This window comes from Gilliamella apicola (genome assembly GCF_003202915.1).
GTDB classification, from domain to species: Bacteria; Pseudomonadota; Gammaproteobacteria; order Enterobacterales; family Orbaceae; genus Gilliamella; species Gilliamella apicola_Q.
Genome location: NZ_QGLP01000003.1, coordinates 57,672 through 115,342, shown reverse-complemented (window position 1 = coordinate 115,342; position 57,671 = coordinate 57,672). Strand labels below are relative to the sequence as shown.

Here is a 57,671-nt window from a genome sequence, read left to right as displayed (position 1 = left end):
AAAGTAAAACTAATTACGCAAATTTTCTGGCCAATCGTTTTGAGTAGAAACAAGCAGATCTTTAACGATTCTTGGATTTCCAGCCACAATATTACCAGAAACCATATAGTTATTACCGCCCGCAAAATCGGTAACCACACCACCAGCTTCACGTAAAATCAGCTCACCTGCTGCAATATCCCATGGTTTTAAGCCAATTTCAAAAAAGCCATCTAAGCGCCCTGATGCTACATAAGCCAGATCTAACGCGGCTGAACCACTACGACGAAAATCACCACACTTAGTAAATAACTTTTGCAATACCGCGAAATAACAATTACTGTATTGTTTAGCTTTAAAAGGAAAAGCTGTTGCAAGCACACTACCCTCTAAATCTTTCGCATTACTTGCTCGAATACGGTAACCATTTAACTGCGCACCTTTACCGCGAGCAGCCGTAAAAAGTTCATTACTCATCGGATTATAAACGACAGCAACTTCAGTTTTACCTTTAACACGAGCTGCGATAGAAACCGCAAAATGAGGAATATTCTTAATAAAATTGGTGGTACCATCAATTGGGTCGATAATCCATTGCGTGTCAGCATCATTACCTTTAGCCAGTCCGCTTTCTTCAGCAATAATCGTATGATCAGGATACGCTTTCTTGATCGTTTCGATAATTAAGGCTTCAGCAGCCCGATCAGCGTTAGTAGCAAAATCGTTAGCACCTTTAGTGTCAATTTCGATTGAACTTGGATTTTCATAAGCCTTAATGGCCACATTACCTGCTTTACGAGCAGCACGAATAGCGATATTCAGCATCGGATGCATAATTTTCTTCCAATTGATGATGTTAAAGAACGGTTTGATTTAGTAAAACGTAAATCTTACTAAAATTTACGCTAAAAATTGCCACATAGTATAAAGGTTTTGTATTAGCTTTGCCAGCCATTGTTGGTTAAAGGAAATTACAAAATCAATTTTACATAAAAATTTTGCGAAAAATCTATTTAGAATCAATTTTATGTTCTGTTGTAATTAAAAACAACAATTAGATAATACAGAGTTATTAATGGTTATCTTTAAATTCGCACTAATAATAAATCGACAATAAAAAATAACTTATAAAATGCATTAAAAAATGCCTAAAATACAAGCAGATCAAATAATAAGCAAAATAAATCCTATTAAATAAAACATTAAAAATCATTATAAAATGATGAATCTCAATTTTTTGCATCGACATTGAATCAGTTCAATGTTAACATTATTTTGTATAGATTTGTGTGTAATGATGTTTCATTGTTAATTTTATGGATTTATTAATGAAAAGGTATTTATTAACATGTAGTCTCATAGTTTTACCCACGACGGTTACGTTAGCAGAGCCACCACCCACGCAGCAACCTAACGATCGACAGATTATTAATCAAGTTAGTGATCAGCAGCTTATCCATCAACAAGAACGTGATAAAGCCATTCAAGATACATTAACACCTTCATCACCCGACATTCATCTATTAGCTCCCAGCAGCGAAACCGATGAAATCATTTTTCCAACAGAGCCTTTATGCTTTAACATCACGCAAGTGCAATTATTGGAAAGAGATAAATTACCTTGGTTTATTCCTATCAATAAACTAGCACGTCAAGCAGACCATCATTGCCTAGGGTCAGAAGGTATTGGTTTACTAATGAGTAAAATTCAGGACCGACTGGTTAGCTATGGTTATATTACCACTCGCGTAGTTGTGCCAGAACAAGACCTGACATCCGGAACATTACAGCTATTATTAGTTGAAGGTAAGGTCAGAAAGCTCTATTACAGTGATGATAGCGACAAATATGCGCAGTTATATACAGCCATGCCAGTAAGAGAAAATAGCACACTTAATCTGCGCGATATTGAGCAAGGTCTGGAAAATTTACAACGCTTGCCAACTGTATCGACACAAATGGAACTGGTACCGGGGGATAAACCGGGTGAAAGTGATGTAGTTATCTCTCGCCGGCAAAGTAAAATGTGGCGCTTAGGCTTATCGGTTGATGATTCGGGCACAAAAACCACCGGGCGTGACCAAGGTGGCGCTACACTATATTTAGATAACTTATTATCGTTAAGTGATTCTTTTTACGCCTCGGGTGGCCATGATATTAATGGTAAAGGCAAGTATGGCTCACGTAACTTTCTATTATCCTATTCAATCCCGTTTGGTTATTGGTTACTCAGCACCTCATTATCAGGCAATAAATATCATCAAACCATTGCCGGGCAAAATGAAAATTTTGAGTATAGTGGTCGCAGTCGCAATGCCAATATCCAATTAAGCCGAGTCATTCATCGTAATGAATCGCAAAAAACCACCTTAAGTTATGGTATTACGCTTCGTGAGTCCCATAACTACATCAATGACACTGAAATGGAGCTTCAGCAGCGTAAAACCACCAACTGGCAATTAGGTTTACAGCATCGACATTACATTAACGACATCACTTTAGATGCTGGTGTAACTTATCAAAAAGGGGTTAGATGGTTTAATGCTAAAAAAGCGCCAGAAGAGAATAATGGCGAATATGACAGCAGTGCTTTAGCCAATATTTTTCTCATTAACTTCTCAGCCAATATTCCTTTCAGTGTCAATCAACAATCTTTTCGTTATCGTTTTGACTATCAGGGTCAATATACACGAGGCGATCATCTAACTTCACCGGATCAATTTTCCATTGGTGGACGTTGGTCGGTGCGCGGTTTTGATGGTGAGCTAACCTTAAGAGCAGATCATGGTTGGTATATCCGTAATGAACTAGTCTGGCAAGCCCCCTTTAATCATGAGCCGTACTTAGGCATCGATACAGGTGAAGTCTCAGGTGCCAAAAGTGAATACTTATTAGGTCGACACATAACCGGTGGCGTAATAGGCATACGAGGAAATAATTATGGTTTTTACTATGACCTCTTTGCCGGCAAACCGATTCGCAAACCCAAAGGTTTTAAAACCAATCCATTAACATTAGGCTTTAATGTTAACTGGAACTATTAAAATAATAATAAAGTTATACAAAGTAATACGCAGTAATAAATTTCTAAAAATAAAGTAAGTCCTAACAATTAGCTATACCGAATATCAAGTAAAAATAAGAAGTATAAAGTCAGTAAGGAATAGGTTATGAATAAGAATTTATATCGTGTCATTTTTAATAAAAAACGTGGTATGCAAATGGTGGTTGCTGAAATCGCCACCACCAGCAAAGGTCATCAAAAAGCTGCAACCGATGAAAAACCGCTCACCGTTAAAGCGCGCTTTTCCACACTTAAACCCATAACCTTATTCGTATCGTTATCTTTAGGCTTTGTCACTTTGAGCTTACCGGCATATGGAAGTGATATTGTTGCGGACAATCAGGCGGCTAAAAACCAACGGCCACAGGTTATTTCAACAGCCAATGGTATCACACAAGTAAATATCCAAACGCCCAACAGTAAAGGGGTATCACACAATAAATACCAGCAATTTAATGTATCGGAGAGAGGAGCGATATTAAATAACAGCGGCAAAATAAGTCAGACGCAAATTGCTGGTTATGTGCAAGGTAATGAGTTTTTAAAAAGTAGTGGTCCGGCAAAAATCATCTTAAATGAAATTAATTCACGCAACCCTAGCCAATTAAATGGGGTGATTGAAGTGGCCGGGCAAAAGGCACAAGTGGTTATCGCTAACCCCTCGGGGATAACTTGTAATGGTTGTGGATTTATTAATGCCAGTCGTTCAACGTTAACGACGGGCAAGCCCATCATGCAAAATGGCGAATTAACTGGTTACCGGGTCGAGCAAGGTCAGATAGTGGTGACCGGCAAAGGGCTTGATAGCTCAGGGCAAAGTTATACAGACTTGATTTCCCGTACGGTATCGGTCAATTCAGCGATTTGGGCGAATGAACTCAATGTGGTCACCGGTAAAAATCAGGTCAGTCAGGATGGCAAAACCATCACGCCATTGGCTGATAGTGGTGAGCATGACAAACCAGAAGTCTCAATAGATGTATCACAACTAGGCGGCATGTATGCTGGCGCTATCCGAATGGTGGGGACCGAAAAAGGGGTTGGGGTGCATAATGCTGGTGAATTGGGTGCCAGTGTAAGTACGCTTAGCATTAGTGCAGATGGTAAAATCACCAACCGTGGTGCCATACAGGCGCTGCAAAATATTGAGCTGCATAGTCGGAATGATATTGACAATCAAAAACAGATTTACAGTAAACAAAAAGTCATCTTAAGTAGCGGTAAAACCATCAGTAATGATGGCACATTAATGGCGAAAAATGATATAAAACTTAATGCCAATCAAATTAATAGTACCCAAAAAAGTGCTATCATCGCTGGGGTTGATACACAAGGTAAACTAACCCAAGCCGGCAGTATTGAAGCTGATGCAAGCAAGATTGCCTTAAATGGTCAAAATAAAGCTAGTCAAAAATTAGCCTTAAATGCCAAGCAGAGTGTTAATCTGGATGATAGCCAAACTTACGCACACGAGATAAAACTCAACAGTGAGCAACTTTCACTTAAATCGGCGCAATTACAAACCGAGCAACAACTTAATTTAAATCACTCTGGCGCAATTGATACCTCCAATGCCACCTTGCAAACCCAAAAAGGCATTACCTTGGCAACGGATAAATTAACCAATAACAACGGTACCTTCATTGCGCAAGAAGATATTAATATCAAGGCAAACCAGATACAAAGTCAGGAAGCGAACCTCTTAACTAACGGCAAATTAACCATTGATGCCAATGATATTGCGCTGCAAAAAGCCGCGTTAAGTGCTAAAGGTGCTATTTTGTTGTCAGGGGATAAGGTAAATGCGGATGAACTTGCACTGGTTACTGAGCAAACCTTACAGGTTAACAGCCAAGAGTTATCAACGAATCAGGCTGATTTACAAGCGAAACAGTCAATTGCTATAAATGCAAATAACTATTATGCACAATATCTTAAACTCATCACCACCGGTGCACTATCACTCAAGGCAAATAATTTACAGTTAAATCATTCACAAATCAGTGCGTTAAATAATATTGATATTACTGCTGATGCGCTACAAAATCAGCAGTCAAATTGGTTAACGAATAATGATATCAACGTAAACGCCAATCACATCGACAACCAATTGAGCCAAATCAATGCTGTTGGTACAATTAACTACCAGTTTACTTCGTTAAATAACAACTATGCCCGCTTAATTAGTGGTCGGGATTTAATCTTTACCGGTGATAACTTACAGAGCCAACAAGCAAAATGGCAAAGTGGTAATCACACCAATATTAATATAAGCGGATTATTTGATAATCAATTCAGTACCCTTGTCGCCAAAGGTCAATTAGCCATACGTGCCTTAGCAATAAATAACGATAATGGTCAGTTAATTTCTGACCAGACGTTATCCATTGACAGCAAACAATTGAGTAGTCATAACGGAGGATTACAGGCTGAGCAAGGACTGAATTTAAACGTAGCCGAGCAATTTGCTGCACACGCAGCTAGTTTATATTCAGGTCAGCAAATGGTTATTGACAGTGACAACATTGACCTAAGTGATGCCACTATCGGTGCTAAAGGGGACATTGCTTTAAAAGGTGCGCAGCAGCAATTAAACCATAGTGAGATTTTATCTAACGGACAAATTCAGCTATCGGCAACTAATATTAAGGCCGATGATGCGGTTATCAAATCTGCCAACGATTTAACTATTCAAGCGTTAGCTTTTGCCGCATTTAACCGGGCTCAACTGGTGACTAACCAGATATTAACGATTGTGGCGGGGCAAGCTGAAAGCGCAAGCTCGATGATGTATGCCAAATTGGGGATGGGCATGCATTTTAATGCCCTCAAAAACCAAAACAGCAGTTGGTTAAGTGAAGGGGCTATTTCGCTGTTTGCTAAACAGTTTAATAACCAAAACGCGACCATTGAAGCCAAACAAAATATCGATATTACTGCTGAGCAATTCAATAATCGTGACGCAGCATGGTTAACCGAGGGTGGGCTGATTATTGATGCTACTAACATTGATAATCACGCTACGCAGATGCAGAGCAAAGCCGGCATAGACATTCATGCTCAACATCAATTAAGCAATGATAATGCTTTGCTTATCAGCGAACAGGGTATCAATATTCAGGCTAATGAGATGAGCAATACCCATGCCCAGTTTTCCGGCAATCAATCTATTGATATCAATGCCCATCGTCTTGATAACCAATATAGTACCTTTTTTTCCGGCGGTAAAATAAACCTCATAAGCCAAATTTTCAATAATGAAGATAGTGAAATTAAAGCTAAACAAGGGATTGATATCCAAACGCAATCCGCTGACAGTAACCGGGCCAATTATGTGACTGAAGGGGATTTCACTTTCAGCAGCCAACAAGCCGCCCTGAATAACGCAACCATTGCCAGCAAAGGCAAAATGAATATTACTGGTGACCAGCAATTATCATTGCAAGATGCTCAGTTAACATCACTGGGGCAGATGCAGCTTAAAGCTAACACAATTAAAAGCTCAGCATCAGACATTTACAGTTTAGGGAATATTGATATTACGGCACAAACCGTAAAGAATGATAACGCCTCACTCATCAGTGACCAAGACATCTCCATACACGCTGACACGATAGATACAACTGAGAGTGAAATAGGCGCAGAGGGGAATATCAACGTCAGCGCCATAACACTTAACAATAATAAAGCCAAATGGGTAGCTAAAAAAGCCATCAGCATTAATGCGCAGAAGTTAACCAATATTGCCGCTCAATTAGCCAGTCATCAATCACTCAATATCCATGCTAAGAAAATTGACAATCAGCAGGCCGTGCTTAGTGCAAAAGAAACTATAGCCATTGATGCTGATAAACTTGATAACAGCCAAGCAAAATTATTTAGTAATCAATCGGTCACGCTAGTTGCCGACGAGTTAAACAATCGTGAAGCTACTATCAAAGCCGACCAGTCCATCACCATTAACAGCCAGAAAATGGTTAATAATAATGCGATTTTGGTTGCTGAAAATGCTATTGATATTCAGGCTGACACACTGAATAATAGCAAAGCATCGTTGCAGTCTCAGTCACAAATCACCGTAAAAGCCAATCAGTTAAATAATGAATCAGCGTTACTCTTGGCGGGGGAAAAAGGGCTTAATATCACCAGCGAGCAGCTGAATAATCAGCAGGCGCAACTCTTTTCCAAAGGGGATTTAACCCTTAATAGCCAATATATTGATAACCAACACGCGAATATTCTAACTGAAAAAGCACTCAATATTAATGCTGAGCAGATTAATAACCAGCTGGCTCAATTGCAGGCTAAAGGTAATATTACGCTTCAAGCAGTGGCGCAAAATAATCAGAAAGCGACCATTTTATCGGAACAAGATATTAAACTAACGGCAACTGATAGTTTAGATAATCGTGATGCACAGCTAACGGCAAATGGCGTAATTGATATGCAAGCGAGCAATCATATCAATAACTCACATACTAGCCTACTCGCTAATCGGGCTATTTTATTGAATTCAGCCGATGTAGATAATCAATTGGCGTCATTGAAAACCAATGGGTTAATTGATGTCAAGGCCGGCTCGCTTAACAATCAACAAGCGGAATATCTGGCTAACGACATCGTACTGACCAGTCCCAATTTGAATAATCAACATAGCAAACTCACCGCTAATGAAAAACTTATCATTGATGCCCAACATTTTGATAACACGCAAGGGCAACTACTGGCCAATGATATTTATTTAAGAACAAGAGCATATCGTGGTAATGGAAACATTCAGAGTAAAAACAATTTATCACTTGATTTAGAAGAGACGTTTGTTAATGAAACACAATTGTCAGCCAACGGACATTTATCGATTCGCACGCAAAACGACATTATCAACAAAAATAAAATCACCGCAGGTAAGCAAGTTTCCTTAGAAAGCCAGCAGTTAACCAATGAACAACAAGCGGAAATTAGTGCTGAATATCTGTCGTTAAAACACCAAAATGTGACAAATCACGGGTTAATTGATGCAACCACAGCCGTAATGCGAACCAATAAACTTGATAATTTAGCCGGTGGTCGGATTTATGCCGATAACTTAGCCATTCATGCCAACTGGTTAAATAACTTAGCAAAAAACAACCTCGCGCCGGTGATTGCCGCCCGGCAAAACTTCCATTTAGGTGTGGAGACCTTAAATAATTATACTCATGCACAATTACTCAGTTTAGGGAATTTTATTATTGGTGGCGGCCTTGATGAAAACTGGAATGTGACAGGCATGGCCAAGCAAATCAATAATCACTCGGCCACCATTGAAGCACATGGTGATTTATCTATTGCGGCCAATCAACTTAACAATATCAATGACCATATTGTCACTGAAATGCGTAAAAGTGATGAACCACCGGAAAGAGAAGAGTATTTTGAACATGAAGGAAGTTTAGAAAAATACTCACCAGATGATGTTTATTATCGTATTCAAGTATTTTATTTTTACCGCTATAAATTACCCCTGCCTATATCATACGGTTGTGAGAAACATGGAAGAAGGTGCTACTATAAATGGAATGATATTCCTGAACAGTTCCGGGAAACCGGTATTATTGAAAGAATTAAAGTAAGTGACGGCAGTTATAAAAACTCTAACCATTATAAAATTGTTAAAACAAAATACCAAACAACGGTATTAGAGACCGATCCTGGCAATATTACCGCTGCAGGTAATGTGATTATTCGTGGGCAAACTTTGAATAATCAGGATAGTAAAATCATTGCCGGTAAAAACGTCAATATCAATGTAGATCAACTTAATAATCATTCACAAGAAGCAATAGCTAAATATGTGTATTCTGGTAAACGTATTGAGCATTGGAAAAACGACACTGATGATTACAGATCAAAAGATCATAAATATACTAAACCCGATGAAATTTTTATTGATAATGCCTTAAATAAAAATATTGTCGATCATCAAATATTTGAAAAAACACAACTGACTGAGCAACCACGCAGTGAAGTTAATGTGGAAAACAGCCACAACTCCGTTGCAGTGGATAAAACGGTCAATGATACTCTTAGCCAACAAGCGAAAGTGGTTTCAGCGCAAAGTATTGCCATTAATTCAAATCAATCGGATAAAAATAAAATAAAAGCCGATGCTTACCATCCGCAAGGCTCAATTACTACCATTGAGTCTAAACCTGATACCAATATTGAAGAAGGTTTGACTAATCAAGAGCGTCAGCATACCGCAACTAATGAGCCGGTACCGCAAGTGAGTAATGATATCACGCCGAGCAAAACCATTAGTGTCTATGAACCAAACTTAACCTTACCGGACAATAGTTTATGGATTGTGAATAAAGATACTAACAAAAATTATCTTGTTGAAACCGATCCGCGTTTTACCAATCGTAAAAAATGGTTAAGCTCTGATTATATGCTTAATCGTTTAGCTACAGATCCTGATTTAGTATTAAAACGGTTAGGAGATGGTTACTATGAACAACAACTTATTCAACAACAAATTGTCGGTTTAACCGGTCACCGTTATTTACAAGGTTATCAATCTGACCTTGAACAATATCAGGCATTAATGGATGCCGGGGTTAGTTTTGCTCAAGAGTTTGGCATTGCCATCGGACTTGAGTTAACTAGCGAACAAATGCGCGCATTAACAACCGATATCGTCTTGTTGGTGAAAAAAACCGTTATGGTTAACGGTCAACCAACCGAGGTATTAGTGCCCCAAGTTTACATCGTAAACCGCCCGCAATTAGGTACTGATGGGGCGGTGATTGCCGGTGATAATGTTTTTGTCAAAGGTGAACAACTCAATAACACTGGGTTAATCGCGGCCAAACAAGATGCCCTATTAGATGGCTATAATGTGACCAACAAAGGGACAATTTATGGTGGTCGTGTTGAGATTGATGCCCAAAATGACATTATTAACTATGGCAAATTAGTCGGTGACAAATTAGTTTACCTATCCGCCGATAACGATATCAATTTATTATCAAGCACCCGCACACAAACCCGTGCCCGTAATCTGCTGACCAATATCGATCAGGCGAGCACAATTCAAGTCAACAATGGCAATATTGTGATTAATGCTGGGCATGATATTAATGCTAAGGCGGGTTATATCGTTAATAGCGGTAAAGAGGGAACTACATGGTTACAGGCCGGGCATGATATTGGATTAACTACAGCCGATATTGAAGAGAAATATGATTATCGAGCCAGAAAAGACTATAGAATAACAGATGAAAAAGGCGTGGTCGGCACTGAAATTATGGCGGCCAACAATATTCAGCTGGTGGCAGGTAATGATATTAAAGCCAAAACGGTGGATATTACAGCGGGTAATCATTTAGGACTACAAGCGGGTCATGACATTAATATAGGTTCATCGACAGAAAGTGCCTATTTGGATGAGTTCCACAAATACAAAGATAAAGGATTTTTAAAAAGTAGTAGTGAAAAAACCAAAGTAACTATCGATAACACGACGCAAAAAGGCAGTGAACTTTATGGTGATAGCGTAACAATAAATGCCGGAAACAATCTATCAGTGACCGGCAGCCAAGTAGTGGGCACTAATGACGTCAACTTAAAAGCCGGCAACGATATTACGATTGATGCGGCGGAAGAGTCCTATTACCGCAAAGAGCAAACGATTAAGAAAAAATCGGGGCTAATGGGCAGTGGTGGTATTGGCTTTACGATAGGTAAAGAAAAAGAGAGCCTAAAACAAACTGATACTGAGCAAGCTTATGTCGGTAGTGTGGTGGGCAGTACCGATGGTAGTGTCAATATTCAAGCAGGGAAAAATATTGCGATTAAAGGCAGTGACGTTATCGCTAAACGAGATATTAAGTTACAAGGTGAAAATGTTAATATCGAAGCATTAGATGCCAAAACCACCTATAAAGAAGAGTATAAATACGAAAAAACGGGATTAACCGTGGCATTAACCGGAACGGCTGCCGATATGTATGAAGCGGCACAAGCGGTTAAACGCGCGAAACATCAAGATAACGACAAAATACTCGCCCTGCAATCGATTAAATCAGCCTTAAGTGCCATTGAAGCGATTGAAGATTTGCAATTGAAAAATCAGCAAGGACAATCACAGGCATCAATCGGTATAAGTGCGATGGTTGGTACGCAACGTACTGAGCGTGAAGTTAATCAGGAACAACATAATGTAATTAGCAGTGGGGTTTCAGCCGGTCGTAATATTAATATCATTGCCAGCGGAGATAAAAATCAACAAGGTGGCGATATCACCTTAAAAGGCAGTGAAGTTAAAGCTGGCAATGATATCAACCTGACCGCTAATCACGATGTCAATGTGATTGGTGCGGTCAATACCCAGCACAGTGACCGTGATGAAAAAAGCTACGGTGGCGGCGTTGGTATACAGCTACAATTTGGGGGTGATGAAAGTGGTTTCCGTTTCAAAGCTAATGGTAACTTCAGTCGTGAACGGGAAAATGCTGATGGCAGTGCATGGACTGAAAGTATTATAGAGGCGAAAAACAATCTAAACATCAAAACGGGTAATGATGTCAACATTATCGGCGGTCAGCTTAAAGGCGACAGCGTTAAAATGAATGTTGGCAATAACTTAAATATCCAATCACTGCAAGATACGGATGATTATGACTATGAAAAAATCAGTGCATCGGTAAGTGGAACAGCCGGCTTTGGTGGTTTTAGTGCCAACGGCTCATTATCGGCAACCAATATTGACAGCAAATGGGCAAGTGTCACCGACCAGTCGGGCATATTTGCCGGCAAAGGCGGATATGATATCACGGTGGGTAATAATACAGATTTAAAAGGGGCGGTGATTGCCTCTGAGGCAGACGATACCCGCAAAAACAGACTCGATACCGGCACAATAAGCTTTAGTGATATCGAAAACAAAGCCGACTTTAACGTTACGCATGTATCGGTCAGTGGCGGTACCGGCGGTCCGGGCATGCCGACAGCTTACCAAAACAGTGATTCAGCATCGAGCACTACCAAATCCGCGGTAGAGCAAGGTCAATTAATCATCCGTAATCAAGATAAGCAACAACAAAATATTGCTGATTTAAGCCGAGATACTGAAAGTGCCAATAATCCACTAAAACAGATTTTTGATAAGCAAAAAGAACTGGATAAAATAGAAACCGTTGAGCTAATAAAAGATATCGCCCAACAAGCAAAAAGCATCACACAAAAGTATGACCGAATACAGGCACAAAAAGATATCGAAAACAATAAGGAACTTCTATCCAAAGCAGAAGCTTTGAAACAATATAATGATTTAAGCGATGAAGACAAGGCAAAAATTTCTTTTGAAAAATTTTATACGGATAATCAGGAATATTGGTATTACGCGGCTGTTGATACACAGTTAGAAGCAAATAAGCAAAAAGGTAACAATATCGGTACCATGGGCAGTGATGTCAGTAAAGGCATAGACACGGCGACCGCCATTATTACCGGCATTATCACCGGCGATATGACCGGCGGCTTAGCTGGCGCCAGCGCTCCATGGCTGGCTGAGCAGATAAAACTACACACCGGGCATCTAGATAAGGATGGTAAATGGGAAACCGATGATATTGCCGGCAACTTAATTGCTCATGCAATACTTGGTGCGGTAGTGGCTGAACTACAAGGCAACTCAGGATTAGCGGGTGGCACTGGGGCGGTGATTGGAGAATCTGCAGCTTGGTTTATTAGTGAAAAACTTTACGGTAAAAAAGTTGAAGAGTTAACCGAATCTGAAAAAGAAAATATGAGCGCCTTAGCACAATTAGCAACTGGTTTTGCGGTAGCTGCCGGCGGTGGTAGTGTTGGTGATGCTGGCGCAGCTATTAGTAGTAGTAAAAATGCGGTTGAGAACAATTATGGTGATTATGTGGGGTATGCTTTCTATAACGCTTCAAAAACTAAATGTGGAGATGACCCTGAATGTATTAATAAAACTACTATGGAAATAATGCAAGGGCAAAAAGAATTTATGGATAAATATGGTAAACCTATAATAATTGCTGAAGCCGCAGCACTAACATTGCCAGCCTTAATCTCTGTTCTTCCTGAATCTGCAATAATTGGTGGTACCATAAGTGGCGGAGGAAACGCTGTAGGCCAATATTTAACTACTGGAAAAGTTAATAGTAATGATGTTATTATTTGGACAGGCGTCGGAATGTTTACTGGTGGTTATGGTACTGGGCTGTGGGGCACTACTGGTTGGGGTATAGCAGGAGGTGCTACATCGAGTTATTTGAAAGATGAAAACCCTATTATTGGAGGCTTGATAGGTGGTAGTTCATCATTTGTTGGCTATGGCGCAGGAAAATTAGTAGAAAACCCATTACAATCGTGGTTTAATCCAGTTGCTAATAAATATATTCATGAAACAAACAGAGGATTTTTGGGGATCACAGGTCATTATACAGAAAGTTCTATCCCTGCTTGGGGTGGTTCTTTAACGAATTCTGGTACTAGCGAGTTGTTTAATAAAATAGTAAACGATCGTTTAAAGGAAAACAATAATGAAAAGAAATAAAAAATATATAGCTTTGATTTTTTTGTGTACAGCGATACCGATTTACTTTTTTTTATTAATTATGATTTTTAGTGTTATGATTTCTTTATTTTTTTATATTATAAAAGGTAACTTTGTATTCTATACAGAAAATATATATATTGCCTCTAAATTGGCCATTTTTTTAGGCATTCCTGCTGGAATTGTTTTTTGGATTGGAGAATGCCGTCGTTTAGGAATTAAGATTTTTGGTAAATAATTAAAATCCCAGTCTAAAAACTGGGATTTTTTTATATCTACAATTTACTTCGTAAGTTCACCAGTGGCCTAGCTGGCGCCAGTGCACCATGGCTAGCTGAGCAGATAAAACTGCACACCGGGCATCTAGATAAGGATGGTAAATGGGAAACCGATGATATTGCCAGCAACTTAATTGCTCATGCAATACTTGGTGCAGTAGTGGCTGAGTTGCAAGGCAACTCAGCATTATCAGGAGGTGTTGGTGCAGTAAGCGGAGAGCTAGCGAGTAAAGTAATTATCAACACCCTTTATGGTGGTAAAGATGCCAACGAGTTAACCGAAGAAGAAAAACAAACCATCAGCGCACTATCTCAACTGGCATCCGGTCTGGCAGTAGCTGCCGGCGGTGGTAATATTGGTGATGCCAGTGCAGCTATTAATAGTAGTAAAAATGCGGTTGAGAATAATAATTTATATCTTTGTCAATTAGATAGTTGTAATAATCGTAGTCAATTTTTATTGACTGGTGGTACAGGGGCTATTATTGGAGCTGTAATTGTTGGTGATGTATTATCTAATGTTAATCCGGAATTATCTTCAAGTCTTCAAGGCGCGGATTTGTCTTCGTTAGAACTACCGGTTAAAGAATGGATATTATATGGAAGAGATGGAGATTTAGAAAAATCAAATAGCAAATCTGATGATTACAATACTGCAAGTTCAGGAGGAATGGTTGCTACCGGTGGTGCAAATTTACAGCCAGATGATGATAATGATAAGAAAGATAAAAATAATTCGTCTAACAAGGATGATAAAAAAGGTGTCGGTGGTAACGGTGCTGCTTCGGAACTCCCTAGTTTAAATGGCAAATCACCAGAAGAAGCAAGAAAACTACTTGAAGGACAGGGTTTTAGCAGTGGTAAAATTAGCCCTAATGGTTGGCAAAAATTTAAAGCTAAAGATGGCTCAAAAGTTGATATTAACTGGAATACTGGTCGAGTAGTTAGAACTGCAGCACCAAAATATGGTCAGAATGGTTCCACTATAAATAAAGGACAGAGATTGGATTCAAGTGGCTCTGAAATTCCAAGAAATTTATCTCATGAGTTACATCCAACAGAAACAATAAATTTTAAATAAGGTTAATAAATTATGTTAGATATAGGAAAGTTATCAATTAGCTGGATTTGTGAATTAAATGTATCGAATAATCAGTTGAAAGTTAAAGCAATTGCTTTGGATAAAATTATTCAAATTGAATTTAATGTAATTTTGTTTATGTCAATAGAGAGTCAATATAATGAAATTCAAGAGATTGGAGATACTATTGATATTTCACATGAATATAGAGCACTTGATTCTAAAGATATGGAAATTTATCCATATAGTTATAATTCCGGCGATCCCTGTCATATCCTAAATATTTATGGTGATTACATGATCAAATTAATATGCAATGATATTAATGTTATAGAATTAAGTGAATAAATTTTTTCTTTAAAGTCTCAGTTCTGCGATCTCCATCGCAGAACACGAATAGTTTTTTTTCAATTATGTGCCCTACTTAGTAAGTTGAAAAATTAGCTTACCATTTTAGTGTTAATCGTGATGAATTTATCTGTAATGAATCCGACTTCACTCAGCCGTAAGTAGCTTTTACTAATGAATATTTTATGCCAATAAATGAAGAAATTAGGTATAAGTATATAAGTTCCGACTTAATCTGATCAATATTAAAAAAAGCGTTACTAGTTTTGAGATAAGATATCAAATATTCAATCAAAATAAAAAAGTAACGCTCATCTTTACTAGCACTACCAAAGAATAAGACATAAAGTTTGTCTTATTAACTTTAACTTAAAATTTCAAAATGTCTACATATAAAGAGGTGCTATCAAATGAGCACCTCTTTCATCATAGCGTTCAAATAGTCATGAAATGGTATACACACCCCGATTATTTTTAATAATAAACCTCAATAAACCAACTCAAAATTACCATTATCAAAAAAATATAATCACCAATTATGGCGCTTATTGGTAATAGCTGTTTTTCACCAACCAGTGGCCAACCAACCACTTATGACCACAACGATGAAGCCTCGAATATAACCCATGCGGCAATCAGTAACGGTGAGTTAATCATTCGTGACCAAGATAAACAAACACAAGATATTAATGAACTCAGTCATGATACCGAAAATGCCCATAGCAAACTCAAACCAATCTTTAATAAAGAGGATGAGCAGACCCGATTAAACATTGTCACGAGCTTAAAAGAGTTAGGAGAGCAGGTTAAAGAGCTCGAGCGCACTATTCATAAAGATGCCGGTAAAGACTCACAAGATGGCAAAATGGGCAATGACTTTAGTAAAGGCGTTGACTCAGCCGTATCGATTATTACCGGTATTATCACCGGCGATATGACCGGCGGCCTAGCTGGCGCCAGTGCACCATGGTTAGCGGAGCAGATAAAACTGCACACCGGGCATATGGGTGAAGATGGTAAATGGCAAACCGATGATATTGCCGGCAACTTAATTGCTCATGCAATACTTGGTGCAGTAGTCGCTGAACTACAAGGCAACTCAGCATTATCAGGAGGTGTTGGTGCAGTAAGCGGAGAGCTAGCGAGTAAAGCAATTATCAACACCCTTTATGGTGGTAAAGATGTCAGCGAGTTAACCGAAGATGAAAAACAAACCATCAGCGCACTATCTCAACTAGCGTCCGGTCTGGCAGTAGCTGCCGGCGGTGGTAATTTTGGCGATGCTAGTGCGGCTATTAGTAGTAGTAAAAATGCGGTTGAGAATAACTTTTTGTCAAATAAATATGGTGTTGAAAAATTAGACGAAAAAGGTAAGGCTTTATATAAAAAATTAAAGGATGCCGGTATTGGTGATATAGATGAACTACAAGCTAAATTTGAGGAATGTAATGGAAATAGTGACTGTGAACGTGATGTTCGTAATGAATTTAGAGAACAAGAGCGAAAAGCAGGTGAAATATTAACTCAACTATATCAAACAGGACAATTAAGTAGAGAAGAATTTGAATACCTTAACTCCTATTATGCCGAAGCTATGATGTATGGAGCTGGAGAAGGGCAAAAATTACATAATACAGGATTTAATCTTGCTGGTGACATATATGATCTTTCAGGATATTTTTGGATTCCAATTGGATTAATAAGTGATTCATACCTGAGTGCTATACGATATGATATAATGATTGAGGACTGGAAAGCAGAGGGGCTTAGTAATGAAGAGATACAGTCTAAGCTTCAAAAACTTAATATTATTGATTCTGGAATAGCGCCTGTTAATGTAAATGCTCTTCTGAACTTGTATGATAATGGTGCAAGTAAAGACGAAATAATGGCATTTGCTGCTGCATCTGTTTTTAATAAATTTGTAGGCAAAGCTAGTAATGCTGCTAATAAGGGAACGAAGCACAATATAGCTAAAGCTGATGCGGAAACTCAGACTGATGTAGCAAAATATTTCGAACAACAACGCCAATATTGGTCAAATGAACCAATCCAATTTAATGGTAATAAAGTGTATCAACGCAATGATTTGTTTGATATTAATTTTGTTGATTCTAAAGGTAGAACTAATCTTGAACGTATGAAGAAAGAACTAGCTCCAATTGGTAAAGATGGTCAACCTGTTAACTTACATCATATGACTCAAAAACAAAATGGTCCTATTGCGGAAATGAGCCAAAGTTTTCATAAGGGTAATCATAGAATTATACACGTTAATGATAATTCTATTCCAACAGGGATAGATAGGAATCAGTTTAATAAATGGCGCTCTCAATATTGGAAAAATAGAGCAAATGAATCTAAAAAATAGGTGTATTATGAGTATAAAAGATGTGAAAGATGCTATAAATATTATTAACTCAAATATTGAATTAGCAGACTTTGTTGGAGAAATATCGCCAGATTTGATTATTAAAGCGGAAAATATGTTGGGTGTGAACTTTCCTGAAAGTTATAAATATTTTTTAGAAAATCTGGGTTGTGGAGATATATATGGCCAAGAATTTTATGGAATAATCAAAGAAGATTTTATTAATTCTGGTATTCCTGATGCAATTTGGGTTACTTTAAAAATGCGTGAAAACTCAGGCCTTCCTAATTATTTTGTTATAGTTTATTTTGGTGGAGATGGTGATTATTATGCTATTGATTGTCGAAACCCAAATGAAGCGCCTGTCATTTGTTGGATACCTGGAGTATCTACAAAGGATGGCTTATATACAAAAGTAGCAAAAGATTTTGGTGTTTTTTTTAAAGAAACAATTATAGATGCAAAAAAAAATTGGTAATCATTTAGTCCAGTTCTGACATCTCTAACGTAGAGCTGGACTAATTATTTGTCAAATATGCAATCTATTTCGCAAGTTAGATAATTAACGTACCTTCTATAGCGGTAATAGTGGACACCAGATAGATAAGTAGTAAAGCCAAATAATTCCAACTTGCGGCCTTCAATTATGAGATGGGGCTGGAGAGTTGGATTGGCCCCCTGCCAATTCACTCATACTCAAATATCAATAAAGTGGTATATATTTATTTCATTGTTTGTCCGACGTTTTAGCCGGAGTGAGTGTTAAACTGAAATTACTAAAGATAAATTTGATAAACTTCCTACAGAGGAAATAATCGCTGCTCATATCTGTTATAAATATAATATTGGCTAAATTATATATATTGGTTTAAAATTAACCTGACCTATATAAAAAGAGCGTTACTTGTCTTGATATAAGGTGTCGAATATTTAATCAAAACCAAAAAGTAACGCTCATCTTTAATACCCCATGATCAAAGCATAAAACATAAATTAATTTTATTAACTTGAACTGAAAAATTTCCAGATATCAACTTAGTAAAATGCGTTATCAAATAAAACATCTTTGCCATCATGGAGTTCAAACAATAATGGAACGGTATCCCTCCTCAATCATTCTAGTTAATAGCAATTTGAAAAATCCTTCAATAAAGCTAATACCTATAATTATGAAAAACATGCTATGCAATAAATTGCTATCAGCAATGTTAAAGTTATTTTTTTTAATAGAAGATAAAAAAAATCACTAGCCGAAACTAATGATTTTTACTTTAGGATGTGTAGAAATTAATAATAATTGCAACCAACAACTATAACTCAATAATTAAAGATGCCTCTGTAGCCGCCTTGATATCTTCAACCGTATATTCAGGATTAATTTCAATTAATTTTAGTCCTTCTGCGGTTACTTTAATAACGCCCATTTCTGTAATAATTAGGTCAACAGCATTAACAGCAGTCAATGGTAAAGAGCACTCTTTTAATATTTTATGTGCGCCCTTAGCTGTATGTTCCATTGCTACAATGACTTTTTTGGCTCCTGTAACAAGGTCCATTGCGCCACCCATGCCTGGCACCATTTTTCCTGGGATCATATAATTGGCAATATTACCCTTCTCATCAACTTGTAATGCACCTAGGACAGATACATCAATATGACCACCACGGATAATTCCGAAAGATGTTGCACTATCAAAAAAACAACCTCCCGGTAAAATGGTTACAGGTTGACCGCCGGCATTAATGATGCTTGGGTCATAATTGTCCGCCGTTGGTGTAGGGCCTAATCCTAAAAAACCGTTTTCAGATTGAAGAATAACTTCAATATTTTCAGGAATAAAATTAGCTACTCGCGTTGGTAGTCCAATACCTAAATTGACGATATCGCCATCGGATAACTCTTTAGCAACACGGGATGCAATATAATTTTGTAACTGTTCCTTATCCATTAGCAGCCTCTTCCTTTGACGATATAATCAACGAAAATACCCGGTGTCGCAATTTCTTGTGGATTTAGTTCTCCAATATCCACAATTTGACCAGCTTCAACGATAGTCAGTTTAGCGGCACTTGCCATAACGTTATTAAAGTTATTCATCGCCCCTTTATAAACAATATTGCCAGCTCGATCGACTTTTGCCGCATAAAGTAAAGCGACATCAGCAAATAATGGTGTTTCTAGTAAAAATTGTTTACCATCAACCTCAATTTTTTTCTTACCTTCTTCTACTAAGGTTCCTATCCCAGTTGGGGTTAAAACACCGCCTAATCCATAACCGGCACAGCGAATACGCTCGGCAAGAGTACCTTGCGGAATTAATTCGACTTGCGTTTCGCCGGCATTCATTTGCCTTCCGGTTTCTTTATTCAAACCAATGTGTGAAGCAATAATTTTTCTGAACTTTTTTAACATAACCATCTTACCGACGCCTTGATCAATCAAGCCAGTATCATTGCAAATTAACGTTAAGTTTTTCACCTCTGTTTGGCATAAATAATCAATCAATGTTTCTGGTGATCCACTAGCCATAAAGCCACCGACCATCATAGTGGTTTCATCTTTGATTGATGATAGTGCTTGCTCAATACTTACTACTTTATCCATAAAACTTGCCCTATTGAGAAACCACCATCGCAATACCTTGACCACCGCCAATACAGAGCGTGGCTAAGCCATTTTTGGCATTTCGCTTTTTCATTTCATATATAAGCGACACTAAAATTCTAGCTCCACTGGCACCAATTGGATGACCAAGTGCTATTGCGCCGCCATTAACATTCACTTTTTCTGCTGGAATATTTAAGGTATTACAAACTGCTAATGCTTGTGCAGCAAAGGCTTCATTAGCTTCAAATAAATCGATATCATTAATAGTCAGACCAGCTTTATCTAACGCTTTTCGGGTAGCTGGAATTGGGCCAATTCCCATCACTTCTGGAGCTACCCCCGCCGCTGCACAGCTTTTAATTGTGACTAACGGTTCTAGTCCTAGTTTTTCTGCTTTTTTGCGACTCATTAAAATTAAAATTGCCGCACCATCATTAATACCTGATGCATTACCTGCGGTAACAGTACCATCTTTTTTGAAGGCAGTTCGTAAAGAGGCTAATTTTTCCATTGTGGTATTTGGTTTTGGATATTCATCAGTTTCAATTACGGTCGTTTCGCCTTTTTTATTAGCAATGGTTACCGGAACAATTTCATCTTTAAAACGGTTAGTCTGTAATGCTATTGCTGCTTTTTTCTGACTAGCTAAAGCTAATTCATCCTGAGCTTGCCGTGAAATACCATATTGCTCGGCAACATTTTCGGCAGTAATCCCCATGTGATAATGATTAAAGGCGTCTGTTAATCCATCACAAATCATTGTATCGATCATTTGTGCATTCCCCATTTTAAGGCCAAAGCGTGCATTAGGGATCACATATGGCGATAAACTCATATTTTCAGCACCGCCTGCAATTACAACATCGGCTTCACCTGTTGCGATGGCTTGTGCCGCAAGTTGCACAGTTTTTAATCCTGAACCACAGACTTTGTTAACAGTAAAACTTGAGACTTCTTCAGGTATCCCACTTTTGATTGCAATCTGTCTTGCCACATTTTGACCGAGTCCTGCTTGTAGCACATTTCCTAATATAACTTCATCTATCTCTTTAGGATCAAGATTTATTCTTTTCATCGCCTCTTTTAACGCTATAGCACCTAAATCAACTACAGGAACATTATTAAAAACCCCGCCAAAACTGCCAATTGGCGTACGTACCGCTGATACAATGACAACATCTTGCATAAGATCATCCTTTTACTTATATGATAAATTTAACTTATGCTAGATGATTGATTTACCTCTGTCCAAGTCTGATTTATTATACAATCTATAAGTTAATCTTATAGATTTTATTAAATAGGAATTTCTAAAGGTAACAAAAGTATGGATATTCGACATTTTCAATATTTTGTTGCAATCGTCAAAGCCGATTTTAATTTGTCTTTGGCAGCAAAAAGACTTTACATATCCCAACCGGCGTTAAGTCAATTTATTAAATTTTTTGAGGAATCAGAAAAAGTAGAACTGTTTGAGAGATATAAAGGTCGTTTACAAGGTTTAACTCCTACCGGTGAGCTTTTTTATGAACAAGTTCAAAAACTAATTACTCAATATAACGATATGTTGACAGCCATTCGTGAAGATGCCGGTCAATTGAAAGGTAAAGTAAGAATAGGTATTCCGCCATTAATTTTAGGTGTGGTGTTTTCTTCAGTGATCGCTGATTTAATTATTAATCATCCCAATATAGAAGTTGAAATTATCGAAAAAGGCGCTTATGAATTAAGTCAAATGTGTATGGTTGATGAACTGGATTTTGCTATTTTGCTCGACCCCACTAATATTAGTTCAACTATCATTGATGAACACCTTATACAGGAAAGTGAGTTATCTGTCTTTTTTAATCACGAGCATCCTCTTGCACAAAAAGAGACGCTAACATGGTCAGATTTAAATGATCAAATGTTAGCAATTTTTGAACCAAGTTTTATGATCCATCATAAATTAATGAAAAAATTTAGCGAATATAATATTCAGCCTCAAAAATATACGATGTCTGCATCCTGGGACTTTTTACTACTCTTAGCAACCAATTCCAAATTTTTAACTATCTTACCATCGCCAATCTTAGATATTTACTCTAACCAGAATATTGTTGAACGTCGCTTTGATGATCCTATTTATTGGAAAGTCTTACTTTGTCATACTAAAAAACAACGTTATTCAAGATTGCATCAGTTTGTATTTAACTATATTTTAAGTCATTTTCAAGATAAAAAATAAACTCACAATATGTTGAAAGCGATAAATACATGTATGTGTCGCTTAAAATCAAGTAAAAACCTTAGTAAACTCGAAAGCGCATTGAATTAATTTACTGACCTAAACCACAATATTAAGGAAATTAATACCTTGCTTTATCGAGTTATTCACGATTTTCTTGACAGTTATCTAAATTATTTCGATCAATTTGTTGTCATTATGTAATTAATCAAATTTTCATTAGTTTTTAATTGCTTTTTGCGATAAACAGACCGCTTTCTATTCGCTTTAAAATAAGAATTATTGCATAATACACAACGAATAAAATGCAGAATTTAAAGGTGTAAATATGGAACTTCTTTGCCCTGCTGGTTCATTACCATCGCTCAAAGTGGCGATTGATAATGGTGCTGACGCAGTTTATATTGGTTTGAAAGATGATACCAATGCTCGCCATTTTGCTGGTTTAAATTTTAATGAAAAACGATTAGTTGAAGCATCGGACTATGTTCATAAACGCGGTAAAAAGTTACACATCGCTATTAATACATTTGCTCACCCCGAAAATTTTGAGCGCTGGCAATATGCCGTTGATACCGCGGCTAATATTGGTGCTGATGCATTAATCATTGCTGATTTGGCCATGCTTGACTATGCTGCTCAAAAGTATCCAAATCTTGAGCGTCATGTTTCGGTACAAGCCTCTTCAACTAATGAAGAATCAATTAAGTTTTATCATAATAACTTTCAAGTGCATCGTATTGTTTTACCTCGGGTGTTATCTATGCATCAAGTAAAACAATTATCACAAGTTTCACCTGTGCCTTTGGAAGTTTTTGCATTTGGTAGTTTATGTATTATGGCTGAAGGTCGCTGCTATCTATCGTCATACTTAACCGGCGAATCACCAAACACCGTTGGCGCTTGCTCGCCAGCCAAGTTTGTCCGTTGGGAGGAGACCGATAAAGGGCTTGAATCACGACTCAACAATGTTTTAATTGATTGTCATAAAAAAGGGGAAAATGCTGGCTACCCAACCCTTTGTAAAGGGCGTTATTTTGTTGGTGATGAGCTTTATCATCCAATTGAAGAACCGACTAGTTTAAATACCATTGAACTATTACCAGACCTATTTGCGGCCAATATTGCTTCGGTTAAAATTGAAGGAAGACAACGCAGCCCCGCTTATGTTGAACAGGTCACGAAAGTATGGCGACAAGCTATTGATCGCTATAAAGCGAATCCTCAAGCTTTCCAAGCTGAAAAAAATTGGATGGATACTTTAGGAGCTGTTTCCGAAGGAACCCAAACAACATTAGGTGCTTATCACCGTAAATGGCAATAATTGACCAGCTTTAATATTAAAATTTACAACCAAAATAAAACTCGATACTCACCTAGGTGAGTTTTCACATTAGTATCAGAGTTTAGCTATCAAAAATTGACTATTTAGAAATTTAAATATAGTGAGCAAAACTATGAAATACGCATTAGGACCAATACTTTATTATTGGCCTAAAATCGAAACCGAAGCCTTTTATCAAGCCGCTAAGGAAAGTGAAGCGGATATTATTTATATGGGCGAAACAGTTTGTACCAAACGCCGTGAAATGAAGGTACCTAATTGGCTAGATTTAGCTAAAGAAATTGCTAAGTCAGGTAAGCAAGTGGTACTTTCTACTCTTGCGTTACTTGAAGCGCCTTCAGAACTGACTGATTTAAGACAGTTAGTCAATAATGGTGACTTTTTAGTTGAAGCGAATGATTTGGCAGCAATTAATATTGCTCATGATAATAACTTACCGTTTGTCGCCGGTCCAGCTATAAATTGTTATAACGCATTAACACTGAAATTATTACAAAAACAAGGTATGGTGCGTTGGTGTATGCCGGTCGAACTGTCTCGTGATTGGCTGAGTAATGTGCTAAAACAATTTGATTCTTTGAAAATTGATCGTAATTTTGAGGTCGAAGTATTTAGTTATGGCTATTTACCCTTAGCTTACTCTGCGCGCTGCTTTACCGCCAGATCAGAAGATAGACCAAAAGATAAATGTGAAACTTGCTGTATTAAATATCCAGTTGGACGAGAAGTGTTTTCGCAAGAACAACAGAAAGTGTTTGTATTAAACGGTATTCAAACTCAAAGTGGTTATTGTTACAATTTAGGAAACAATCTAAAGGATATGCATGGCTTAGTCGATATTGTGCGTATTTCACCACTTGGTATTCAGACGCTTGATATCGTTAAACAATTTAGAGCCAATGAAGACGGCACCAACCCGCTAAATATTGAACATAAACGAGACTGTAATGGTTATTGGAATGGGATTGCTGGACTTGAACTTACACAATAAACATCCGCTAGCTGAAATTTTTAGAGCAGATTTTCCTGCTCTAGATAACAACGTGTATCTTGATTCGGCCGCTACCGCGTTAAAACCGCAAACCATGATCAATGCTACCGTTGAATATTATGCACATCACACCGCAACTGCTCAGCGTAGTTTACACCAAGATGCGCTAAAGGTGACGGCCGCTGTTGATGAAGCGCGGCAGAGTGTTGCGGATTTTATTCATAGCCAATCAAGCCATGAAATTATTTGGACACGAGGAACCACTGAATCAATAAACATAATTGCTCAGAGCTATGCAAGGCCTTTACTACAAGTTAATGATGAAATTATTGTCAGTGAATTAGAGCACCATAGTAATCTATTACCTTGGCTTATCGTCGCCAAACAAACTGGGGCAAAACTGATCAAATGGTCTGCTGAGGTTAATGAGCTTTCGTCATTACTATCAAGCAAAACCAAAATTGTAGCTATCACCCAAATGTCTAATGTTACCGGTTTTTGTCCTGATTTAGCGAAAATTAGTCAGCTAGTCCACCAATATAATGCGATTTTAGTGGTAGATGGTGCACAAGGCGTGGTACACCAGCCAATTGATGTTACCACATTAAATATCGACTTTTACGCTTTTTCTGCCCATAAGTTATATGGCCCAACAGGACTTGGTGTACTATACGGAAAACAACATTTGCTTGAGCAGATGGACGTTTGGCAAGGTGGCGGTAAAATGTTGAAAAATGCTTCATTTTTAGGATTTGAAGTTGAAGAACTGCCTTATAAATTCGAAGCCGGCACGCAAAATATCGCCGGAATCCTTGGTTTTCAAGCGACGTTATCATGGTTAAAAAAATGGGATGAAGCACAATTAGATTGTTATTTAAAACAGTTGGTAACTTATGCTGAATCAAAATTAGCTCAATTAAAGCATATCCAGTTTTTCCAGGTTAAAAATAGTCCAATAATAAGCTTTACTATAGAAAATATTCATCATAATGATATTGCTATTTTATTGAGTGAACAAAATATCGCTATCCGTACCGGTGAATTATGTGCCAAGCCACTGATGGACAAACTTGGTTGTCATGGAGTTATCCGTATCTCTCTAATGCCATATAATAATCAGCAAGATATTGATAGTTTTATTAGCGCACTACAGAATGCTATTGAGCTATTAACGTAGCTTAACATGTTAGTCGCTAACGATTATCTTTTAATAACGACTATATTAGTAATTAGTAACTACTATCTATTAATAATTACTATCTTTAAACCCAATCTTCAACATATAACTGGTTTTAATTATGCTATCACAACAAACACTATTTGAATTATTTTCTAAGCAATATAACTGGCAAGATCGTTATCGACAATTGATAGCTTTAGCAAAACAATTACCGGATTTTGCTGATGAAAAAAAAATTGAGGCTAATCAGGTTTATGGTTGTGAAAACCGGGTATGGCTAACAGCTAATAAACAATCTGATAATACTTTTATTTTTCAGGGTGATAGTGAAGGTAGAATTGTTAAAGGATTACTCACAGTTTTAATTATTATTGCCAATAATAAGACGGCGGAACAGATTAAAGCGCTTGATTTTCATGCGATACTAAAGCAATTAAAAATCACTGATGAATTGAGCCAATCTAGGCTACAAGGGCTGGATAAATTGATTGAACGAATTAAGAGTCAATGAAATAGAAAAGGGAGAATAAATTCTCCCTATTAACAAATCTAAATAATTATCGTAGGGTAAATAATGTCACCACTTTCCTCACACCAGCAACTTTACTTGCCAACGATGCAGCTTCTTGACCTTCTTCACTACTAACAATACCGATTAAAAATACTTCGCCATCTTCAGTAACAACTTTAATATTGCGGGCTTTAGTTTTGGAATTTATCACCAATTGAGATTTAACTTTTGTGGTGATCCACATATCATTACTAATAGTTCCAGCACCAACTGGCTCACTGGCGCGGATTTGGTTATAAACTTTTTTCACACCTTCGACTTGATAAGCAAGACGTTCAGCCTTTTCGATTTGCTCGGCATTCGCTTGACCAGTTAAAATAATGTTACCCATATAAGTGCTCGAAGAAATACGGGAGCCGATAAAGAAAGGAGCATTTTCTTTTAGTTTAGTATTCATTCTGGTATTGAGTGTTGTATCATCAACTTGCGTTCCAGCTGTACGCGGATCGGTCGCCATTTTTGCAGTAGCTCCTGCACCAACACCGATAACGGCAGCAAAACAACCTTGTAACATTAACGCTCCCGATACTAACGCGGCGACTAAAACAAATTTTTTCATTATTACTCCTTTTTATTTACTACTCAGTAAAATTCAAATACTGATGAATACTTGTCATTATGCCTTGTAGATAGTGATTTGCAACATAATTTTATGGTTAGTAAATGTAAAAATTTTTCGATAATTTTAATTGATAGATATCAATATAATAATGGGTCAATTTGTTATAACAAATATTTATTTTTTTATAAAATCTGTTATCTTTTAATAAGAAATTGTATAAAAATTTAATGGAATAAAACTATGAATCAAGATTATATCGATTGGTTATATGGTCTATCGGCACCAATGGTTGCATTAAATAAAGAGTGTGGCGCAAGTTATACATCACCCTTTTTTTTTCCTGAGGATAAATATACCGATTTGAAAAAAGACTGGGACATTGATTCGCGAGAAACGCTACTAGCAATGGTCTTTAATATGATCGACGATGGCCATGCACCAGCTTTATCTAAACACTACTTTATGTACCCTCGCCTATCAGCAATCGACTGGTTGAAATACACCGAGAAACATACTGATTACCAAAAAGTCTTACTAGAACTTGTTGAAAAGAGTTATTTAGAATGTGGGGTTGGTGGCATCCGTAGTTGGGATTATGCTCGTATGGGCTATATATTACGTAATGGCACCACTAATAAATTTATTACTGAACAAGAAGCTCTTTGGATTTTTTATCGAATTGCACTGCGCGCACAATACTATTATTCGTCCTGGCAAAGTTATTTTTCTGGCTGGTTTATTGGTTATCAATATTGGAAATCACTTTCTAACAAAGAAAATTTAGAAATATTGCGTTGTGAATTATGCCGCTCATCGCAAGTATGGACCATGAATAAATTATATAACAATGAAGATTCCCCTCATCATCACCTTCCTTGGTATATTGAGATAGAAGAATTGGAAAAACCTGAATCATTAACGGAGTATGATTGGTCATGAATAACAATTTTTGGCAATTATTAGCAATTGAGAAAACTACCGATATCGCGCTGATTCGACAAGCTTATCGAGCAAAACTGCCGGAATATCATCCAGAAACTGATCCTGATGGTTTTAAAGCGCTACGCGAAGCCTATGAATCAGCTATGCAGTACGCAAAAGCACCCGAATCAATGACTGATGATTTAAATCAAGAACAGCCTACTGAAGAAGTTATTAAACCACTTACCGAAGAAGAGCGACAAGTCAAAGAAATCTGTGATAATTATCAGGCGTTACTCGACGATCCGCTTCGCTGTCATAATGTTAATGAGTGGCATAAATTTGTTGCTTCATTTTATGATTACCCAATGTCTATAATGGAAATTGCTAAATGGCAGATGTTAGACATCAGTTATGACACATTAACGATATCACTATCTTGTGTGAAAATATTAGCAGATAATTTACGCTGGCGTCAGCAAATCATTAATCATTCTCCCACCAACATTGAGATGTATACCAATTTTTTTGATCATATTGATCATGGTGATTTTTTTGATTATGACAGCTTACCAAGAACAAATAAAGCCGTACAAAATGTAACCATCGATTATGCTCGTTGTGCTAGATGGCTTTTCTGGGAAAAACCATCTCAGGAATTAAACGAATATTTATCTATTCATAGCGTGGTTTACTTACCTGATGATTCCGAATTTATGCAAGAACTAGCCAATTGGCATTATTTTAGTAAAACCCCAAATAGAGGATTATTAGACTATGCTTTAAGTTGTATTGCAGATCCTAATCAAGACCAACAAAAGCAAGAAGAGTGGAAAGCAGTCGCCGCAATGCAATATTCACTGCTTGAAGACGAACATAATGCCTTATTACTTTGGTTAGAACTCTATCATCTACCACAATATCAAGAAAAAGCTACCGGTTGGTTAATGTTGTGGTGTGCTAAAAATCAGTTTGAATATCTGCCATTATTAATTCTTGCATTAAATCAATCTTATTGTTTAAAAACAGAAAATCCTGAAAACTATATATTTAGTATTCCTCAACTTACACCATCTACCCTTTTTCGATTACTGGAACTAAACAAACAAGATTTCAGTGATGAAATTGCAGCTGTTATAAGCTGGGCTGTCGATAATAATTGGAATTATCGACAAGTCATCTATGCCTTATTATGTGATGATGGTAACAGCCGATTATACCGCTTATACCGACATGCAATCATGTTACGTCACGGTAATAAAAAACTATTGCAAGAGATCTTAGCCGAATCATGTGAAGATAAATTTGAAAAATTTATTTTACAAAATTTACAGCGTCAAGCTAGACAACACCTTGAGTGGCTAACCAATCTATCACCAGTACAAGAGTTTACAGAGTGGTTGTATCAAAGTGATGAAAATGCAGTTATTCCTACTAAATTTGATCCGAATGTTGAAGAGGGGGAGCTGTTTTTATATGCTCGGTTATGGCTCGATAGATTCGATGATATCCCATTTATCGCTAAATTACATTTATATGACAATGTAGCTTATCGAAATATGGAGATGTTTGATTGGCCTGTCTACTATGAATTTAGAGGAGACAACACCTTACCCCAATCACCTAATCAATCAATTATTGCTGCTGATAACAATGCTTATTGGCAATGGTATCGTTACTGTTTATTAATCATCAGTATTGCAGATTCACCAATTAAAGCTGCCAACTTTATTCGAGAGAAAGATAACTTATTTTTACTCTCTGAAAGTGATCCTCTTGCGTCACTTATAGATACCTTTAAGTCTGACCAATGGCAAAATGATACGGAATTATATAATCTTATCGATAGTGATAATCGACAGATTGGCTCTATGTTGGTTAATTACCCAAATTCAATTGAAGCAGTTATCTACGCATCAGATGAAATTAATTGGGATGAAATTGAGCAAATAGTTGAACAAAGATGGGCAAATAAACTAACCAACAAATCTGTCACTAGTTTAATGTTACTGTATTCAATTGTTTTTGACAAAGCCAATCAAAAAACAAAACTAAAAGAAATACTACAAAAGCTAGCTGGTGATAATACCCAGTTACAAAAAATCGTCGAATCATTTAGGTTAAAAATATCCATTCCGTCATCTCTCAAAAAAAATAATGATGAATTGCAAAAAATAGACACCTTAAAAAATTTAAATCAAAAACTCAATAAAGATGATGCGATATATGAAAAAGATGATATCGAAACACTTATAGAAATTAAACAAAATAGTGATATTACACTTAAATTATGCTCAACATTGCTGCTAGCCAAAAATATGGATCACCAGAAAAAACTTAAATCTAAAGCGTTTCCACCCAATAAGTGGTGGCAAATTTGGCGCTGGAATGGTCGAACCAATTTAATTGGCTTCTTAAAACAGATGAGCTTTTCTTGTTTAATTATTCTTTTACTACTAATAAGTGCGAGCCAAACAAATTTAGATAATACTATTACTGATATATTATGGGGAGTTGCAATAATCAATATTATTTTTGCGATAAAACGACGCTTAAATGACTGTTATTATAATAGCGGCATCCTTTATTTTATATCAGCCTCACTTGCACTACCAATTCTATTGTCGCCATGTTGGCTTTCATCTGTCGATGAGACAAACCGTTATGGACCACCAATAACAGAATAATAAGCAAAGATAAGTTATCTCAATATCCCCTTTACAACGCTATTTTCTAATTATTAAAGGGGATAATTTTACAAAACTTATCGATTAAGCTCGCTAAGATTTACCTCTATTTCACTACGTATTTGCTCGATTTCTTCTGGATTTTGCTGTTCTAAGACTTCCATAAAAGCTTGGATATACGAGCCGATGAGTAGTCGTTCATCACCTAATGCCTGAGCCCATGCTCGCTCTAATCGTGCTAATAAAGTTCGATTAGGCATTTCATCACGCGGGTGAATTTTAAGTGCAGCTAATCTGTCATGGCTTTCTTGCTTTTGTTTATCGGTTAATCCTATCGGGCTATGATCAATCACTTTGCCATGCAATACACCGGTTTCCAATAACACAACATCAACTTCAAGCAATCCATTTAAATCATAACTAAAGCGAACATCAATCCCTTGAATTTTTTCCATAGGAGTTAATGGCACTTCAAATTCATCAATTAGAACGTTATTTTCAACTCGAGGATTTTCACCCTGATAAACCGAAAGTATGATATTTTTCTGCTGTGGGCTTGAAGTATAAAACGTTTTTACTTTTGAAGTTGGTACAACCGTATTGCGTTCAATAATCGGTGAGAACAAGCCATTAATATTGTTAGAACAACTTTCAATTCCCAGTGTATATGGACAGACATCGGTTAAAATAACCTCTTCAACATCAGCATCACGCAAACGACAAGCAGCCTGAACGGCGGCACCTTGTGCCACAATAGTCGTTGGATTGATGTGACGATAAGGGAGTTTACCAAATAACTTTGTCACTAACTCACGAACCACACCCAATTGTGATGAACCGCCAACTAAGACAATATGTTCAAGTTCATTAGCTTTTAAGCGAGCATCACTTAATGCCTGTTCAACAGGTGCTCGTAATCGATTAAGCAAAGGTAACCAAATTGATTTAGCTCTTACTTCGTTTAATGAAAATTGCCATTGCTTGTCTTGCCAGAACCAAGTCAAATTATGCATCTGTTCACCACTTAGCTTACACTTTAACTGTTCAGCCAAATCTAATAAACGCGCATAGTCATCAACTGGAATATCTTCTTGTTTCAGCTGCCATTCGCTTAGGCATGCCTTAACAATTTCATGGGTAAAATCTTCACCACCTAAGTAGTTGTCACCGGCTGATGCATGTACCTCAATGATAGGCATGGCGTATTCCAGTACGGTCACATCGAAAGTGCCACCACCTAAGTCAAAAACTAAGGTATTCCCTGATTGTTCTTCATGTAATCCATACGCCATTGAAGCTGCAGTTGGCTCATTAATTAGACGTACCGCATTTAATCCCGCAAGCTCGGCAGCAAAGCGAGTCTGTTTACGTTGCTCATCATTAAAATAAGCGGGAACTGAAATCACCACATCACGAATTTCTTGTTTTAAGAAAGCTTCTGCATCCGCTTTTAGTGATTTTAAAACTAAGGCCGAAAGCTCGGTTGGAGTAAATTTTTGATCACCTAACGTAAACACTTTACTCGATCCTAAAAACCGTTTAAATGCCGCAGCACTACGACTTGGATGTGTGGTCAAACGGGATAAAGCAGCATGACCGACTAAAATAGAATTATCTTCATCAATGCTGACAACCGATGGTGTAACCACTTCGCCGATAGCGTTGGGAATAAGCGTTGATTGACCATTTTGCCAAACACAAATTAAACTATTGGTAGTACCTAAATCAATACCTATTGGAGGATGCATAACCACTTTATTCTCTTAATATTTTTTTATAAATTTTTTGGACATTATATCCTTAATATTATTTAAGGTGCAATTTTATCCAATTTCGAGTACTAAATTTTATTAAAAATGTAGATTATTAATAAAAAGAAAATAGCTAAATAAAATGCTAATTTCCGATTAAATTATCAGGAGTTAATTTCTCAAACTTAAACACAACTATTGTGAATTAGCCTTTTTATCAATCTCAACAATTTGACTAATTAATTTACCCGCTTTCAATTGCGTTAAAATAAAATCACCAACCGATACCTGTTCAACACTGCGTATTACTTTTTGTTGCTGATCAGTGGTTACTGAGTAGCCTCTATCTAATGTTGCTAGTGGACTTACACTATTGAGCTGAGATGTTTTTAGTACAAATTGATGCTTCGCATCCGTCAGCCTTTTTTGCATCAAATTAAGCAGTTGTTGCTGTTTTTGTTCAAGCCTTTGCCCATAATAAATAATTTTATGTTGTGGTGAAATAGCGACCAAACGTTTATCAAGTAGATTATGGCGATAAGATTGCCTTAATAAGTATTGCTGAATATTTTCAAATAAGGCATGACGACCAGTTAATAAACGATTTAATTGTTTTGCTAATTTTGCTTGTGGGTGCTGTGCTTGTAATCGCTGATAACGCTTATTTAAAAATTCTCGTCGACGCATTAAATAATAATCAACCGCCATACACAAATATTGCTCTTGAACTTGTAAACTTTTTACCTGTTCTAATTTATCACGACTAACCAACTCAGCTGCGGCCGATGGTGTAGCTGCACGTACATCCGCAACAAAATCAGCAATGGTAAAATCAACTTCATGACCAACAGCACTAACAATCGGTAACTGGCTAGCAAAAATAGCCCTTGCTACAACTTCTTCATTAAATGCCCAAAGATCTTCAATTGAACCACCGCCGCGACCGACAATTAATACATCACATTCTTGGCGAACATTAGCAATTTGGATCATTCTGGCTATTTGGGCTGGTGCTTCGCTACCTTGTACCTGCGTTGGATAGATAATCACCCGTAAACTTGGATCGCGTCGGTTTAATATTTGACAGATATCATGTAGCGCAGCACCTGTTGATGAGGTAATAATACCGACTGTACGAATATTATCAGGCAACGCCTTTTTATAAACCTCATCAAATAATCCTTCTTCTGACAGTTTGTGTTTTAACTGTTCAAATTTTTGTTGTAACAAGCCCGCGCCAGCTGGTTGTAATTGATTAATAACTAATTGATAGTCACCACGGGCTTCATAAAGTGTTACCGAAGCATTAACTAACACTTGTTGTCCATTTTGCGGGGTAAATCCAGTACGAAAATTGCTATTACGAAACATGGCACAACGCACTTGAGCAACTTCATCTTTCAAAGTGAAATACCAATGGCCTGAAGCTGGGCGAGAAAAATTTGAAATTTCACCTACTAACCAAATTTGTCCAATAGCATCAAAAAGCAAATCTTTAACGATTTGGTTAAGATCTTTGACCGATAAAATCGAGTTGCTTTGCATACTATTATCCTTATGGTAAAAAGATTAATCTAAGTCAAATTGAGCCCAAATTGGCGCATGATCTGAAGGTTTTTCCATCCCACGAATATCGTAATCGATACCGGTTTGGCCACAATATTGCATAAGCTTTTGGCTAGCTAGTATTAAATCAATTCTTAATCCGGTTTCGCTAACAAAGCCTTTCGAACGATAATCAAACCAAGAATATCTTTGTGAATCTGGGTTAGCATGGCGATAAGTATCGGTATAACCCAATGCCATTAAATTATTTATCCATTCGCGCTCTTCCGGCAAAAATGAACATTTACCTGTTCTTAACCATCGTTTGCGACTATCTTCCGTAATACCAATATCTAAATCCGTTGGGCATATATTCATATCGCCAATAATAAGTGATAATTGACTATTAAGTTGTTGAGATTGTATATACCCGATTAAATCTTGATAAAATTTACGTTTAGCCGGATATTTAATTTCATGATGTAAACTTTCACCTTGGGGAAAATAGCCATTAATAACCATTAAATTACCTTGGCTAGTTGGCAACTCTGCTAAAATTAATCGACATTGTGCTCCTTCCTCATCGGTCGGAAAACCACATTGTACCGATAATGGTTTTTGCTTAGTCAATAATGCTACGCCATAATGCCCTTTTTGACCGTGATAATGTAAGTGATAACCAAACTGTGCAAGTTCCTCAACTGGAAATTGATCATTGTGAACTTTAGTCTCTTGTAAACCAATTATATCAGGTTGATGCTTATCAATTATAGCGGCTAATTGATGGATTCTAGCGCGTAGACTATTAATATTAAATGAGATAACTTTAATCATAAATTTATTGTATTTGATTTAATTTTGCAATTGACCCATGCTACCAAAAATACGTTATACTGTTAAGCAATTACAGTAAAAGCTATAACTTGTGATAAAGAGATAACCGAATATGTCAAAGGAATTACTTGCATTGCGCGATAAAATTGATGAAGTTGATCAATCAATTTTATCTTTAATTAATCAACGATTAGCATTAGTCGCCCAAGTTGGGGAAGTGAAAAGCGAGCATGGAATTCCGATTTACGATCCTAAACGTGAAGCGGATATGATAGCTAAACGCAAACAAGAAGCTGAAAATTTAGGCATTTCATCAGCGTTAATTGAAGATATTTTACGCCGCTTAATGCGTGAATCTTATATAAGTGAAAACGACAAAGGTTTTAAAAAGGTTTACACTGGCAAAGGATCGATTGTCATCATTGGTGGTAATGGACAAATGGGTAGACTATTTGCCCGACTATTTACCCTGTCAGGTTATACAGTCAAAACCTTGGGTTCAAAAACCATGCATCAAGCAGCCGAAGTCGTTGCTGATGCTGCTGCCGTTATTGTTACAGTACCGATCAACAAAACATGTGAAATTATTCAACAATTGCCGCCATTACCTAAAGATTGTATTTTAACTGATTTTACTTCAATCAAAGTTAAACCTTTACAAGCGATGTTGGCTAAACATACCGGTCCTGTGGTTGGCTTGCACCCGATGTTTGGTCCCGATGTGCCAAATTTAGCCAAACAAGTTATTGTTTACTGTCAAGGTCGATACCCTGAACAATACCAATGGTTAATTGAACAGATGCGGATTTGGGGGGCTAATTTATGTGCAATTGATGCCAAAGAGCATGATAAATGTATGTCGTTTATCCAAGCATTACGCCATTTTACTTCGTTTTCCTATGGTGTAAATTTACAACGAGAACACGCAGATCTAGAACAATTAATTACCCTCTCTTCACCTATTTATCGCTTGGAGTTAATGATGGTTGGTCGCTTGTTTGCTCAAGATCCGGTCCTTTACGCAGATATCATTATGGCGTCAGATGATAATATTGAATTAATTAAACGCTATTACGAATGTTTTGGACAAATGGTTAAATTAATTGAACAAAGAGATAAAACCAAATTCATTGAGAATTTCAATCAAGTAACCAAATGGTTTGGTCGTTATGCCGAGCGTTTTATTAAAGAGAGCCAAGTGCTATTAAAATTTGCTAATGACAATCGAGAATAAGTTTACTTAGCTTGCATTTTTTATAAAATAAAAAATTAACATTATAAAACTGGCAATTGGTTAAATAAAAAATTTCAGTATGAGGAAATAACATGTCTAATCGGAAATATTTTGGTACAGATGGTATTCGTGGAAAAGTTGGAGAGTATCCTATTACTCCTGATTTTGCGCTCAAATTAGGTTGGGCCGTTGGGCGAGTACTAGCTAAAGATGGTGTTAAAAAAGTCCTCATCGGTAAAGATACCCGTATTTCAGGTTATATGCTTGAATCAGCATTAGAAGCCGGATTTGCCTCGGCTGGTGTTGCCGCCGCTTTTACTGGTCCAATGCCAACGCCGGCCATTGCTTATCTAACTCGTACATTTCGCGCTGATGCGGGTGTGGTTATTTCTGCATCCCACAATCCTTTTTATGACAATGGTATTAAATTTTTCTCAACTGAAGGCCGCAAACTCGATGATGCTATTGAGTTAGAAATCGAAGCACAACTCGAAAAACAGATTGATTGTGTTGAATCAAAACAACTTGGCCGTGCAAGCCGAATCACTGATGCCGCTGGTCGCTATATCGAATTTTGCAAAAGTACTTTTGATCATGATTTAAGTCTAGCAGGTTTAAAAATTGTGGTAGATTGTGCCAATGGTGCCACCTACCACATCGCCCCAAAAGTACTGCGTGAGCTCGGTGCGACAGTAATTAAAATTGGTTGTGAGCCTGATGGTGTCAATATTAATGAAAATTGTGGTGCGACTGACGTAAAAGCATTAACCAAACGGGTTCTTGAAGAAAAAGCCGATTTAGGCTTTGCCCTCGATGGTGATGGTGATCGCATTATTATGGTTGATCATCAAGGAAATAGAATTGACGGTGATTTAATTATTTACATCATTGCCCGTGAAGCTTTAAGGCAAGGTCAGCTTAAAGGCGGCGTTGTCGGCACTTTGATGAGTAACATGGGACTGGAAATCGCCCTTAAAAATCTTGGCATTCCTTTTGTAAGAGCAAAAGTTGGCGACCGCTATGTACTTGAAATGTTGGTTGAAAAAAATTGGCGATTAGGCGCAGAAAATTCAGGTCATGTTCTATTACTAGATAAAACCACTACTGGTGATGGAATTGTTGCTGGGTTACAGGTGCTAGCAGCCATGATACGCAATGATATGTCATTAGCCGATTTATGCAGTGGCATGACAATGCTACCTCAAGTACTAATAAATATCCGTTTTGCCGGAAAACATGACCCACTAACTAATGCAGCGGTAAAATCTGCAATTGAACACGCAGAAAAGCAACTTGGTAATGAAGGGCGTGTTTTAATTCGTAAATCAGGTACTGAGCCACTTATCCGTGTGATGGTGGAAGGTAGCAATCAATCTGAAGTGCAAAAATTAGCGGAACAAATCGCCAATGCAGTTGAAGCTTCAAATTAGCCTATTTTTTCGTCATTCATTCGACTATTGATGAATAATATCTTTATTGGACTGATTTAGTAATACTTTCAATATTTACACAATATTATGAAAAAGTGTCTAAATTCTTTATTTTTTTAATCAGTTGTTGACTTATTATAGGTGATTGGGGTTAAAATAATAGCTTCGGTTATTGCAGTGATTGTTCGTACCTTTTAAGTAAGACAAAATCTGTAGTGTTCATTTTTAGAAATAGGTAAGAGGGTTATATGGCAGTTTCCTCTCCAGCTTCACCGCAAGCTTATATAAAACACCATCTGGAAAATTTGCAAGTCGGTTCTGGTTTTTGGACCTTTAATCTTGATTCGTTGTTCTTCTCAATTTTGATGGGTGTGCTTTTTTTGTGGATCTTCCATCGAGTAGCAAGAAAAGCGACGAGTGGCGTACCAAGTAAACTTCAATGTGCGGTAGAGATGATCTTTGAGTTTGTAAATAATACCGTTAAAGACATGTTTACTGGTCAAAATAAACTCATTGCCCCTTTAGCACTTACTGTGTTTATCTGGGTGTTCTTAATGAACTTACTAGATCTGATCCCAGTTGATTTCCTACCTTACGCAGGACAATATCTAGGTCTTTCGCATTTAAGAGTTGTTCCGACAGCTGACGTTAGTATTACTATGTCAATGTCATTAGGTGTCTTTGCACTTATCATCATTTATTCAATCAAATATAAAGGGATTTCAGGGTTTATTAAAGAGTATACCTTGCATCCATTTAATCATTGGGCATTTGCGCCAATTAACCTAATCCTTGAACTTGTTAGCTTATTAGCAAAACCTGTTTCTTTAGGATTACGACTCTTTGGTAACATGTATGCAGGTGAACTTATCTTCATCTTGATAGCAGCGTTATTACCTTGGTGGTCACAATGGGCATTATCACTACCATGGGCTATATTCCATATTTTGATAATCACCTTACAAGCATTTATTTTTATGGTATTGACTATCGTCTATTTAGCGATGGCCTCAACAACCGAAGATCATTAATTTTAACTTTTTTTAGATAATAAACTGGAGTATATAATGGAAATTTTATATGTAGCCGCAGGCTTAATGATGGGATTAGCTGCAATCGGTGGTGCAGTTGGTATTGGTCTATTAGGTGGTAAATTCTTAGAAGGTGCTGCTCGCCAACCAGAATTAATGCCTATGTTACGTACCCAATTCTTTATCGTTATGGGCTTAGTTGATGCGATCCCTATGATTTGTGTAGGTATTGCGTTATTTATCATTTTTGCTGTTGCTGGTTAATAATAATTTAAGAGGAATTGTCTCATGAATATGAACGCAACTCTCCTCGGCCAAGCAATTACATTTGTATTGTTTGTTTGGTTCTGTATGAAGTTTGTTTGGCCTCCAGTTATCCGAGCGATTGAAAAACGCCAAAAAGAGATAGCAGAAGGATTAGCTTCAGCAGAAACAGCAAAAAAAGATTTGGAATTAGCCAAAGCAAATACATCTGACATAATGCAACAGGCTAAGGTTGAGGCTAATGCAATTATTGAGCAAGCGAATAAACGCAAAGCAGCCATTCTTGAAGAAGCACAACAAGAAGCTTCTCGTGAAAAAGAAAGGATTGTTGCTCAAGGGCTTGCTGAAGTTGAAGCTGAGCGTAAACGCGCTAGAGAAGAGCTTAAACAACAAGTCGCTACACTCGCTATTGCCGGTGCAGAAAAAATTATTGAACGTTCTGTTAATGAAGCCGCTAACAGCGACATCATTGATAAACTCGTAGCTGAACTATAAGGAGAATAGAGCAATGGCTGACTTAATTACGATTGCTCGCCCTTATGCTAAAGCCGCTTTCGACTTTGCTGTTGAAAAAAATAGCATCGAATCATGGCATAAAATGTTAGTGTTAACCGCTGAAGTGAGCAAAGATGCTCAAATCAGAAGTGTTTTAACATCTGACATGAAAACCGATTCAGTGGCTAACTTACTCATCAACATCTGTAAAGATGTACTTGATGAGTATAGCACTAATTTTATTAAGGTTATGGCTGAAAACAAACGCTTATCGCTTCTTCCTGAAGTGTTAACATTGTTTGAGCAATACTGTTTAGATAAAGAAGCGCAAGCAGACGTTGATGTAATTTCTGCCAATGAGCTAACCAATGAACAACTTAATAAAATTTCTGTCGCTGTCGAAAAACGTTTATCACGAAAAGTAAAACTAAAATGTCATATTGATAAATCGCTCATTTCTGGTTTTATTATTCGTACGGGCGATATGGTTATTGATAGTAGTATCAGAGGACGTCTAAATCGACTAAATGACGTTCTACAGTCTTAAGGGGACTGATAATGCAGCTAAATTCAACTGAAATAAGTGAACTAATTAAAGAGCGGATAGCTCAGTTCAATATTGTGAGTGATGCTCACAATGAAGGAACAATCATCTCAGTGAGTGATGGTATCCTTCGAATCCACGGATTAACCGATGTAATGCAAGGCGAAATGATTGCTTTACCTGGTAACCGATATGCAATGGCATTAAACCTTGAAAGAGATTCTGTTGGTGCTGTGGTCATGGGACCATACGAAGACTTATCTGAAGGGATGAAAGTGCAATGTACTGGTCGTATTTTACAGGTACCAGTAGGTGACGGTTTATTAGGCCGTGTTATCAATACACTTGGTGAACCAATTGATGGTAAAGGTTCGATTCAACATGATGGGTTCTCACCTGTCGAAGTTGTTGCTCCAGGCGTTATCGACCGTCAATCTGTTGACCAAGCATTACAAACTGGTTATAAAGCGGTTGACTCGATGATTCCAATCGGTCGTGGTCAACGTGAACTTATCATCGGTGACCGTCAAACTGGTAAAACCGCATTAGCAATTGACGCTATTATTAATCAACGTAATTCTGGTGTTAAATGTATTTATGTGGCAATCGGACAAAAACAATCTACTATTGCTAACGTAGTGCGTAAACTTGAAGAGCACGGTGCGCTAAAAAATACCATTGTAGTGGTGGCATCAGCATCTGAATCAGCAGCGTTACAATACTTAGCGCCATACGCTGGTTGTGCAATGGGCGAATACTTCCGTGACCGTGGACAAGACGCGCTTATTGTTTATGATGATTTATCAAAACAAGCCGTTGCTTATCGTCAAATTTCATTATTACTTCGTCGTCCACCTGGACGTGAGGCTTACCCGGGTGACGTATTCTATCTTCACTCTCGTTTACTTGAACGTGCAGCTCGTGTTAACGAAGCTTATGTTGAAGAGTTTACTAAAGGTGAAGTAAAAGGTAAAACTGGTTCATTAACGGCGTTACCAATTATCGAAACCCAAGCAGGTGACGTTTCGGCGTTCGTACCAACTAACGTAATTTCGATTACTGATGGTCAGATCTTCCTTGAAACCAGCTTATTTAACTCAGGTATTCGCCCAGCGGTAAACCCAGGTATTTCGGTTTCCCGTGTTGGTGGTGCTGCGCAAACTAAGATAATGAAAAAATTATCTGGTGGTATTCGTACCGCACTTGCTCAATATCGTGAATTAGCTGCGTTCTCACAATTTGCATCTGACTTAGACGAAGCAACAAGAAACCAATTAAGCCACGGTGAAAAAGTAACTGAATTACTCAAACAAAAGCAATATTCTCCTATGACTGTTGCCGAGCAATCAATTGTACTTTATGCCGCTGAACGTGGTTATCTAGAAGATGTTGAACTTGCAAAAGTATTATCATTTGAAACAGCACTTCTTGCTTATGCCCATAGTCAATATGCTGATTTTGTTAAACAAATCGACGAGACAGGCAATTACAACGATGAGATTGAAAATAAGTTAAAAGCAATGCTTGAAAGCTTTAAATCGACTCAAACTTGGTAAGGGTGAGGTAACAAATGGCTAATGCAAAAGAGATTAGAACGAAAATTGCCAGTATCCAAAGTACGCAAAAGATCACTAAAGCGATGGAAATGGTAGCCAATTCTAAAATGCGTAAAACGCAGGACAGAATGGCCGCTAGCCGTCCATATGCAGAAATGATTCGTGAAGTAATTGGACATTTAGCGTTAGCTCAAATAGGCGCCAAACATCCCTACTTAGAAGAAAGGGATGTAAAACGAGTTGGCTATCTTATCATTTCGACCGATCGTGGTTTATGTGGTGGATTAAATATCAATCTTTTCAAAACGGTTATTGCTGATATGTCAGCATGGCAAGAGAAAGGTGTTGAAGCCGATGTGGCTTTAATTGGTTCACGCGGGGTGTCGTTTTTCTCTTCAGTAAAAACGAATATTTTAACCCAAGTAACTAATTTAGGTGACGAACCAACTTTATCTGATTTAATTGGTCCGGTAAAAACAATGCTAGAGGCATATGACAACGGTAAAATTGATAGATTATATATTGTAACCAATAAATTTATTAATACCATGTCGCAAAAGCCGACAATACAGCAATTATTACCATTACCAGCTTCAGAAGATAAAGAACTTAAAGCTTCATCGTGGGATTATATTTATGAGCCGGATGCAAAATCATTATTAGATGTGATTTTACGTCGCTATATTGAATCACAAGTCTATCAAGCGGTGGTTGACAATTTAGCGAGTGAACAAGCAGCAAGAATGGTGGCCATGAAAGCAGCAACAGATAATGGTGCAAATTTAATTAATGAATTACAAATTGTGTATAACAAAGCCCGTCAAGGTGCTATCACAAATGAATTAATTGATATTGTATCTGGTGCAGCTGCTGTTTCAGGTTAATGCTAAATATTGGCTTATAGTTAAGAAAAAGACGTAGAGGAATAAAAATGGCTACTGGAAAGATTGTCCAGATCATCGGTGCGGTGGTTGATGTCGAATTCCCAGAAGATGCAGTACCAAAGGTATATGATGCATTAGAAGTGGAAACTGGCACTGAAAAATTAGTTCTGGAAGTTCAGCAACAATTAGGTGGTGGCGTTGTATGTTGTATTGCAATGGGCTCATCTGATGGTTTAAGACGTGGACTTAAAGTAGTAAATACAGGTCACGGCATTGAAGTTCCTGTGGGAACAAAAACACTTGGCCGTATTATGAACGTACTTGGTGATCCTGTTGATAAAGCAGGTCCAATTGGTGAAGAAGAGCGTTGGGCGATTCACCGTGCAGCACCAACATACGAAGAGTTGGCTAACTCAACAGAATTACTTGAAACTGGTATCAAAGTTATCGACTTAATTTGTCCATTTGCCAAAGGTGGTAAAGTAGGTCTATTTGGTGGTGCTGGTGTTGGTAAAACCGTAAACATGATGGAATTAATTCGTAACATCGCGATCGAGCATTCAGGTTACTCAGTATTTACTGGTGTAGGTGAACGTACGCGTGAAGGTAACGACTTCTATCATGAAATGAAAGAATCAAACGTACTGGATAAAGTATCGTTAGTTTATGGTCAGATGAATGAGCCACCAGGAAACCGTTTACGCGTAGCGTTAACTGGTTTAACCATGGCAGAAAAATTCCGTGATGAAGGTAAAGACGTACTATTATTTATCGATAATATTTACCGTTATACCTTAGCCGGTACCGAAGTATCTGCGCTATTAGGTCGTATGCCATCTGCGGTAGGTTACCAACCGACGTTAGCAGAAGAAATGGGGTTATTACAAGAACGTATCACCTCAACAAAAACAGGGTCAATTACCTCAATCCAAGCAGTATATGTACCTGCCGATGACTTAACTGACCCATCACCGGCAACTACCTTTGCTCACTTGGATGCAACAATCGTATTAAGTCGTCAAATCGCATCATTAGGTATTTACCCTGCGGTTGACCCACTCGACTCAACAAGTCGTCAATTAGATCCACTTGTTGTTGGGCAAGAACATTACAATTGTGCTCGTGGCGTACAGTCAATTCTTCAACGTTATCAAGAATTAAAAGATATCATTGCGATTCTTGGTATGGATGAATTATCAGAAGACGATAAATTAACTGTTGCTCGCGCACGTAAAATTCAACGTTTCTTATCTCAACCATTCTTCGTTGCGGAAGTGTTCACCGGTTCACCTGGTAAATACGTACCATTAAAAGACACCATCAGTGCATTTAAAGGTATTATGAACGGTGATTATGACCATATTCCTGAACAGGCATTTTATATGGTTGGTTCAATCGACGAAGCGATTGAGAAAGCGAAATCTCTCTAAGAGATTTATAGAACGGAGAGAGCATTATGGCACTAACTTCCTATCAATTAGAAGTTGTTAGTGCTGAATCTCACCTTTTTTCAGGTGATGTTCAGCGAATCAGAGTCACAGGACGAGAAGGTGAACTTGGGATTTATCCTGGTCACACTCCGTTACTGACAACCATTAAGCCGGGAATGGTCGGGATTGTAAAAGCCGATGGACAAGAAGAGTTTATCTATCTATCTGGTGGTATTTTAGAAGTTCAACCTACTATAGTAACAATCTTAGCTGATACCGCGATTCGTGGTGAAGACTTAGATGAAGCAAGGGCACAAGAAGCAGTAAGACAAGCACAAGAACACATTAATCATCCTAGCGATGATATGTCTTTTGCTCAAGCATCTGCTGAACTTTCAAAAGCCTTAGCAAAAATACGAGTTATAGAATTAACTCGTCGTTTAGGTCAATAAGGATTATTGATCACTAAACTAGGCAATAAAAGGCTACAAATTAATAAATTGTAGCCTTTTTTATTATTTGCTGAACGACTATTTGAACTATCACTATCTAAAAGACACAATTTTTACCTCTAAAAAACCCCTTTCCTCAAAATTTTTATAAACCATTGGTATTTTATATAGTTATTTAGTTATAAAAAGTTACTATTTAAACATGGCTAGATTTATTAATAGCAATCAGCGATAATCTGATTAATTCTATTAATATTAATGTAACTATGTTCACCATTTATCATTCAAATCAAGTTGATTTACTCAAATCACTCGTTAGCGAATTAATGCGCAGAGATCCGCTAGAACAGGTTTTTATGCCTGATATGGTTATGGTGCAAAGCCAAGGTATGGCACAATGGTTACAAATTGAATTAGCCAATGATCTGGGGATTGTTGCTAATGTTGATTTTCTCTTTCCAAGCCAATTTATCTGGCAGTTATACCAAACGCTGTTACCTAATTCACCTCAGGAAAATAGTTATAATGTCGAATCAATGACTTGGCGTTTGTATTATCTATTGCCGAAAATTATTGAGCGACCTGAATTTGATACCATCAAACATTATCTTAATATTGATAAAGAAGAACGAAAACAGTATCAATTAGCAACGCGCATAGCTCGACTATTTGACCAATATTTAGTCTATCGACCTGATTGGCTTGCCAAATGGGAAGCTAATCAAACGGTAATGGAATTAAACAATCATCCCGATGAGAAATGGCAAGCAGAATTATGGCGTCAACTCATCTCAATCAGTCAACCTTATCATCGTGCCAATATTTATCAACAGATGTTGGATATTATGTTAGATAGTGATTTTGATCGCTCGCGGTTGAACCATTTACCGAAGCGGGTTTACATTTTTGGTATTACCTCATTACCACCAATCTATCTGTCATTATTATCCGCACTTGGGCAACATATTGATGTCCACTTAATGTTTAACAACCCTTGCAAATGGTATTGGGGTGATATTGTTGAAAAACAGTTATCTGATATGCAAAATAGCCCTGACAATATTCCCAACCCACTGCTAACATCATGGGGGAAATTGGGGCGAGATAACCTATTTTTATTACAAGAGTTCAATAATAAACAAGACATTGATATCTTTGTCGATAATAAGCGCCAGTGTCTATTACAGGCTATTCAGCAAGATATTTTAGAACTATACCAAACCAATGAAACCCAAATTTCAGTAGAAAAAACAGATAGATCAATAACGTTTCATGCCTGCCATAGCGAACAGCGTGAAGTTGAAGTACTTTATGATTATCTCTTATCGGCCTTCGATGCCGATCCAACACTGGAACTACGTGATTGCATTGTCATGGTTTCAGATATTGATAAGTATGTTCCTTACATTCGGTCGGTATTTGGCAATGCCGAAGGACAACGTTATTTACCGTTCACGATTTCCGATCAAAAGGCCCGCAACATCGACCCAATCGTGCAAGGATTTTTTGCTATTTTAAACTTTACTGCAAGCCGCTTTACCGCCGAAGAGCTATTTAATCTATTAGAAATTCCCGCCATTGCTGAAAAATTTGCCATAAGTGAGCCACAACTAACCTTATTGCATACTTGGATTATAGAGTCTGGTATTCGCTTTGGTCTAGAAAATGCCCACAGTTGGCTATTTGGCCTTGAGCGCTTATTACTCGGTTATACCATGAATAGCGAACAAGGTGGTTGGCAGCAGATTTTACCTTATGATGGTGCAACCGGATTAGATGCCGAATTAATCGGTCAATTAGCTGAATTTATAAAATCGGTGCGTAAATGGTTAACTATTTTAAGTGAAGACAAACCGTTATCAGAGTGGCAAAGTTGCTGTATTGAGCTTATCAATGACTTTTTTGTTAGCGATACTTCGCGCGAGTCGATTTTGCTAATGATTCAAGAAGAGTGGCAAAAACTGATCAGTAGTGGTTTAAATGCCAATTTTACCGACAGCATCTCGATAACTATTTTACATGATGCAATGCAATCTCGCTTGGAACAAAATCATTTAGCTCATCGATTCTTAGTCGGTAAAATAAACTTTTGTACCATGATGCCAATGCGCTCTATTCCGTTTAAATTGGTTTGCTTGTTAGGTATGAATGATGGTGATTATCCAAGAACCTCTTTGCCTTTAGATTTTGATTTAATAGCGCAAAAGCCAAGACGAGGCGATCGTAGCCGACGTATTGATGACCGTTATCTATTTTTAGAAGCGATCTTATCAGCACAAAATCAACTCTATATCAGTTATATTGGTCGGGATATGAAAGATGATAGCGAACGTTACCCGTCGGTATTAGTCGATGAACTTTGGGATTATATTGTGCAGTATTATGCTACTGATATAGACAACAATAAACAAACTCAGCTAATTGATGGCTTAAGAACATTGCATACCCGCACGCCATTTAATCCACAAAATTTCTTAAATGAACCAAAAAGTTATGCCGATGAATGGTTGCCAGCCGCGTTAAAATCAGGGGCTAGCCAATCGTTTATCAGTGATATTAGCAATATAGTTATTGATAGTATTAATCTGGATGAATTGAAGCGTTTTTATCAACATTCTATTCGATTCTTTTTACAAAAACGCTTTAATTTTTATGTCAATTATTTAGATGAAACCTTGCCCGATGCTGAAAACTTTAGTTTGGATAGCTTAAAACGCTATCAACTCAATTTACAGATTTTAAATGAAATGATCAACAAAGAGTCGCAAGGTTCTGATAATTTCTATCAACGCCTCACACTAACAGGTGAATTACCGGATGGTGCTTTTGGTGAGATTATTTATGATGAACTATGCGAATCATTACAACCATTAGCCAATAAAATCCTCGAAGAGAGAACCAATCTGTCAACATTAGAGGTGAATTTAACTATTCCGATAGATGGCCAACATTATCCATTACAAGGATGGTTAACCCATATTCAAGAAGATGGAATTTTAACTTGGCGACCAGCCAATCTTTCTATTCGTGATGGTATGTCATTATGGATCGACCACTTAATTTACTGTATTTTAAATTGGGATAAAACCGAAAGCCAAAGTCGGCTATATGGACGAGAAGATAACCAATGGCGTTTTTTACATATTGATGCTAACCAAGCTTTAACTATATTGACCGATTTAGTTAAAGGCTATATACAAGGCATTAATCAACCGCTGTTAATACCATTACAAAGTGCATGGAGCTGGTTAATTACCGCATATAATCCGAAAACAGCAGAAATTGAGCCTAGCGAAAAAGCCATCAGCAAATTATTAAATACTTGGCAAGGTGGGCAATTCCACTCGGCTGAATGTGACAGCTATTACGCCAGACTATATCCGGAATTGAACGATTCATTAATTGAGCAAATAACCCATTTTGCGCAGCGCTTTTTACTGCCGATATTAATACATCAAGTCGAACAATAGGAGGCATTATGTTTATTGATACGCATTGCCATTTTAATTTTCCTGCTTTTGTTACCGATTTAGATAATTCAATCAACCATATTCGACAAGCTAAGATTACCGGTCTAATAATTCCTGCGGTATTAGCCGACCATTTTAACGAAATTTTACAACTCACTGAGCAATATGATGAACTGTATGCGGCACTTGGCTTGCACCCTATTTATCAACACTCTCCTGCTGATCTTGAAAAATTAACGGCAATCGTAAGTGAAGTTAGTGCTCACCATACAAAGCTGATTGCTATTGGCGAAATCGGTTTAGATCGTTATGACCAATCTGTTGAATGGCAACAACAACTTGCATTTTTTCGAGGGCAATTGGCTATCGCCAAACGTCATGATTTACCGGTCTTAATTCATTCACGCAAAACTCACGATGTTATCTATCATGAATTACACCAAGCAAATTTGCCGTGTCGTGGCGTGGTCCACGGTTTTTCTGGTAGCTATGAGCAAGCCATGCAGTTTATTAAATTAGGCTATTATATAGGTGTCGGTGGGGTAATAAGTTATGCCAGAGCCAATAAAACTCGTCATACCATCGCCAAATTACCTCTCGAAAGTTTAGTGTTAGAAACCGATGCACCTGACATGCCGTTAAGTGGACGGCAAGGACAAATCAATAGACCGGAAAACATTGTCGATATTTTTAATATCCTTTGTCAATTACGCAGCGAAGATCCTCTGCTAATACGCGACACAATACTAACAAATACCTTGACGCTATTTAGTAGAATCAATAAAATGGAAATTCCAAATCCAATAAAAAGATAAATATATAATAATTAATAATTTATCAAGCCACAAGGTGGTACTTATGTCGCAACCCTATAGTCAACTTTTTGTGCAATCCCTTATCTCACTTACGCGATTATTTCCATTATGGGCAATTCTTTGCGCGATAGTCGCCTATTTTTCACCTAACGTCTTCCTTCCGGTTAGTCCATATACCTCACAATTATTAATGTTTGTCATGTTTACTATGGGGGTAACGTTAAGTATTGATGATTTTAAACGCGTCGTCACCAAACCCAAAGCGGTAATAATTTGTACCCTACTGCATTATATTGTTATGCCACTGACTGCTTTAATCTTATCTAAATTATTTACCATGCGACCGGAATTATTAGTCGGCATGGTTTTAGTCGGCAGCGTCGCTAGCGGTACCGCGTCAAATGTGATGATTTATCTCGCTAAGGGGGATGTCGCGTTATCGGTCACCATCTCATCGGTATCAACACTGGTTGGCGTTGTGGTAACCCCAATTCTTACGCTTTTACTGGTCGGTACCACCGTTGAAGTGCCAGTCTGGAAGATGTTAGTGCATATTATCCAAATTGTGCTCATTCCAATTTTTTTAGGCTTAGTGGTTCACCACTTTTTAAATTCGGTGGTAAAAAAATGTGAACGCTTTTTACCATTATTATCCATGTTATGTATTTTATTAATTATTTGCATTGTTGTTGCAGGTAGTCATGATCGCATTGCTCAAGTGGGGATAACGGTGATTTTTGCGGTAATCATCCATAATGGTATTGGTTTGCTAGGTGGTTATTGGGGAGGGCGTTTGTTCGGATTTGATGAATCGACTTGCCGAACCATGTCACTAGAAGTGGGAATGCAAAATTCTGCATTAGCAGCAACACTTGGTAACACCTATTTTTCAGCCTTATCTGCACTGCCGGCAGCCGTGTTTTCTGTTTGGCACAATATTTCAGGCTCACTATTGGCCGGTTATTGGCAAGGAAAACCGGTTAAAAATAAGCAAAAAGCGAATAATCACTCATCGTAACCTAGCATTCATCAATTCTCTTACCTAATAATAAAAGGGTAAGAGAATATAAACTTAGCACTAAGCACATCGTGTGTGCATATTAATCAATATTAGGCTGAATAACATGAATAGCGAATTACCACCTTTTGTCTATCGAATATTACCTTGGATTGCAGCATTTGCTTTTTTTATGCAATCACTTGATACCTCGATTTTAAATACTGCACTGCCAACCATGGCTAAAGATCTTAATGAATCGCCATTAAATATGCAATCAGCGGTAATCTGCTATGCGTTAACCTTAGCGCTGTTTATTCCGGTAAGTGGCTATTTATCAGATAAATTTGGTACCAAAAACATCTTTGTCATGGCCGTATCGCTTTTTACATTAGGTTCACTGCTGTGTGCTTTATCCAATTCCCTAATATTCTTAGATATATCTAGGGTAATCCAAGGTATTGGTGGCTCAATGATGGTGCCCGTTTCACGTTTGGTGTTAATTAAGGCATTTAAGCGTAATGAGTTTTTAGCCGCATTAAATACCGCAACCATTCCGGGGCTAATTGGACCGGTACTCGGGCCGGTTCTAGGTGGTTATCTGGTTGATATGGTAAGTTGGCATTGGGTGTTTTTGATTAATTTGCCAATTGGTATTTTAGGAGTGCTTGTCAGCTTAAAATATATGCCCAACCTAAAAGGTGAACGTCTGCCTTTTGATTCATTTGGATTTATTTTTATTGTTATTACCTTTGTCTGCGCGACGCTGAGTATTGAATGTTTAAATCAAGGCCAACAATATTATTTGCCATTAGCACTGGCTATTATTAGCTTAATATTTCTATTTATTTATCGCCTCTATGCCAAAAAGAGACAAACACCACTGTTTCCACTCTCTTTATTTACTATTCGCACCTTTAAAATTGGCATTATCGGTAACTTAGTCTGTCGCTTGGGTATTTCAGGGGTACCTTTTCTAATTCCACTATTTTTACAAGTTGGTTTTGGCTATTCGGCGATGTTTGCCGGAATGATGTTAATGCCGATGGCAATCGCTTCAATTTTTACCCGACTCTTTATTACTAAAGTACTTGCTCGGTTAGGTTATCGTTTTGTACTAGTGGCAAATACTATTTTGGCAGGAATTTTGATCCTTCTCATGTCATTATTAAATCTAGCGACACCTCTTACCATATTAGGGGTATTGCTATTTTGTATTGGTGGCGTTAATTCTATGCAATTTACCTCAATGAATAGTATAACGTTAGCTAACTTACAAGGTGAAAGCACCAGCAGTGGCAATAGTTTGATGGCTGTTAATCAACAATTAGCCATCAGTTTTGGTACTGGTTTTGGCGCGGTATTAGTAAGATTATTTAGCAATTCAACAACTACCATTCACGCATTTCAATTAACCTTTGTTATACTAGGCATCGTAACTATGCTATCAAGTATAATCTTTGCGCAATTAAACCAAGAAGATGGGCAAAATTTAACAGCTCGGCACTAAGCAACAAGGAGAAAACACTATGTTTCAGTATCAAATCATTCCAGTTACCCATTTTCAGGAAAACTGTAGCATTATTTGGTGTGATGAAACAAAGGAAGCCGCATTTATCGATCCGGGTGGCGAAGCTGAACTACTTAAAAAAGCAGTTGAAAAGCTTGGTGTTAACATCAAACAAATACTCCTAACTCATGGCCATTTAGATCATGTTGGCGCAGCGATTGAATTAGCGAAACATTATAATGTTGAGATCCTTGGTCCTAGCCAAGAAGATGAATTTTTATTGTCAAGCTTACCACAACAGTGCATGCAATTTGGGTTTCCATATATTGACAGCTTTTTACCGGATCGTTGGTTAAAGGAAGGTGAACAAGTGAAAGTCGGCAATATCACTTTAGATATTCTATTCTGTCCCGGCCACACTCCCGGTCATATTGTATTTATTAATGCTAAAGATAAAATTGCTTTTGTTGGTGACGTATTATTCAAAAGCAGTATTGGACGAACCGACTTTCCTCGTGGTAATCATGCGGATCTCATCTCATCAATTACCCATAAACTTTTTCCTCTGGGGGATGATTTTATCTTTGTTCCCGGTCATGGGCCGATGTCGAGCTTTGGTAATGAACGGATGACCAATCCTTACTTAGTGTAACACCGCTATTCATTTAAATGATAACCAAGGAATTTTTATGTAAACTATTTTAACCATAAATAGTTTACATTATAAATTTTTGTATTATCATGGCACTACTGTTTATCTTTTAATGGTAGTAAATAAATAATGAAATTAACAACTTTTTATCCAACTTACCTCAACACACTAGTTAACTTATCATCCTGGCAACGCAAACTGTGTGCAACCACAGGGGCGGCACTACTACTTGGGCTTGCAGCGAATATCAGCATTCCCACCTACCCAGTACCATTTACCCTTCAATCGTTAGCCGTGTTATTAATTGGCGCTTTTTTAGGTCGTAAACTAGGTGCATTAGCCATCGTGCAATACCTTTTTTTAGGCGCAATGGGATTACCACTATTCGCCAATGGTAGCGGTGGCATTATGGCATTGGCTTCACCATCATCTGGTTATTTATATGGCTATGTATTTAGTGCCTATTTAGCCGGATTTGCGGCAGAAAAAGGTTACGATCGTCGCTTTATTCTTGGCTTAATCGCCTTCGCCTGTGCCCACCAACTATTATTTGTATTTGGTGTACTCTACCTAATGGGTTATTTGCATATTTCACTTATTGAAGCGCTACAAGTAGGCTACTTGCCTTTTGTCGGTGTGGATGCACTTAAGTTTATTATTGCAACTTGCGTTATGTTCTCATTATGGCGCCATCACGCGAAAAAACATCAATAACAATGCAAATTGGCGATATTATTTTCCAATCCCAGAATGAAGTAAGCGAATTCAATACCGCGATTATCCATTCTGGTGCTCAACCCAACACTGATGACATTATCAATCAGATAAGCCATGTTGGGTTATATATTGGCAATAATATCGTCATTGAAGCCACTCAAAAGTACGGCGTAATCCAACGGCTGCTCAACGACTTTTTAGCTAGCGCTCAATATAATCTGCTAGCAACCATCTGTGATGATACCGTCATCAAAAACGCATTAACGCGAGTTCAAACCTGCCTAGGGTTGCCTTATAACCATAGTTTTCGTGAGGATGATGAAGGCTTTTACTGTAGTGAACTAATTACTTATGCCTTCAAGTACCCATCTGGTGAAGACTATTTTCAACGCTATCCGATGAATTTTAACGATTTAGCCACCGGTCAAATTCTTCCTTATTGGATCGAATATTACCGCAAACTCAAAGCCTCCATTCCTCAAGGTGAACTCGGCTCACACCCACAACAGTTATTAAGACAAAAAGAACTATTTAAGACAATCCTGACACTTAAATAATATCAAATGACGATAATTAGTTAAAAATTGAACAAAAAAAGCAATTTCAGATAATTAACTATTGACACAGCGCCATTAAGTCTATAATATGCGCGCTACATTTCGGTTCCTCCATAGTTCAGTCGGTAGAACGGCGGACTGTTAATCCGTATGTCACAGGTTCAAGTCCTGTTGGAGGAGCCAACTTTCCGACTTTTTTAAATCTGCTTAAGCAGATTTTTTTATATCCTCGATTACCTACTCTACAATTAATAAACGCCTAAAATTTTTACTATTGTATTTCTTAATAAAAGATACATAATAATCATTGCACTTAATTTTTCATATTCGATGCCATTGATTGCCCTGATAGATAAGATTAAAGGAGATTTACCCATGCATGTGCATTTTATTATCCACGAAGATTTCGAAGCACCAGGTGCCTATGAGCAATGGGCAAAAATGCACCATCACACTATCAGCTATTCTCGGATTTATCTTGGGGAACCACTTCCCGATAAGATAGATAAAATTGATATGTTGATTATCATGGGTGGCCCTCAATCGCCAGCTACTAGCAAACAAGAGTGCCCGTATTTTGATTCACTAGCAGAGCAAGCTAGCATATTATCAGCAATCAAATTGCAAAAAATGGTTATCGGCGTCTGTCTTGGTTCGCAATTAATTGGTGAAGCATTAGGTGCACCACATGGCCATAGTCCGGAAAAAGAGATCGGTAAATTCCCTATCACCTTAACTGAAATTGCCCAAAATCATCCCCTATTTGCCGATTTTGGCAATAGTTTAGCCGTCGGTCATTGGCATAATGATATGCCGGGTTTAACTAAAGAGGCACAAATTATTGCTTATAGCGAAGGTTGTCCACGACAAATCGTTGCTTATGGTTCATTAGTATATGGTTTTCAATGCCATATGGAGTTAACCCTTGCGGTGGTTGAACAACTTATTGCTCACTCTGAAAATGACCTAAAAGAGGCCGCAAAATTCCGTTTTGTAGATACACCCGATCAACTTCGCAGCCACGACTATTCAGAGATGAATCAGAAGCTTTTTGGTTTTTTAGATAAATTAAGCCTTAATTATTTATCACTAATCAAAAAATAATCAATTTAGTGGTTAGGATAGTTGTGGTATGCAAAACCTTATGGTAAATAAACCCCAAAAACGCAGTAAATTAAGATTAAAACTAGGTAAAGAATATTTTATTCTTAAACGTAAGTTAGATTGGTGGCGCAATCGTCACGCCTATTGCGTAATTGATAAGAATAATAATACTTGCTGTTATTCCCATAAAAAACATCAATCTATATTGTTAAGGCAACTAAAAGATGTTGATATGTATTTGCAATATAACAAAATTACTAACCTTAGATTAGCTATTGAACAGATCAACGGTGCAATAATTAAGCCCAATCAACAATTTTCAATTTGGCAAAAAGTGGGCCGGCCATCGAAAAAACGTGGTTTTTTAGAAGGTCTCTCACTACATAATGGACAAATCGGTAAAGATATTGGTGGCGGTTTATGTCAACTGGGTAATTTAATTTACTGGATTGCATTACACTCTGATTTAACCATTATCGAACGATGGCGACATAGTTTTGATGTGTTTCCTGATATTAATCGTACTATTCCCTTTGCTTGTGGTGCCACATTATCTTACAACTATATTGATTTACAATTGGTTAATCGAACCAATATGACATATCGACTTAATTTGTGGTTAGATGATGAATATTTACATGGCGAACTGCTTGCCGATACCCCTTTATCGCACCATTATGAAATATTCGAAACCGATCATATTATTGAGCAACAATGGTGGGGAGGATACACTCGGCATAATAAAATATGGCAACGAAAAACTCATATGATCGATAACCAGACAGAAGAAAAACTAATTAGCGAAAATCATGCTATTATGATGTACGTCCCTTATTTAAAAAACCAGCAAGATTAAGACTTATTATTAAAACCATAATTTGCAACTTAGATAGTCATCAACTATCTAAGTAATAGTTTGTGAGATGAATTGATAGTTCGTATACTCGGTAACATAACGTAGTTAACAATTCCTATTAGATGAGAGGAGCAATTTCATGGCTTACACACTACCCCCACTACCTTATGCTTATGATGCATTAGAACCTTATATTGATACTGAAACCATGCATCTACACCATGATAAGCATCATCAAACTTATGTAAATAATGCTAACGCACTATTAGAAACCCTACCTGCAGAATTGAACGCGTTCTGTCCGGAAACATTACTAAAAAATTTAGACAAAGTCCCTGCAGATAAAGTGACTGGTGTAAAAAACAATGTTGGTGGTCATGTCAATCACACGCTATTTTGGGAGTTATTAAAAGTTGGAACTGAACTTAAAGGTGACCTCAAAGCAGCTATTGAAAAAGATTTTGGTTCAGTTGATGCGTTTAAAGAAAAATTCTCAGCGGCTGCTGCAACGCGTTTTGGTTCTGGTTGGGCTTGGTTAGTACTAAAAAACGATAAACTTGAAGTGGTTTCAACCGCCAATCAAGATACGCCAATTATGGGTGAAAAATTTGCTGGGGTTTCGGGGACACCAATTTTAGCCCTTGATGTTTGGGAACATGCTTACTACTTAAAATACCAAAATCGTCGTGCCGATTATATTGGTGCATTTTGGAATGTCATTAACTGGGACAAAGTCGCAGAATTATACGCAGCAGCAAAAAAATAATCATCGCAAATTAATCTAAAAAATGACGCTTAATGCGTCATTTTTATTTTTGAGCACTATTTAATTCCTCGCTTTTACTTAAATGACGCAAGTAAAATAATTGCTAAGTTATACTTAAATCCGTTACAATATACGATTAGTTAAAAAATTTAAAATCTAACAAAACATGTTTGAAATTAATCCTATCAAATCGAAAATAGCCGAAATTACCGAGCGCACGAATGTTATTCGGGGGTATCTTTGACTATGATCTCAAGAAAGAGCGTCTTGAGGAAGTCAATGCCGAATTAGAACAATCAGAAGTTTGGACCGATCCAGAAAAAGCTCAAGCGTTAGGTAAAGAACGCGTTACGCTTGAAGAGATCATCAATACCATCGACTCTTTAGACCAAGGTCTAGATGACGTTGAAGGTCTACTTGAACTTGCCATAGAAGCAGAAGATCAAGATACTTTTGACGAGGCCAATCAAGAATTAGAACAACTAGAAAAAAAACTAGCCGGTCTTGAATTCCGCCGCATGTTCTCGGGTGATTATGATAGTGCAGACTGTTATTTAGATATTCAATCAGGCTCAGGCGGCACTGAAGCACAAGATTGGGCTGAGATGCTACTTAGAATGTATTTACGATGGGCTGAATCGAAAGGGTTTAGCACCGAAGTAATGGAAGTTTCAGACGGTGATGTGGCTGGTATAAAATCCGCCACAATTAAGGTCTCTGGCGATTATGCTTACGGTTGGTTACGCACTGAAACCGGGGTTCACCGCTTAGTACGTAAAAGTCCTTTTGATTCAGGTAACCGTCGGCATACCTCATTTGCATCAGTATTTGTCTACCCGGAAATTGATGATAATATTGATATCGATATTAATCCTGCTGATCTACGCATCGATGTTTATCGTGCATCGGGAGCCGGTGGTCAGCATGTTAATAAAACCGAATCTGCTGTACGTATTACCCACGTGCCAACGGGAATTGTGACGCAATGTCAAAATAACCGTTCGCAACACAGTAATAAAGATCAGGCCATGAAACAGTTAAAAGCAAAACTGTACGAACTTGAAATGCAGAAGAAAAATGCCGAAAAACAACAAATGGAAGAAAACAAATCCGACATTGGTTGGGGCAGCCAAATTCGTTCGTATGTACTTGATGATTCACGAATCAAGGATTTACGCACTGGCGTTGAAACACGCAATACCCAAGCCGTTTTGGACGGTGATTTAGATCAATTTATTGAAGAAAGCTTAAAAGCCGGTTTATAACCGGTAAAAAATAAAAGGTAAAATTATGTCAACACAGCAAGAGCAACAAAACCATATTGAAGAGTTAAATAACGAGCTTACAATACGTCGTGAAAAGCTAGCTGCAATTCGCGAACAAGGCATTGCTTTCCCGAATGATTTCCGTCGTGACGCCATTTCAAGCGATCTTCATAAATTGTATGATGATAAAACTAACGAAGAGTTAATTGAAAATAAAATTATCGTAACCGTTGCTGGTCGAATGATGATGCGCCGGATTATGGGTAAAGCTTCATTTGTTTCATTGCAAGATGTCGCTGGGCAAATCCAACTTTATGTCACGCGTGATGACCTACCAGAAAATTACTACAATGAACAATTTAAAAAATGGGATCTTGGTGACATTGTTGGTGCTAAAGGTTACTTATTTAAAACTAAAACCGGTGAGCTATCCATCCATTGTGAAGAAATCCGCTTGCTTACTAAAGCATTACGCCCATTACCAGATAAATTCCACGGCTTAGCTGACCAAGAAATGCGCTATCGTCAACGTTACCTTGATTTAATTACCAATCAACAATCACGCGATACCTTTATTGCTCGCTCTAAAGTGGTAACTGAAATTCGTAACTTCATGTTAGAAAACCACTTTATGGAAGTCGAAACACCAATGATGCAAGTTATCCCTGGTGGGGCATCAGCTAAACCATTTATCACTCATCACAATGCGCTTGATCTAGATATGTACTTACG

The 57,671-nt window shown here is 37.5% G+C and carries 44 protein-coding genes and 1 tRNA gene (1 of these 45 only partly in view); 37 read left to right on the top strand and 8 right to left on the bottom strand.

Features of this window, described 5'->3' with window-relative positions; genetic code table 11:
• Positions 1–9 precede the first annotated feature (9 nt).
• Positions 10–813 carry an inositol-1-monophosphatase gene (gene suhB, locus DKK79_RS00650; RefSeq protein WP_110422439.1) on the bottom strand — a complete coding sequence of 268 codons (804 nt, stop codon included), beginning with the start codon at positions 811–813 and terminating at the stop codon, positions 10–12.
• Between the two features lie 494 nt (positions 814–1,307).
• Between suhB and DKK79_RS00645 the strand changes: the two genes are divergently transcribed.
• From DKK79_RS00645 to DKK79_RS00615, 7 genes are all read left to right on the top strand, one after another.
• Positions 1,308–3,023: a ShlB/FhaC/HecB family hemolysin secretion/activation protein gene (locus DKK79_RS00645; RefSeq protein ID WP_110422438.1), complete on the top strand. Its 1,716-nt coding sequence runs from the start codon at positions 1,308–1,310 to the stop codon at positions 3,021–3,023.
• Between the two features lie 126 nt (positions 3,024–3,149).
• Positions 3,150–13,610, top strand: coding sequence for a two-partner secretion domain-containing protein (locus DKK79_RS00640; RefSeq protein WP_110422437.1), 10,461 nt, complete (start codon positions 3,150–3,152; stop codon positions 13,608–13,610).
• Entirely contained in the window at positions 13,597–13,848 is a 252-nt protein-coding gene (locus tag DKK79_RS00635; RefSeq protein ID WP_110422436.1) for a hypothetical protein, read from the top strand. Before DKK79_RS00640 ends, DKK79_RS00635 begins: the two co-directional genes overlap by 14 nt.
• Positions 13,849–14,048: 200 nt before the next feature.
• Positions 14,049–14,969, top strand: coding sequence for a VENN motif pre-toxin domain-containing protein (locus DKK79_RS15030; RefSeq protein WP_110422435.1), 921 nt, complete (start codon positions 14,049–14,051; stop codon positions 14,967–14,969).
• Between the two features lie 12 nt (positions 14,970–14,981).
• The gene (locus tag DKK79_RS00625; protein WP_110422434.1) at positions 14,982–15,317 is read left to right on the top strand and encodes a hypothetical protein; all 336 of its coding nucleotides are present in this window, start codon (positions 14,982–14,984) and stop codon (positions 15,315–15,317) included.
• Between the two features lie 538 nt (positions 15,318–15,855).
• Positions 15,856–17,688 (top strand): HNH/ENDO VII family nuclease, encoded by a 1,833-nt coding sequence (locus DKK79_RS00620; RefSeq protein ID WP_110422433.1) that lies wholly within the window; start codon positions 15,856–15,858, stop codon positions 17,686–17,688.
• Between the two features lie 7 nt (positions 17,689–17,695).
• Positions 17,696–18,166: an SMI1/KNR4 family protein gene (locus DKK79_RS00615; RefSeq protein WP_181415206.1), complete on the top strand. Its 471-nt coding sequence runs from the start codon at positions 17,696–17,698 to the stop codon at positions 18,164–18,166.
• Positions 18,167–18,998: 832 nt separating this feature from the next.
• Here DKK79_RS00615 and DKK79_RS00610 read toward each other — a convergent pair.
• The 3 genes from DKK79_RS00610 to DKK79_RS00600 are packed head-to-tail and all read right to left on the bottom strand — an operon-like array spanning position 18,999 to position 21,482.
• Positions 18,999–19,637 carry a 3-oxoacid CoA-transferase subunit B gene (locus DKK79_RS00610; RefSeq protein WP_034883212.1) on the bottom strand — a complete coding sequence of 213 codons (639 nt, stop codon included), beginning with the start codon at positions 19,635–19,637 and terminating at the stop codon, positions 18,999–19,001.
• The gene (locus tag DKK79_RS00605) at positions 19,637–20,293 is read right to left on the bottom strand and encodes a CoA transferase subunit A (RefSeq protein ID WP_110422431.1); all 657 of its coding nucleotides are present in this window, start codon (positions 20,291–20,293) and stop codon (positions 19,637–19,639) included. The genes DKK79_RS00610 and DKK79_RS00605 overlap by 1 nt, the downstream gene beginning before the upstream one ends.
• 10 nt (positions 20,294–20,303) lie before the next feature.
• Positions 20,304–21,482, bottom strand: coding sequence for an acetyl-CoA C-acetyltransferase (locus tag DKK79_RS00600; RefSeq protein WP_110422430.1), 1,179 nt, complete (start codon positions 21,480–21,482; stop codon positions 20,304–20,306).
• A 141-nt stretch (positions 21,483–21,623) separates the two neighbouring features.
• Here DKK79_RS00600 and DKK79_RS00595 point away from each other — a divergent pair, with 141 nt between their 5' ends.
• From DKK79_RS00595 to csdE, 5 genes are all read left to right on the top strand, one after another.
• Complete coding sequence (locus DKK79_RS00595) at positions 21,624–22,523, top strand: LysR family transcriptional regulator (protein ID WP_110422429.1); 900 nt, start codon at positions 21,624–21,626, stop codon at positions 22,521–22,523.
• A gap of 328 nt (positions 22,524–22,851) precedes the next feature.
• The gene (gene ubiU / locus DKK79_RS00590) at positions 22,852–23,847 is read left to right on the top strand and encodes a ubiquinone anaerobic biosynthesis protein UbiU (RefSeq protein WP_034883221.1); all 996 of its coding nucleotides are present in this window, start codon (positions 22,852–22,854) and stop codon (positions 23,845–23,847) included.
• Positions 23,848–23,980: 133 nt separating this feature from the next.
• Complete coding sequence (locus DKK79_RS00585; RefSeq protein ID WP_034883224.1) at positions 23,981–24,859, top strand: U32 family peptidase; 879 nt, start codon at positions 23,981–23,983, stop codon at positions 24,857–24,859.
• Complete coding sequence (csdA, locus tag DKK79_RS00580; RefSeq protein WP_110422428.1) at positions 24,828–26,036, top strand: cysteine desulfurase CsdA; 1,209 nt, start codon at positions 24,828–24,830, stop codon at positions 26,034–26,036. The genes DKK79_RS00585 and csdA overlap by 32 nt, the downstream gene beginning before the upstream one ends.
• Before the next feature lie 121 nt (positions 26,037–26,157).
• Positions 26,158–26,550 carry a cysteine desulfurase sulfur acceptor subunit CsdE gene (gene csdE, locus DKK79_RS00575; protein ID WP_110422427.1) on the top strand — a complete coding sequence of 131 codons (393 nt, stop codon included), beginning with the start codon at positions 26,158–26,160 and terminating at the stop codon, positions 26,548–26,550.
• A 46-nt stretch (positions 26,551–26,596) separates the two neighbouring features.
• On the opposite strand, the gene dolP is transcribed toward csdE, so the two are convergent.
• Positions 26,597–27,169, bottom strand: coding sequence for a division/outer membrane stress-associated lipid-binding lipoprotein (gene dolP, locus DKK79_RS00570; protein WP_034883230.1), 573 nt, complete (start codon positions 27,167–27,169; stop codon positions 26,597–26,599).
• Between the two features lie 243 nt (positions 27,170–27,412).
• Between dolP and DKK79_RS00565 the strand changes: the two genes are divergently transcribed.
• A complete protein-coding gene (locus tag DKK79_RS00565) occupies positions 27,413–28,111 on the top strand; it encodes a DUF1266 domain-containing protein (RefSeq protein ID WP_110422426.1) in 699 nt (232 codons plus the stop codon).
• Positions 28,108–30,780 (top strand): J domain-containing protein, encoded by a 2,673-nt coding sequence (locus tag DKK79_RS00560; RefSeq protein WP_110422425.1) that lies wholly within the window; start codon positions 28,108–28,110, stop codon positions 30,778–30,780. The genes DKK79_RS00565 and DKK79_RS00560 overlap by 4 nt, the downstream gene beginning before the upstream one ends.
• 77 nt (positions 30,781–30,857) lie before the next feature.
• Here DKK79_RS00560 and DKK79_RS00555 read toward each other — a convergent pair whose 3' ends face one another.
• The 3 genes from DKK79_RS00555 to xthA all read right to left on the bottom strand — a co-directional run bounded on the left by DKK79_RS00555 (position 30,858) and on the right by xthA (position 34,907).
• Positions 30,858–32,528 (bottom strand): molecular chaperone HscC, encoded by a 1,671-nt coding sequence (locus DKK79_RS00555; RefSeq protein WP_110422550.1) that lies wholly within the window; start codon positions 32,526–32,528, stop codon positions 30,858–30,860.
• A 198-nt stretch (positions 32,529–32,726) separates the two neighbouring features.
• Positions 32,727–34,076, bottom strand: a complete 1,350-nt coding sequence (gene xseA / locus DKK79_RS00550) for an exodeoxyribonuclease VII large subunit (protein WP_034883237.1) — start codon at positions 34,074–34,076, stop codon at positions 32,727–32,729.
• A 24-nt stretch (positions 34,077–34,100) separates the two neighbouring features.
• Entirely contained in the window at positions 34,101–34,907 is an 807-nt protein-coding gene (gene xthA, locus DKK79_RS00545) for an exodeoxyribonuclease III (protein ID WP_110422549.1), read from the bottom strand.
• Positions 34,908–35,022: 115 nt separating this feature from the next.
• On the opposite strand from xthA, the gene tyrA reads away from it, so the two are divergent.
• The 23 genes from tyrA to lysS form a co-directional block, all read left to right on the top strand.
• The gene (tyrA, locus tag DKK79_RS00540) at positions 35,023–36,144 is read left to right on the top strand and encodes a bifunctional chorismate mutase/prephenate dehydrogenase (RefSeq protein WP_110422424.1); all 1,122 of its coding nucleotides are present in this window, start codon (positions 35,023–35,025) and stop codon (positions 36,142–36,144) included.
• 92 nt (positions 36,145–36,236) lie between these two features.
• Entirely contained in the window at positions 36,237–37,574 is a 1,338-nt protein-coding gene (gene glmM, locus DKK79_RS00535; protein ID WP_110422423.1) for a phosphoglucosamine mutase, read from the top strand.
• A gap of 248 nt (positions 37,575–37,822) precedes the next feature.
• Positions 37,823–38,605, top strand: coding sequence for a F0F1 ATP synthase subunit A (gene atpB / locus DKK79_RS00530; RefSeq protein ID WP_034883240.1), 783 nt, complete (start codon positions 37,823–37,825; stop codon positions 38,603–38,605).
• 36 nt (positions 38,606–38,641) lie between these two features.
• Positions 38,642–38,869 carry a F0F1 ATP synthase subunit C gene (gene atpE / locus DKK79_RS00525; protein WP_375537962.1) on the top strand — a complete coding sequence of 76 codons (228 nt, stop codon included), beginning with the start codon at positions 38,642–38,644 and terminating at the stop codon, positions 38,867–38,869.
• Between the two features lie 24 nt (positions 38,870–38,893).
• Positions 38,894–39,364: a F0F1 ATP synthase subunit B gene (atpF, locus tag DKK79_RS00520; RefSeq protein WP_034883242.1), complete on the top strand. Its 471-nt coding sequence runs from the start codon at positions 38,894–38,896 to the stop codon at positions 39,362–39,364.
• Between the two features lie 13 nt (positions 39,365–39,377).
• On the top strand, positions 39,378–39,911 hold the full coding sequence (atpH, locus tag DKK79_RS00515) for a F0F1 ATP synthase subunit delta (protein WP_110422422.1): 534 nt from the start codon (positions 39,378–39,380) through the stop codon (positions 39,909–39,911).
• An 11-nt stretch (positions 39,912–39,922) separates the two neighbouring features.
• On the top strand, positions 39,923–41,464 hold the full coding sequence (gene atpA, locus DKK79_RS00510) for a F0F1 ATP synthase subunit alpha (protein ID WP_034883245.1): 1,542 nt from the start codon (positions 39,923–39,925) through the stop codon (positions 41,462–41,464).
• Positions 41,465–41,478: 14 nt separating this feature from the next.
• Complete coding sequence (atpG, locus tag DKK79_RS00505; protein WP_034883246.1) at positions 41,479–42,348, top strand: F0F1 ATP synthase subunit gamma; 870 nt, start codon at positions 41,479–41,481, stop codon at positions 42,346–42,348.
• 47 nt (positions 42,349–42,395) lie between these two features.
• Positions 42,396–43,778 carry a F0F1 ATP synthase subunit beta gene (atpD, locus tag DKK79_RS00500; RefSeq protein WP_110422421.1) on the top strand — a complete coding sequence of 461 codons (1,383 nt, stop codon included), beginning with the start codon at positions 42,396–42,398 and terminating at the stop codon, positions 43,776–43,778.
• A gap of 26 nt (positions 43,779–43,804) precedes the next feature.
• Positions 43,805–44,230 carry a F0F1 ATP synthase subunit epsilon gene (locus tag DKK79_RS00495; protein WP_110422420.1) on the top strand — a complete coding sequence of 142 codons (426 nt, stop codon included), beginning with the start codon at positions 43,805–43,807 and terminating at the stop codon, positions 44,228–44,230.
• Positions 44,231–44,496: 266 nt separating this feature from the next.
• Positions 44,497–47,700: an exodeoxyribonuclease V subunit gamma gene (recC, locus tag DKK79_RS00490; RefSeq protein ID WP_110422419.1), complete on the top strand. Its 3,204-nt coding sequence runs from the start codon at positions 44,497–44,499 to the stop codon at positions 47,698–47,700.
• Positions 47,701–47,708: 8 nt separating this feature from the next.
• Positions 47,709–48,515, top strand: coding sequence for a TatD family hydrolase (locus tag DKK79_RS00485; RefSeq protein ID WP_110422418.1), 807 nt, complete (start codon positions 47,709–47,711; stop codon positions 48,513–48,515).
• Between the two features lie 43 nt (positions 48,516–48,558).
• The gene (panS, locus tag DKK79_RS00480; RefSeq protein ID WP_110422417.1) at positions 48,559–49,533 is read left to right on the top strand and encodes a ketopantoate/pantoate/pantothenate transporter PanS; all 975 of its coding nucleotides are present in this window, start codon (positions 48,559–48,561) and stop codon (positions 49,531–49,533) included.
• A gap of 106 nt (positions 49,534–49,639) precedes the next feature.
• The gene (locus DKK79_RS00475; protein WP_110422416.1) at positions 49,640–51,022 is read left to right on the top strand and encodes an MFS transporter; all 1,383 of its coding nucleotides are present in this window, start codon (positions 49,640–49,642) and stop codon (positions 51,020–51,022) included.
• Positions 51,023–51,041: 19 nt separating this feature from the next.
• Positions 51,042–51,674: an MBL fold metallo-hydrolase gene (locus DKK79_RS00470; RefSeq protein WP_034883263.1), complete on the top strand. Its 633-nt coding sequence runs from the start codon at positions 51,042–51,044 to the stop codon at positions 51,672–51,674.
• A 129-nt stretch (positions 51,675–51,803) separates the two neighbouring features.
• Complete coding sequence (locus tag DKK79_RS00465) at positions 51,804–52,388, top strand: biotin transporter BioY (RefSeq protein WP_110422415.1); 585 nt, start codon at positions 51,804–51,806, stop codon at positions 52,386–52,388.
• Entirely contained in the window at positions 52,358–52,948 is a 591-nt protein-coding gene (locus DKK79_RS00460; RefSeq protein ID WP_110422414.1) for a YiiX/YebB-like N1pC/P60 family cysteine hydrolase, read from the top strand. The genes DKK79_RS00465 and DKK79_RS00460 overlap by 31 nt, the downstream gene beginning before the upstream one ends.
• 107 nt (positions 52,949–53,055) lie before the next feature.
• Positions 53,056–53,131, top strand: a tRNA-Asn gene (locus DKK79_RS00455).
• 192 nt (positions 53,132–53,323) lie between these two features.
• On the top strand, positions 53,324–54,052 hold the full coding sequence (locus DKK79_RS00450) for a type 1 glutamine amidotransferase (RefSeq protein ID WP_110422413.1): 729 nt from the start codon (positions 53,324–53,326) through the stop codon (positions 54,050–54,052).
• 40 nt (positions 54,053–54,092) lie between these two features.
• Positions 54,093–54,908, top strand: coding sequence for a VanW family protein (locus DKK79_RS00445; protein ID WP_220018954.1), 816 nt, complete (start codon positions 54,093–54,095; stop codon positions 54,906–54,908).
• A 139-nt stretch (positions 54,909–55,047) separates the two neighbouring features.
• The gene (locus DKK79_RS00440; RefSeq protein WP_110422412.1) at positions 55,048–55,674 is read left to right on the top strand and encodes a Fe-Mn family superoxide dismutase; all 627 of its coding nucleotides are present in this window, start codon (positions 55,048–55,050) and stop codon (positions 55,672–55,674) included.
• A gap of 166 nt (positions 55,675–55,840) precedes the next feature.
• Positions 55,841–56,939, top strand: a protein-coding gene (gene prfB / locus DKK79_RS00435; RefSeq protein ID WP_110422411.1) for a peptide chain release factor 2 whose coding sequence is annotated in 2 segments (ribosomal slippage) — positions 55,841–55,915 and positions 55,917–56,939 — 1,098 coding nt in all. Because the reading frame shifts where the segments join, the coding sequence is not laid out codon by codon here.
• 25 nt (positions 56,940–56,964) lie between these two features.
• On the top strand, positions 56,965–57,671 hold the start of the coding sequence (gene lysS / locus DKK79_RS00430) for a lysine--tRNA ligase (RefSeq protein WP_110422410.1). The gene runs 808 nt beyond the window's last position; 707 of the gene's 1,515 nt are visible here — the first part of the coding sequence; its start codon is at positions 56,965–56,967; its stop codon lies off the right edge, out of view.

Coding starts and splice junctions, on each gene's coding strand:
- DKK79_RS00485 (WP_110422418.1), top strand. CDS start 47,709: ATGTTTATTGATACGCATTGCCATTTTAATTTTCCTGCTTTTGTTACC.
- atpE (WP_375537962.1), top strand. CDS start 38,642: ATGGAAATTTTATATGTAGCCGCAGGCTTAATGATGGGATTAGCTGCA.
- DKK79_RS00625 (WP_110422434.1), top strand. CDS start 14,982: ATGTTAGATATAGGAAAGTTATCAATTAGCTGGATTTGTGAATTAAAT.
- DKK79_RS00620 (WP_110422433.1), top strand. CDS start 15,856: ATGGCGCTTATTGGTAATAGCTGTTTTTCACCAACCAGTGGCCAACCA.
- DKK79_RS00460 (WP_110422414.1), top strand. CDS start 52,358: ATGGCGCCATCACGCGAAAAAACATCAATAACAATGCAAATTGGCGAT.
- suhB (WP_110422439.1), bottom strand. CDS start 813: ATGCATCCGATGCTGAATATCGCTATTCGTGCTGCTCGTAAAGCAGGT.
- DKK79_RS00600 (WP_110422430.1), bottom strand. CDS start 21,482: ATGCAAGATGTTGTCATTGTATCAGCGGTACGTACGCCAATTGGCAGT.
- atpB (WP_034883240.1), top strand. CDS start 37,823: ATGGCAGTTTCCTCTCCAGCTTCACCGCAAGCTTATATAAAACACCAT.
- ubiU (WP_034883221.1), top strand. CDS start 22,852: ATGGAACTTCTTTGCCCTGCTGGTTCATTACCATCGCTCAAAGTGGCG.
- DKK79_RS00465 (WP_110422415.1), top strand. CDS start 51,804: ATGAAATTAACAACTTTTTATCCAACTTACCTCAACACACTAGTTAAC.
- atpF (WP_034883242.1), top strand. CDS start 38,894: ATGAATATGAACGCAACTCTCCTCGGCCAAGCAATTACATTTGTATTG.
- DKK79_RS00495 (WP_110422420.1), top strand. CDS start 43,805: ATGGCACTAACTTCCTATCAATTAGAAGTTGTTAGTGCTGAATCTCAC.
- dolP (WP_034883230.1), bottom strand. CDS start 27,169: ATGAAAAAATTTGTTTTAGTCGCCGCGTTAGTATCGGGAGCGTTAATG.
- DKK79_RS00585 (WP_034883224.1), top strand. CDS start 23,981: ATGAAATACGCATTAGGACCAATACTTTATTATTGGCCTAAAATCGAA.
- DKK79_RS00440 (WP_110422412.1), top strand. CDS start 55,048: ATGGCTTACACACTACCCCCACTACCTTATGCTTATGATGCATTAGAA.
- panS (WP_110422417.1), top strand. CDS start 48,559: ATGTCGCAACCCTATAGTCAACTTTTTGTGCAATCCCTTATCTCACTT.
- DKK79_RS00470 (WP_034883263.1), top strand. CDS start 51,042: ATGTTTCAGTATCAAATCATTCCAGTTACCCATTTTCAGGAAAACTGT.
- DKK79_RS00605 (WP_110422431.1), bottom strand. CDS start 20,293: ATGGATAAAGTAGTAAGTATTGAGCAAGCACTATCATCAATCAAAGAT.
- DKK79_RS00445 (WP_220018954.1), top strand. CDS start 54,093: ATGGTAAATAAACCCCAAAAACGCAGTAAATTAAGATTAAAACTAGGT.
- DKK79_RS00450 (WP_110422413.1), top strand. CDS start 53,324: ATGCATGTGCATTTTATTATCCACGAAGATTTCGAAGCACCAGGTGCC.
- xseA (WP_034883237.1), bottom strand. CDS start 34,076: ATGCAAAGCAACTCGATTTTATCGGTCAAAGATCTTAACCAAATCGTT.
- DKK79_RS00595 (WP_110422429.1), top strand. CDS start 21,624: ATGGATATTCGACATTTTCAATATTTTGTTGCAATCGTCAAAGCCGAT.
- tyrA (WP_110422424.1), top strand. CDS start 35,023: ATGTCAAAGGAATTACTTGCATTGCGCGATAAAATTGATGAAGTTGAT.
- DKK79_RS00635 (WP_110422436.1), top strand. CDS start 13,597: ATGAAAAGAAATAAAAAATATATAGCTTTGATTTTTTTGTGTACAGCG.
- atpH (WP_110422422.1), top strand. CDS start 39,378: ATGGCTGACTTAATTACGATTGCTCGCCCTTATGCTAAAGCCGCTTTC.
- glmM (WP_110422423.1), top strand. CDS start 36,237: ATGTCTAATCGGAAATATTTTGGTACAGATGGTATTCGTGGAAAAGTT.
- DKK79_RS00555 (WP_110422550.1), bottom strand. CDS start 32,528: ATGCATCCTCCAATAGGTATTGATTTAGGTACTACCAATAGTTTAATT.
- atpG (WP_034883246.1), top strand. CDS start 41,479: ATGGCTAATGCAAAAGAGATTAGAACGAAAATTGCCAGTATCCAAAGT.
- DKK79_RS00610 (WP_034883212.1), bottom strand. CDS start 19,637: ATGGATAAGGAACAGTTACAAAATTATATTGCATCCCGTGTTGCTAAA.
- DKK79_RS00645 (WP_110422438.1), top strand. CDS start 1,308: ATGAAAAGGTATTTATTAACATGTAGTCTCATAGTTTTACCCACGACG.
- DKK79_RS00615 (WP_181415206.1), top strand. CDS start 17,696: ATGAGTATAAAAGATGTGAAAGATGCTATAAATATTATTAACTCAAAT.
- DKK79_RS00565 (WP_110422426.1), top strand. CDS start 27,413: ATGAATCAAGATTATATCGATTGGTTATATGGTCTATCGGCACCAATG.
- csdE (WP_110422427.1), top strand. CDS start 26,158: ATGCTATCACAACAAACACTATTTGAATTATTTTCTAAGCAATATAAC.
- csdA (WP_110422428.1), top strand. CDS start 24,828: ATGGGATTGCTGGACTTGAACTTACACAATAAACATCCGCTAGCTGAA.
- recC (WP_110422419.1), top strand. CDS start 44,497: ATGTTCACCATTTATCATTCAAATCAAGTTGATTTACTCAAATCACTC.
- DKK79_RS00640 (WP_110422437.1), top strand. CDS start 3,150: ATGAATAAGAATTTATATCGTGTCATTTTTAATAAAAAACGTGGTATG.
- atpA (WP_034883245.1), top strand. CDS start 39,923: ATGCAGCTAAATTCAACTGAAATAAGTGAACTAATTAAAGAGCGGATA.
- DKK79_RS00475 (WP_110422416.1), top strand. CDS start 49,640: ATGAATAGCGAATTACCACCTTTTGTCTATCGAATATTACCTTGGATT.
- atpD (WP_110422421.1), top strand. CDS start 42,396: ATGGCTACTGGAAAGATTGTCCAGATCATCGGTGCGGTGGTTGATGTC.
- DKK79_RS00560 (WP_110422425.1), top strand. CDS start 28,108: ATGAATAACAATTTTTGGCAATTATTAGCAATTGAGAAAACTACCGAT.